Source organism: Actinoplanes sp. NPDC051346 (assembly GCF_040682215.1).
Lineage (GTDB): Bacteria > Actinomycetota > Actinomycetes > Mycobacteriales > Micromonosporaceae > Actinoplanes.
The window spans coordinates 113,129-168,740 of record NZ_JBFBAJ010000013.1 but is presented as its reverse complement, the minus strand read 5'-3'; the positions used below and the strand labels follow the sequence as shown (position 1 = coordinate 168,740).

At 71.5% G+C, this 55,612-nt stretch carries 54 protein-coding genes and 4 pseudogenes (2 of these 58 cut by a window edge); 33 read left to right on the top strand and 25 right to left on the bottom strand.

All coding sequences use genetic code 11. From position 1 onward, the window contains the following. The 3 genes from AB0M36_RS29090 to AB0M36_RS29080 all read left to right on the top strand — a co-directional run. Positions 1-442, top strand: partial view of an APC family permease gene (locus tag AB0M36_RS29090; RefSeq protein ID WP_364163610.1) — the final stretch only. Its footprint begins 1,046 nt before the window's first position; 442 of the gene's 1,488 nt are visible here — the last part of the coding sequence; its start codon lies beyond the left edge, outside the window; the stop codon is at positions 440-442. Next, positions 439-1,020, top strand: coding sequence for a GNAT family N-acetyltransferase (locus AB0M36_RS29085; protein WP_364163607.1), 582 nt, complete (start codon positions 439-441; stop codon positions 1,018-1,020). Before AB0M36_RS29090 ends, AB0M36_RS29085 begins: the two co-directional genes overlap by 4 nt. Before the next feature lie 69 nt (positions 1,021-1,089). Continuing rightward, on the top strand, positions 1,090-4,599 hold the full coding sequence (locus AB0M36_RS29080; RefSeq protein ID WP_364163604.1) for an NACHT domain-containing protein: 3,510 nt from the start codon (positions 1,090-1,092) through the stop codon (positions 4,597-4,599). Positions 4,600-4,605: 6 nt separating this feature from the next. Here the strand turns inward: AB0M36_RS29080 and AB0M36_RS29075 are convergent, their stop codons facing one another. Further along, positions 4,606-5,370, bottom strand: coding sequence for a GntR family transcriptional regulator (locus tag AB0M36_RS29075; RefSeq protein ID WP_364163601.1), 765 nt, complete (start codon positions 5,368-5,370; stop codon positions 4,606-4,608). Between the two features lie 163 nt (positions 5,371-5,533). On the opposite strand from AB0M36_RS29075, the gene iolC reads away from it, so the two are divergent. The 11 genes from iolC to AB0M36_RS29020 are packed head-to-tail and all read left to right on the top strand — an operon-like array spanning position 5,534 to position 16,735. Continuing rightward, positions 5,534-6,487 carry a 5-dehydro-2-deoxygluconokinase gene (iolC, locus tag AB0M36_RS29070; RefSeq protein WP_364163598.1) on the top strand — a complete coding sequence of 318 codons (954 nt, stop codon included), beginning with the start codon at positions 5,534-5,536 and terminating at the stop codon, positions 6,485-6,487. After that, positions 6,480-7,349 carry an aldolase gene (locus AB0M36_RS29065; protein ID WP_364163595.1) on the top strand — a complete coding sequence of 290 codons (870 nt, stop codon included), beginning with the start codon at positions 6,480-6,482 and terminating at the stop codon, positions 7,347-7,349. Before iolC ends, AB0M36_RS29065 begins: the two co-directional genes overlap by 8 nt. After that, on the top strand, positions 7,346-8,224 hold the full coding sequence (iolB, locus tag AB0M36_RS29060; RefSeq protein ID WP_364163592.1) for a 5-deoxy-glucuronate isomerase: 879 nt from the start codon (positions 7,346-7,348) through the stop codon (positions 8,222-8,224). The genes AB0M36_RS29065 and iolB overlap by 4 nt, the downstream gene beginning before the upstream one ends. Then, positions 8,221-10,074 carry a 3D-(3,5/4)-trihydroxycyclohexane-1,2-dione acylhydrolase (decyclizing) gene (iolD, locus tag AB0M36_RS29055; protein ID WP_364163589.1) on the top strand — a complete coding sequence of 618 codons (1,854 nt, stop codon included), beginning with the start codon at positions 8,221-8,223 and terminating at the stop codon, positions 10,072-10,074. Before iolB ends, iolD begins: the two co-directional genes overlap by 4 nt. 15 nt (positions 10,075-10,089) lie before the next feature. After that, positions 10,090-11,586 (top strand): CoA-acylating methylmalonate-semialdehyde dehydrogenase, encoded by a 1,497-nt coding sequence (locus AB0M36_RS29050; RefSeq protein ID WP_364163586.1) that lies wholly within the window; start codon positions 10,090-10,092, stop codon positions 11,584-11,586. A gap of 11 nt (positions 11,587-11,597) precedes the next feature. After that, the gene (locus tag AB0M36_RS29045) at positions 11,598-12,521 is read left to right on the top strand and encodes a TIM barrel protein (protein ID WP_364163583.1); all 924 of its coding nucleotides are present in this window, start codon (positions 11,598-11,600) and stop codon (positions 12,519-12,521) included. After that, positions 12,518-13,501, top strand: coding sequence for a sugar ABC transporter substrate-binding protein (locus AB0M36_RS29040; RefSeq protein ID WP_364163580.1), 984 nt, complete (start codon positions 12,518-12,520; stop codon positions 13,499-13,501). The genes AB0M36_RS29045 and AB0M36_RS29040 overlap by 4 nt, the downstream gene beginning before the upstream one ends. A gap of 59 nt (positions 13,502-13,560) precedes the next feature. Then, positions 13,561-14,616, top strand: coding sequence for an ABC transporter permease (locus AB0M36_RS29035; RefSeq protein WP_364163577.1), 1,056 nt, complete (start codon positions 13,561-13,563; stop codon positions 14,614-14,616). Between the two features lie 3 nt (positions 14,617-14,619). Further along, positions 14,620-15,435: an ATP-binding cassette domain-containing protein gene (locus AB0M36_RS29030; RefSeq protein ID WP_364163574.1), complete on the top strand. Its 816-nt coding sequence runs from the start codon at positions 14,620-14,622 to the stop codon at positions 15,433-15,435. Beyond that, entirely contained in the window at positions 15,432-16,448 is a 1,017-nt protein-coding gene (locus AB0M36_RS29025) for a Gfo/Idh/MocA family oxidoreductase (protein ID WP_364163571.1), read from the top strand. The genes AB0M36_RS29030 and AB0M36_RS29025 overlap by 4 nt, the downstream gene beginning before the upstream one ends. After that, positions 16,445-16,735 (top strand): hypothetical protein, encoded by a 291-nt coding sequence (locus tag AB0M36_RS29020; protein ID WP_364163569.1) that lies wholly within the window; start codon positions 16,445-16,447, stop codon positions 16,733-16,735. Before AB0M36_RS29025 ends, AB0M36_RS29020 begins: the two co-directional genes overlap by 4 nt. Here the strand turns inward: AB0M36_RS29020 and AB0M36_RS29015 are convergent. The 4 genes and pseudogenes from AB0M36_RS29015 to AB0M36_RS29000 form a co-directional block, all read right to left on the bottom strand. Continuing rightward, on the bottom strand, positions 16,699-17,400 hold the full coding sequence (locus AB0M36_RS29015; RefSeq protein ID WP_364163566.1) for a DUF4386 domain-containing protein: 702 nt from the start codon (positions 17,398-17,400) through the stop codon (positions 16,699-16,701). The two genes, AB0M36_RS29020 and AB0M36_RS29015, sit on opposite strands and share 37 nt — an antisense overlap. A 43-nt stretch (positions 17,401-17,443) precedes the next feature. Next, entirely contained in the window at positions 17,444-17,671 is a 228-nt protein-coding gene (locus tag AB0M36_RS29010) for a helix-turn-helix transcriptional regulator (RefSeq protein WP_364163563.1), read from the bottom strand. After that, positions 17,671-18,168, bottom strand: a complete 498-nt coding sequence (locus tag AB0M36_RS29005) for a hypothetical protein (RefSeq protein ID WP_364163560.1) — start codon at positions 18,166-18,168, stop codon at positions 17,671-17,673. The genes AB0M36_RS29010 and AB0M36_RS29005 overlap by 1 nt, the downstream gene beginning before the upstream one ends. A 402-nt stretch (positions 18,169-18,570) precedes the next feature. Continuing rightward, positions 18,571-19,129: pseudogene (locus AB0M36_RS29000) on the bottom strand (transposase); the annotation flags it as partial. A 103-nt stretch (positions 19,130-19,232) separates the two neighbouring features. Between AB0M36_RS29000 and AB0M36_RS28995 the strand changes: the two are divergent. After that, on the top strand, positions 19,233-19,904 hold the full coding sequence (locus tag AB0M36_RS28995; RefSeq protein ID WP_364163557.1) for a hypothetical protein: 672 nt from the start codon (positions 19,233-19,235) through the stop codon (positions 19,902-19,904). 52 nt (positions 19,905-19,956) lie between these two features. Here AB0M36_RS28995 and AB0M36_RS28990 read toward each other — a convergent pair. The 3 genes and pseudogenes from AB0M36_RS28990 to AB0M36_RS28980 form a co-directional block, all read right to left on the bottom strand. Further along, a pseudogene (locus AB0M36_RS28990) lies at positions 19,957-20,424 on the bottom strand (transposase); the annotation flags it as partial. A 388-nt stretch (positions 20,425-20,812) separates the two neighbouring features. Further along, positions 20,813-21,151: a hypothetical protein gene (locus tag AB0M36_RS28985; RefSeq protein ID WP_364163554.1), complete on the bottom strand. Its 339-nt coding sequence runs from the start codon at positions 21,149-21,151 to the stop codon at positions 20,813-20,815. Positions 21,152-21,414: 263 nt separating this feature from the next. Further along, positions 21,415-22,368: a helix-turn-helix domain-containing protein gene (locus AB0M36_RS28980; protein ID WP_364163551.1), complete on the bottom strand. Its 954-nt coding sequence runs from the start codon at positions 22,366-22,368 to the stop codon at positions 21,415-21,417. A 148-nt stretch (positions 22,369-22,516) separates the two neighbouring features. On the opposite strand from AB0M36_RS28980, the gene AB0M36_RS28975 reads away from it, so the two are divergent. Further along, the gene (locus AB0M36_RS28975; RefSeq protein ID WP_364163548.1) at positions 22,517-22,645 is read left to right on the top strand and encodes a hypothetical protein; all 129 of its coding nucleotides are present in this window, start codon (positions 22,517-22,519) and stop codon (positions 22,643-22,645) included. A 22-nt stretch (positions 22,646-22,667) separates the two neighbouring features. Here the strand turns inward: AB0M36_RS28975 and paaK are convergent, their stop codons facing one another. The 3 genes from paaK to paaI are packed head-to-tail and all read right to left on the bottom strand — an operon-like array spanning position 22,668 to position 25,028. Beyond that, positions 22,668-23,975, bottom strand: coding sequence for a phenylacetate--CoA ligase PaaK (gene paaK / locus AB0M36_RS28970; protein ID WP_364163545.1), 1,308 nt, complete (start codon positions 23,973-23,975; stop codon positions 22,668-22,670). A 19-nt stretch (positions 23,976-23,994) separates the two neighbouring features. Next, positions 23,995-24,627, bottom strand: coding sequence for a TetR/AcrR family transcriptional regulator (locus tag AB0M36_RS28965; protein ID WP_364163543.1), 633 nt, complete (start codon positions 24,625-24,627; stop codon positions 23,995-23,997). Further along, the gene (paaI, locus tag AB0M36_RS28960) at positions 24,624-25,028 is read right to left on the bottom strand and encodes a hydroxyphenylacetyl-CoA thioesterase PaaI (protein WP_364163540.1); all 405 of its coding nucleotides are present in this window, start codon (positions 25,026-25,028) and stop codon (positions 24,624-24,626) included. Before paaI ends, AB0M36_RS28965 begins: the two co-directional genes overlap by 4 nt. A gap of 101 nt (positions 25,029-25,129) precedes the next feature. Here paaI and paaN point away from each other — a divergent pair, with 101 nt between their 5' ends. From paaN to AB0M36_RS28910, 10 genes are read left to right on the top strand one after another with little or no spacing between them, the layout of a single operon-like run. Continuing rightward, the gene (gene paaN, locus AB0M36_RS28955; RefSeq protein ID WP_364163537.1) at positions 25,130-26,818 is read left to right on the top strand and encodes a phenylacetic acid degradation protein PaaN; all 1,689 of its coding nucleotides are present in this window, start codon (positions 25,130-25,132) and stop codon (positions 26,816-26,818) included. Next, positions 26,811-27,989, top strand: a complete 1,179-nt coding sequence (locus AB0M36_RS28950; RefSeq protein WP_364163534.1) for a thiolase family protein — start codon at positions 26,811-26,813, stop codon at positions 27,987-27,989. Before paaN ends, AB0M36_RS28950 begins: the two co-directional genes overlap by 8 nt. Next, the gene (locus AB0M36_RS28945; protein ID WP_364163531.1) at positions 27,989-28,723 is read left to right on the top strand and encodes an enoyl-CoA hydratase/isomerase family protein; all 735 of its coding nucleotides are present in this window, start codon (positions 27,989-27,991) and stop codon (positions 28,721-28,723) included. Before AB0M36_RS28950 ends, AB0M36_RS28945 begins: the two co-directional genes overlap by 1 nt. A 17-nt stretch (positions 28,724-28,740) precedes the next feature. Next, complete coding sequence (locus AB0M36_RS28940; protein ID WP_364163528.1) at positions 28,741-29,610, top strand: 3-hydroxyacyl-CoA dehydrogenase family protein; 870 nt, start codon at positions 28,741-28,743, stop codon at positions 29,608-29,610. Then, entirely contained in the window at positions 29,607-30,533 is a 927-nt protein-coding gene (paaA, locus tag AB0M36_RS28935; protein WP_364163525.1) for a 1,2-phenylacetyl-CoA epoxidase subunit PaaA, read from the top strand. Before AB0M36_RS28940 ends, paaA begins: the two co-directional genes overlap by 4 nt. Further along, entirely contained in the window at positions 30,530-30,826 is a 297-nt protein-coding gene (paaB, locus tag AB0M36_RS28930) for a 1,2-phenylacetyl-CoA epoxidase subunit PaaB (protein ID WP_071807074.1), read from the top strand. The genes paaA and paaB overlap by 4 nt, the downstream gene beginning before the upstream one ends. A 10-nt stretch (positions 30,827-30,836) precedes the next feature. Next, positions 30,837-31,769: a 1,2-phenylacetyl-CoA epoxidase subunit PaaC gene (gene paaC, locus AB0M36_RS28925; RefSeq protein WP_364163522.1), complete on the top strand. Its 933-nt coding sequence runs from the start codon at positions 30,837-30,839 to the stop codon at positions 31,767-31,769. Positions 31,770-31,786: 17 nt separating this feature from the next. Further along, the gene (gene paaD / locus AB0M36_RS28920) at positions 31,787-32,278 is read left to right on the top strand and encodes a 1,2-phenylacetyl-CoA epoxidase subunit PaaD (protein WP_364163519.1); all 492 of its coding nucleotides are present in this window, start codon (positions 31,787-31,789) and stop codon (positions 32,276-32,278) included. A gap of 1 nt (position 32,279) precedes the next feature. Continuing rightward, entirely contained in the window at positions 32,280-33,338 is a 1,059-nt protein-coding gene (gene paaE / locus AB0M36_RS28915; protein WP_364163516.1) for a 1,2-phenylacetyl-CoA epoxidase subunit PaaE, read from the top strand. A gap of 30 nt (positions 33,339-33,368) precedes the next feature. Continuing rightward, a complete protein-coding gene (locus AB0M36_RS28910; RefSeq protein WP_364163514.1) occupies positions 33,369-33,617 on the top strand; it encodes a hypothetical protein in 249 nt (82 codons plus the stop codon). Between the two features lie 137 nt (positions 33,618-33,754). On the opposite strand, the gene AB0M36_RS28905 is transcribed toward AB0M36_RS28910, so the two are convergent. The 3 genes from AB0M36_RS28905 to AB0M36_RS28895 all read right to left on the bottom strand — a co-directional run bounded on the left by AB0M36_RS28905 (position 33,755) and on the right by AB0M36_RS28895 (position 38,506). Continuing rightward, the gene (locus AB0M36_RS28905; protein ID WP_364163511.1) at positions 33,755-34,357 is read right to left on the bottom strand and encodes a methyltransferase domain-containing protein; all 603 of its coding nucleotides are present in this window, start codon (positions 34,355-34,357) and stop codon (positions 33,755-33,757) included. Positions 34,358-34,583: 226 nt separating this feature from the next. Continuing rightward, complete coding sequence (locus tag AB0M36_RS28900) at positions 34,584-36,158, bottom strand: hypothetical protein (RefSeq protein ID WP_364163509.1); 1,575 nt, start codon at positions 36,156-36,158, stop codon at positions 34,584-34,586. Positions 36,159-36,472: 314 nt separating this feature from the next. Continuing rightward, entirely contained in the window at positions 36,473-38,506 is a 2,034-nt protein-coding gene (locus AB0M36_RS28895) for an MMPL family transporter (protein WP_364163506.1), read from the bottom strand. A gap of 73 nt (positions 38,507-38,579) precedes the next feature. Here AB0M36_RS28895 and AB0M36_RS28890 point away from each other — a divergent pair, with 73 nt between their 5' ends. After that, positions 38,580-39,068, top strand: a complete 489-nt coding sequence (locus AB0M36_RS28890; protein ID WP_364163504.1) for a MarR family transcriptional regulator — start codon at positions 38,580-38,582, stop codon at positions 39,066-39,068. On the opposite strand, the pseudogene AB0M36_RS28885 reads toward AB0M36_RS28890, so the two are convergent. Further along, positions 39,065-39,570 (bottom strand): annotated as a pseudogene (locus AB0M36_RS28885) (nitroreductase); the annotation flags it as partial. The gene AB0M36_RS28890 and the pseudogene AB0M36_RS28885 sit on opposite strands and share 4 nt — an antisense overlap. A 19-nt stretch (positions 39,571-39,589) precedes the next feature. Here AB0M36_RS28885 and AB0M36_RS28880 point away from each other — a divergent pair. Then, positions 39,590-39,892, top strand: a pseudogene (locus AB0M36_RS28880) (response regulator transcription factor); the annotation flags it as partial. Between the two features lie 33 nt (positions 39,893-39,925). Next, entirely contained in the window at positions 39,926-40,885 is a 960-nt protein-coding gene (locus AB0M36_RS28875; protein WP_364163502.1) for a TIGR03885 family FMN-dependent LLM class oxidoreductase, read from the top strand. Positions 40,886-40,898: 13 nt separating this feature from the next. Here AB0M36_RS28875 and AB0M36_RS28870 read toward each other — a convergent pair whose 3' ends face one another. Further along, on the bottom strand, positions 40,899-41,453 hold the full coding sequence (locus tag AB0M36_RS28870; RefSeq protein WP_364163500.1) for a maleylpyruvate isomerase family mycothiol-dependent enzyme: 555 nt from the start codon (positions 41,451-41,453) through the stop codon (positions 40,899-40,901). A gap of 22 nt (positions 41,454-41,475) precedes the next feature. On the opposite strand from AB0M36_RS28870, the gene AB0M36_RS28865 reads away from it, so the two are divergent. Then, complete coding sequence (locus AB0M36_RS28865; RefSeq protein ID WP_364163497.1) at positions 41,476-42,354, top strand: helix-turn-helix domain-containing protein; 879 nt, start codon at positions 41,476-41,478, stop codon at positions 42,352-42,354. Positions 42,355-42,362: 8 nt separating this feature from the next. Here AB0M36_RS28865 and AB0M36_RS28860 read toward each other — a convergent pair whose 3' ends face one another. Both AB0M36_RS28860 and AB0M36_RS28855 read right to left on the bottom strand, forming a co-directional pair. Continuing rightward, the gene (locus tag AB0M36_RS28860; RefSeq protein ID WP_364163494.1) at positions 42,363-43,028 is read right to left on the bottom strand and encodes a lysophospholipid acyltransferase family protein; all 666 of its coding nucleotides are present in this window, start codon (positions 43,026-43,028) and stop codon (positions 42,363-42,365) included. Beyond that, positions 43,028-43,570 carry a TetR/AcrR family transcriptional regulator gene (locus AB0M36_RS28855; protein WP_364163492.1) on the bottom strand — a complete coding sequence of 181 codons (543 nt, stop codon included), beginning with the start codon at positions 43,568-43,570 and terminating at the stop codon, positions 43,028-43,030. Before AB0M36_RS28855 ends, AB0M36_RS28860 begins: the two co-directional genes overlap by 1 nt. Before the next feature lie 88 nt (positions 43,571-43,658). Between AB0M36_RS28855 and AB0M36_RS28850 the strand changes: the two genes are divergently transcribed. Then, positions 43,659-44,237: a TetR family transcriptional regulator gene (locus AB0M36_RS28850; RefSeq protein ID WP_364163489.1), complete on the top strand. Its 579-nt coding sequence runs from the start codon at positions 43,659-43,661 to the stop codon at positions 44,235-44,237. Positions 44,238-44,266: 29 nt separating this feature from the next. Here the strand turns inward: AB0M36_RS28850 and AB0M36_RS28845 are convergent, their stop codons facing one another. The 4 genes from AB0M36_RS28845 to AB0M36_RS28830 all read right to left on the bottom strand — a co-directional run bounded on the left by AB0M36_RS28845 (position 44,267) and on the right by AB0M36_RS28830 (position 50,974). Further along, complete coding sequence (locus tag AB0M36_RS28845) at positions 44,267-45,136, bottom strand: GNAT family N-acetyltransferase (protein ID WP_364163486.1); 870 nt, start codon at positions 45,134-45,136, stop codon at positions 44,267-44,269. 84 nt (positions 45,137-45,220) lie between these two features. Continuing rightward, a complete protein-coding gene (locus tag AB0M36_RS28840) occupies positions 45,221-46,969 on the bottom strand; it encodes an SDR family NAD(P)-dependent oxidoreductase (protein ID WP_364163483.1) in 1,749 nt (582 codons plus the stop codon). 188 nt (positions 46,970-47,157) lie between these two features. Next, the gene (locus AB0M36_RS28835; protein WP_364163480.1) at positions 47,158-49,959 is read right to left on the bottom strand and encodes an MMPL family transporter; all 2,802 of its coding nucleotides are present in this window, start codon (positions 49,957-49,959) and stop codon (positions 47,158-47,160) included. Between the two features lie 34 nt (positions 49,960-49,993). Further along, the gene (locus AB0M36_RS28830; RefSeq protein ID WP_364163477.1) at positions 49,994-50,974 is read right to left on the bottom strand and encodes a hypothetical protein; all 981 of its coding nucleotides are present in this window, start codon (positions 50,972-50,974) and stop codon (positions 49,994-49,996) included. A gap of 294 nt (positions 50,975-51,268) precedes the next feature. On the opposite strand from AB0M36_RS28830, the gene AB0M36_RS28825 reads away from it, so the two are divergent. After that, positions 51,269-51,877, top strand: coding sequence for an FKBP-type peptidyl-prolyl cis-trans isomerase (locus tag AB0M36_RS28825; protein WP_364163474.1), 609 nt, complete (start codon positions 51,269-51,271; stop codon positions 51,875-51,877). 3 nt (positions 51,878-51,880) lie between these two features. Here the strand turns inward: AB0M36_RS28825 and yaaA are convergent, their stop codons facing one another. The 3 genes from yaaA to AB0M36_RS28810 form a co-directional block, all read right to left on the bottom strand. Continuing rightward, positions 51,881-52,666 carry a peroxide stress protein YaaA gene (yaaA, locus tag AB0M36_RS28820; RefSeq protein WP_364163471.1) on the bottom strand — a complete coding sequence of 262 codons (786 nt, stop codon included), beginning with the start codon at positions 52,664-52,666 and terminating at the stop codon, positions 51,881-51,883. A gap of 63 nt (positions 52,667-52,729) precedes the next feature. Further along, positions 52,730-53,107: an STAS domain-containing protein gene (locus AB0M36_RS28815; RefSeq protein ID WP_364163468.1), complete on the bottom strand. Its 378-nt coding sequence runs from the start codon at positions 53,105-53,107 to the stop codon at positions 52,730-52,732. Positions 53,108-53,220: 113 nt separating this feature from the next. Further along, entirely contained in the window at positions 53,221-54,849 is a 1,629-nt protein-coding gene (locus AB0M36_RS28810) for a copper resistance protein CopC (RefSeq protein ID WP_364163465.1), read from the bottom strand. A gap of 175 nt (positions 54,850-55,024) precedes the next feature. Between AB0M36_RS28810 and pgm the strand changes: the two genes are divergently transcribed. Beyond that, positions 55,025-55,612, top strand: the start of a protein-coding gene (pgm, locus tag AB0M36_RS28805) for a phosphoglucomutase (alpha-D-glucose-1,6-bisphosphate-dependent) (protein ID WP_364163462.1). Its footprint extends 1,056 nt past the window's final position; 588 of the gene's 1,644 nt are visible here — the first part of the coding sequence; it begins with the start codon at positions 55,025-55,027; the stop codon falls past the right edge of the window.

Below are 55,612 nucleotides of genomic sequence, written 5' to 3'. Positions count from 1 at the left end.
CCAGTCGGCGCTCGGCCTGGTGGCCATCCTGCTCTACGCGATCATGGGCTGGGACCCGCTCGTCCAGCTCTTCTTCTGGGGCGGCACCACGGGCGGCATCGGCGTGCTGCTGCTCATCACGATCACCTCGGTCGCGGTGATCGGCTACTTCACCCGCCACCCGTCCGGCGAGGACGGCTGGCACCGCGTCGGCGCCCCGGCGATCGGCACGGTGCTGCTGCTGGTGATGTCGTACCTGGCCGTGACGAACATCGAGACGCTCTTCGGCGTCGCGCCCGGCTCCTCGCCGACCTGGGTGGTGCCGCTCGCGTACGGGATCCTGATGTGCGCCGGTGTGCTCTGGGCCCTGATCCTGCGCCGCGCCCGTCCCCGTGTCTACGACGGCATCGGCCTCGGCGCGCGCGGCGCCTCCACCTTCTCGTTCACGGAGGCCGTCAAGTGACCGCGATCCGCTCCGCCACCGCCGCGGAGATTCCGGCCGTCGGTCGCCTCATCGGCCAGTCCTTCGACCACCTCCCGCAGAACCGCTCGCTGGTCCCGGACGAGGGCGAACGCCTCGCGGTGATGACCGCCTTCTTCCGACTGCTGTCCGAGTCGGCTCACGAGGGCGGCGCGGTCGACGTCGTCGAGGACGCGTCGGGCCGCCTCGCCGCCACGGCGGTGTGGTTCGACCGCACCCGCGACCTGCCGGAGATCCCCGCGTACGAGGAAAGGCTGGGAGCGCTCGCGGGCCGCTGGATGCCGCAGTTCGAGGCCCTCGACGAGCTGCTGGAGAAGCATCACCCGCAGGAGCCGCACTGGCACCTCGCCTTCCTCGCGGTCGACCCGGCCCACCAGGGCGCGGGGCTGGGCAGCGCCCTGATGCGGCACACCCACGACCGCCTGGACGTGCCGACCTATCTGGAGGCGACCAACGCCGACAACGTCCGCCTCTACCGCCGCCGCGGCTACACGGACATGTCGCCGTTCGACATCCGCCTGCCGGACGGCACGCCCTTCTTCCGCATGTGGCGTCCCTGACCCCCGCCCGGCGCCCCCGACGGACAGCATGACCGTCGGGGGGCGCCGTGGCGCTGGTATCACCGTCAGGTGACTGATCCGATCACCACGGTCGTCGGCGCCGTCCTGCGGATGGGCGCCGAGCCGGCGAAGACGCGGGCGATGCGCGACGCCCGGGTCGTCAAGCTGCTCAAGGCCGTCGGGCTGGCCGGCGACGCCGCACCGCCGGACTTCGAGAGCGTCTACGCGCGCACCATTGTGGAGTACTGCGCGTTCAAGCCGGCCCCGGTGGTGCGCCTGTTCGCGGACGTGTGGGTACGCAAGGCGTTCCGCCGCTCGTTCGAGCACGGGGACTGGGACCGGGTCCGGACCGAGCTGTCCGAGACGATCGACCGCAACCGCGAGACCGGCGACCACGGCTTGCGCGACCGGGACGCCGCGGAGCTGGACGGCTTCGTCGAGGAATTCCAGCGGCAGGTACGGCGGACGCGGCGCCCGGCGGAGGTCGCGGCCGAGCAGAAGATCGATCTGATCCTGGCCCGGATGGACGATATCCGGGGAGCCGAGAACGCCTACCGGGAGCAGCTCGAACCCGCCCGTCGGGCGATGACGACCCTGGAGAAGCTGGCCGCCGACATCGACGAGTGGCTCGACGCGGTCGGCTACCGGGTCGCCGAGCGGCTGGGTGACACCTGGGTGGTCCGGGCGCCGATCACGCCGGGTCGTCCCGGCCGACTGGCCATCATGGCAGTGGACACCGAACTCACTCCGGCACAGGTCGAACGGGCGATGGCCCTCAAACAACAGGTTCGGGCGGAGGGTGCCTGGATCGTCGCGCCGCGCCGGATCAGCCCGGCGGCCCGCTCGTGCGCCGCCCGCGACGCCTCGGTGCTCTGCCTGACCTTCGACGATCTGGTGGACCTGGCGGTGGACTTCGAGCCGTACGTCGACTGGCTCGACGCCGAGGTCGAGCGGCGCGGACTCGTCGGCCGCTACGTGCGGCTGTCGTGCACGCGGGACGACTCGGCCGAAGGCGTCGAGAACGGGGTCAGCATCTACGACTGGCGCGCGGGCGGCCTGGACGAGTACGCCCGCCGCTGGCTCGACGACCCCGCCAAGGAACACCTGTCGGTCATCGGCGCGTTCGGAAGCGGGAAGAGCTGGTTCAGCCTGCACTTCGCCTGGGAGCAGGCACAGTTGTGGCGGGAGTCCCGGGACCGCGGTCTGCTGCGGGCCCGGATCCCCCTGCTCGTTCCGCTGCGCGACTACGCGAAGGCGGTCGACGTTGAGGCGGTGATCTCCAAGTTCCTCTTCGACCGGGATCTGCGGCTGGGCACGCGGGTGTTCCGCTACCTCAACCGGACCGGCCGGCTCTTGCTCATCTTCGACGGCTTCGACGAGATGGCGGCGCGGGTGGACCGGCAGACGATGGTGGAGAACTTCTGGGAGCTGGCCACCGTGGTCGAGCCCGGGGCCAAGGTGCTGCTCAGCAGCCGTACCGAGCACTTCCCGACGGCGGAGCTGACCCGCCGGCTGCTCAGCGGCGAACTGCACGCGGCCGTCGCGGCGCCCGGCGGCGAGACGCCGCGCTTCGACGTCGCCGAGATTTCCATGCTGGACGACGAGCAGATCGATCGGGTGCTGCGCGGGCGCACGAACGACACCCATGTCATCGAGACGATCATGTGGGACCCGAACCTGCGCGACCTGCTGCGCCGCCCGGTCATGGCGGATCTCGTCCTGACCGCGCTGCCGGAGATCCGCGCCGGGGAGGCCGTCGACCTCGCCCACATCTACCTGTACGCGATCCGCCACAAGCTGGACCAGGACATCCGGGCGGAGCGGACCTTCACCAGCCGGGCGGACAAGCTGTACTTCCTCTGCGAACTGGCCTGGGAGATGGTCCGCACCAGCACGCTGGAGATCAATTTCCGGGAGATCCCCGACCGGCTCCGGGCCTACTTCGGCCCGGCGATCGCCGGTGAGCGCGAGCTCGATCACTGGGAACACGACATGCGCACGCAGACGCTGCTGATCCGCAACGCGGCGGGTGACTACACCCCGGCCCACCGCTCCTTCGTCGAGTGGCTGGTCGCGTACACGTTCGCGGGTGAGCTGGGCATCCTGGACGGCCCGTACCTCGACCTGCTCGGCCCGGTCGACCCGGACGGGGTGGAGGCCACGTGGTCGGCCTACTTCACGGCCCGCGGGCCCGGCGGCAGCCTGCCGGCGCTGAGCAGGCTCGTCCCCGAGTCGGTGGGCCGGCTGCGGGAGCGCTTCGGCGACCGGCCCCTGGACCCGGCCGTCGTCGAGTTCCTACGGGCCATGGCGGAGTCCGGTCCGGACGGCTCGGCCGCCCTGGAGCGGGTCGCGCGCTCCACCCGCGGGCTCGCCGAGGCGGAGTCGGGTCAGGTGGGATCGAACTGCCTGCGCGTGCTCGCCGACACCGGCCGCGCCGTGGAGGTGGCCGGGGCCGCGCTGCACGGGCTCCGCAGGCACGAGGTGTCGTCGCTCGACGGAGCGGACCTGCGGGGTGTCGAGGTCCCCCCGCGCGGCCTCGAGGGCGTCTCACTGCGGGGAGCCGACCTGCGCGGGGCCTGGTTGGACGATTCGGTGTTGCGGGTGGATCTGCCACTGGATGTCACGGTGACGCCGGCCGGCGCGATCGCGGCGACGTCCCTGCGCGAACTGATCGCCTGGCCCGACGGCGACCTGACGGGCGAGCCGCGCCCGCTCGTCTCCCGCAGCGGCGTGCTGCTGACGAAGACGCGACTCCTGCATCCGTTGGCCGGCTCGACCGTGTACTCCGGCATCGCCGGCCCGGGCATGGTCGATCTCAGCACCGGTGAGACCACCTCCGTGAGCGCGATGCACTGGACGGTGGCCATCGAGTGGCAGGGAGTGCCCGCGATCCTGACCGAGGGCGTGGAACTGGACTTCTTCGCCGTACGGTCCCGGTCCGACCTGCACGTCATGGGGTGGGTTCCGTATCCGGACCACGACGATCGGCGTCCCTGGGCGGGCATCACCTATGCCGAGGGCGGTGGGATCCGGCGCGTCCGGCACGTCGGCCATTCCCTGTTCGTCGACGCCTTCGACGAGCAGGGCGGCTGGCGTCTGGCCGGGGCGTGGGTGCTCGCGCCCGGGCACCAGGTCAGGGTCGAGAGAGGCTTCGTGTGGGTGAGGCCCGATTCCGGTCCGCCCGTCCTCATGGACCTCGCCGGTGAGCCGTGCTGGTCGCCCGACGCGGCGGAAGAGTTCCCGTCCGGCGCACTGCCGTTTCTGGTGTCGGCGGTTCTGGACACCGTGGTCGTCGCCCAGGACGGGGAACTGGCCGGCTGGCCGATGCCCGCCGGTAAGCCCCGGTGGCGGGTCCCGGTGCCGCTGGGGGTGCACCGGCTCGCCGCGCATCCGGACGGTGCGACATTCCTCTACGTGGCCGAGTCGGGCGAGGTGGGGCGGCGGCGGATCGACGACGGCTCCCTGGTCGCCCGGCGCCTGCTGACCGACAGGTTCCAGGGCGCCCGCTTCTCCCGCGACGCCGGGTTGAGCGCCGCCGCGCTGGACGTCCTCGCCCTCGGCGGGGCGGAGATCTCCTGACGGCGCTCAGCCGGCGGAGAGGCTGAGCTCGAAGCTGTAGCGGCTGGCGCGATACACGTGTGAGCCGTACTCCAACGCCCGCCCACCCGCGTCCCAGGCCGTCCGGGTCATGGTCAGCAGCGACGCGCCCCGCTTCTCGGTGAGGATGCGGGCCTCGGCGGCGCCGGCCGAGCGGGCGCCGATGACCTGCGTCGCTATCCGGGGCTGGTAACCCGCCCGGCGCAGCAGTTCGTAGAGGCCGTGCGCGGCCAGGTCGCGCTCCTCGAGCTGGATGAGGTCGAGCGGGATCGCGTTGTGCATCAGGGCGAGCGGCTCGCCGCCGGCGTAGCGCAGCCGCTCGATCCAGGTGACCTCGGTGCCGGGGGAGAGCTCGAGGGCCGCGGCCACCTCCGCCGGGGCAACGATCACCTCGAGCCGCAGCACCTCGGTGCGGGGTTTGCGGTCGGCGCTGACCAGGTCGTCATAGAGGCTGGAGAGCTCGACCGGGCGCCGGACCTTCGGGTGCACCACCTGCGTGCCCACGCCACGCTTGCGCACGAGCATGCCGCGTTCCACGAGGTACTGGATCGCGCGGCGGGTCGTCGGGCGGGAGACGCCGAGTCGTTCGGCGAGGTCGACCTCGTTCTCGATGCGCGCGCCGACCCCGATCTCGCCGGCCTCGATGAGCTCCTGCAACCGGCTGGCGACCTGGAAATAGAGGGGCACGGGGCTGGTCCGGTCCAGCTCGAGCGGTCGGACCGCAGCGCGCGACGCGGGCTGATCAGGTGCCACAGGTCCTCCTCACTATGTGAGTTTGTCAGAACAAAGTATTGACGGGAAGGCCCTCACGTTATTACATCGATCCAGCCGGGGCACCCCCGCACACACCCTTCTCCTCGCGCCGTACACCGCACGGCATCGCCGCTCGCTCCGACCGCTTCCACAAGGGGGACGCATGCCCGCAGACGAGGTACTGACGATGGGACGTATCGGCGTCGACCTGTATCCACAACAGGTCGGAGTGTCGCTGCGCGACGTCCGTACGTTCTCCAAGTTCCTCGGCGGCAGCCCGACCAACGTCGCGGTCGCCGCGGCCCGATACGGCCGGCGCAGCGCGGTCATCACCCGGACCGGCGACGATCCGTTCGGCGCGTACGTCCACGACGCCCTGCGGTCCTTCGGGGTGGACGACCGCTACGTGAGCCCGGTGCCGGGCCTGCCCACCCCGGTCACCTTCTGCGAGATCTTCCCGCCCGACGACTTCCCGCTCTACTTCTACCGCTATCCCAAGGCTCCCGATCTGGAGATCGACGAGTCCGAGCTGGACCTCGCCGCGATCGGCGCGGCCGACATCTTCTGGGTCACCGGCACCGGTCTGTGTCAGGAACCGTCACGCACCGCGACGCTCACCGCGCTGCACGCGCGTGGCCGCGTCGGCATCACCGTGCTCGACCTCGACTACCGGCCGATGTTCTGGGAGTCGCGCGAGCAGGCGCGGCGCTGGGTGCAGGAGGCCCTTCCCTACGTGAGCGTCGCCGTCGGCAACCTCGACGAGTGTTTCACCGCCGTCGGGATCCGTGAGCCGCGCAAGGCCGCCGACGCCCTGCACGACCTCGGCGTCGAGCTCGCCGTCGTCAAACAGGGCCCGGATGGCGTCCTCGCCTCCCGCGCGGGGCAGGAGGTTCAGGCGGCACCGATACCCGTCAAGGTGGTCAACGGCCTGGGCGCCGGCGACGCGTTCGGCGGCGCGTTGTGCCACGGCCTGCTGTCCGGCTGGGACCTGGCGCAAGTCCTGCGCTTCTGCAACGCCGCGGGCGCCGTCGTCGCCTCGCGGCTGGCCTGCGCCGACGCCATGCCCACCGAGGCCGAGGTGCGCGAGCTGCTCAGCACCGGAGCGAGTCATGACTGACGTGCGCGAGATCGTCGCGGCCCGCGTCGACCGGCCGTACGCGATCGCCTCGGCCGCCAAGCGGCGCCGCCGGCCCCCGTCCTGGCGCGGCGAGCACGGCCGCCTCATGATCATCGCCGCGGACCACCCGGCCCGGGGCGCGCTGCGGGCCGGCGCCGACGCGCTGGCCATGGGCAACCGGGCCGACCTGCTCGCTCGCCTGTGCGCCGCCCTGGAACGCCCCGGCGTCAACGGAGTGCTCGGCACCCCCGACATCCTCGAGGACCTGCTGCTGCTGGGCGCCCTCGACGACAAGGTGGTCATCGGGTCGATGAACCGCGGCGGGCTCGCCGGCACCAGCTTCGAGATCGACGACCGGTTCACCGCGTACGACGCGGAGAGCGTCGCCGCCTGCGGGTTCGAGGGCGGCAAGATGCTGCTGCGCATCGACCCCTCCGACGCGGGCACGGTGACCACTCTGGAGGGCTGCGCCCGGGCGGTGGGCGACCTCGCCGGGCGCAAGCTCATGGCGATGGTCGAGCCGTTCATCTCGCACCGCTTCGACGGGCGGGTCCGCAACGATCTCACCCCGGACGCGATGATCCGGGCGATGACCGTGGCCGCCGGGCTGGGCACCACGTCGGCGTACACGTGGCTCAAGGTGCCGGTTGTCGACGACATGGAGCGGGTGATGGCGGCGACCACGCTGCCCGCGCTGATCCTCGGCGGCGAGGTGACGGCGGACGCCGGCGCCGCGTACGCCCGGTGGGGCAAGGCCCTGTCGCTGCCCACGGTGCAGGGGCTGGTGATCGGGCGCAGCCTGCTCTACCCACCCGGCGACGACGTGGCCGGCGCGGTGGATCGGGCGGTGAGTCTGCTGTGAGCCATCTGTTGCGCCGCGGCGAGGCCGGGGCCAAGCCGTTCGACCTGATCGTCACGCCGGAGAGCGCCGGCTGGGGATTCAGCGGCCTGCGCGTGCTCGACCTGACGATCGGGCAGCGGGTCAGCTTCACCACCGGCGACGCCGAGACGCTGGTGGTGCCGCTCGTCGGTGGCTGCGACGTCACCTGCGACGACGAGCGGATCACGCTGACCGGGCGCCGGTCGGTCTTCTCCCGCGTCACCGACTTCGCCTACCTCCCGAGCGGGTCCGCCGTGACCATCCGGGCGGGCAACGGCGGCCGCTTCGCCCTGCCGTCGGCGCGCACGACCCGGCGGCTGCCGTTCCGCTACGGCGCCGCCGAGGACGTGCCCGTCGAACTGCGCGGGGCCGGCCAGGCCAGCCGGCAGGTCAACAACTTCTGCACGCCCGAGTCGTTCGAGGCGGACCGGCTCATCGCCGTGGAGGTGCTGACGCCGGGCGGCAACTGGTCGTCGTACCCACCGCACAAGCACGACGACCCGGGCGCGGGCGAGACCGCACTCGAGGAGATCTACTACTACGAGGTCGCCGGTTCGCCGTCGGGTGCGCCCGGGGTCGGCTACCAGCGGGTGTACGGCCACCCGGGCCACGACATCGACGTGTGCGCCGAGGTGCGCAGCGGCGACGCGGTGCTGATCCCGCACGGCTGGCACGGCCCATCGATGGCCGCCCCCGGCTACGACCTCTACTACCTCAACGTCATGGCCGGGGCGGGGGAGCGCCGGTGGCTCTTCACCGACGACCCGGCGCACACCTGGGTCCGCGGCTCGTGGGGCCACCAGGAGATGGACCCCCGGCTTCCGCTGACCTCCGTCACGGAGAGGAGACGACCGTGAGGCTCACCGTCGCCCAGGCCGTCGTGCGGTTCCTGGCCAACCAGTGGACCGAGCGCGACGGCGTCGAACGGCGCGCGATCGCGGGCACGTTCGGCATCTTCGGGCACGGCAACGTCGCCGGCGTCGGGCAGGCCCTGCTCCAGGCGCAGCGCACCGGCGACGCCGACATGCCCTATCACCTGGCCCGCAACGAGCAGGCCATGGTGCACGCCGCGGTCGGCTACGCGAAGATGAGCAACCGCCTCTCCGCGATGGCCTGCACCGCCTCCATCGGTCCGGGCTCGACCAACATGCTCACCGGTGCCGCGCTGGCCACGGTGAACCGCATCCCGGTCCTGCTGCTGCCCAGCGACGTCTTCGCCACCCGGGTGGCCGCGCCGGTGCTGCAGGAGCTGGAGGACCCGCGCTCCTACGACGTGTCGGTCAACGACGCGTTCCGCCCGCTGTCGCGTTTCTTCGACCGCGTGTGGCGGCCCGAGCAGCTGCCGTCCGCCCTGCTCGCCGCGATGCGGGTGCTGTGCGACCCGGCCGAGACCGGCGCGGTCACCCTGTGCCTGCCCCAGGACGTCCAGGCCGAGGCCCACGACTTCCCGGACGCCCTGTTCGCCCGGCGGGTGTGGCATGTCGCCCGCCCGGTGCCGGAGCCCGCCGCGCTGGCCCGGGCGGCCGACGTGATCCGCGCCGCCGAGCGTCCGCTGGTCATCGCGGGCGGGGGAGCCGTCTACGCCGAGGCCTCGGCGGAGCTCGACGCGTTCGCCCGGGCCACGGGCATCCCGGTCGCCGACACCCACGCCGGCAAGGGAGCGCTGAGCTGGGACCACCCGAACTCGGTCGGCGGCGTCGGCTCGACCGGCACTCCGGTCGCCAACCAGCTCGCCCGTGAGGCCGACGTGGTCATCGGCGTCGGCACCCGTTACAGCGACTTCACGACGGCCTCGCGGACCGCGTTCGCCAACCCGGGCGTGCGTTTCGTGAACCTCAACGTGGCGGCCTTCGACGCTCACAAACAGTCCGCCACCGCGCTCGTGGCCGACGCCCGCGCGGGACTCGCCGCCCTGACCGAGGCCCTCGACGGCAAGCGGTTCGACCTGGACTTCGCCGAGGACGTGGCGGCGTGGCAGGCCCGCGTCGACCGGGCCTACCACCTCGGCCACGGCCCGCGGCCCGCGCAGAGCGAGGTGATCGGCGCGGTCAACGAGGCCTGCGGCGAGCGCGACGTCGTGGTCCAGGCGGCCGGCAGCATGCCCGGCGACCTCCAACTGCTGTGGCGGGCCCGGGACCCGAAGCAGTACCACGTCGAGTACGGCTACTCCTGCATGGGCTTCGAGATCGCCGGCGCGCTCGGGATCAAGCTGGCCGATCCGACCCGTGAGGTGTACGCGCTGGTCGGCGACGGCTCGTACCTGATGATGTCGCAGGAGATCGTCACCGCCGTGGCCGAGGGCGTCAAGCTCGTCGTGGTGCTGGTGCAGAACCATGGCTTCGCGTCGATCGGCGCGCTGTCGGAGTCGCTCGGTTCGCAGCGCTTCGGCACCAGCTACCGCTATCGCGGCGCCGACCAGGACTACGACGGCGGCCTGCTGCCCGTCGACCTCGCCGCCAACGCCGAGAGCCTGGGCGCCGCCGTGATCCGCTGCCGCACGATCGCCGACCTCACCGAGGGGCTCAAGCGGGCCCGCGAGGCCGACCGGCTCACCGTCGTGCACATCGAGACCGATCCGCTGTCACCGGTGCCCTCCTCGGAGTCGTGGTGGGACGTCCCCGTCGCCGAGGTCTCCACGCTGACGAGCACGCGGGACGCCCGGGCCACCTACGACGCCGCCAAGCGCGGCCAGCGCCTGTACCTCTAGAAGGGAACCAGCGACGTGTCAACCATCGAGCACTGGATCGGCGGGCGCCTGACCACCGGCGCCGCCACCCGCACCGGCGACGTCTTCAACCCCGCGACCGGGCAGCGTCAGCACGAGGTGGTGCTGGCCGCACCGGCCGACGTCGACGACGCGGTGGCGGCGGCGAAGGCCGCGTTCGCCTCCTGGAGCCAGGCCTCGCTCAGCGCCCGTACGAAGATCATGTTCAGCTTCCGCGAGCTGGTGAACGCTCACGTGAAGGAGCTGGCCGAACTCATCTCCGACGAGCACGGCAAGGTGCTCAGCGACGCGGCCGGCGAGGTGCAGCGCGGCCTGGAGGTCGTCGAGTTCGCCTGCGGCATCCCGCAGCTGCTCAAGGGCGAGTACTCCGACCAGGCCTCCACCGGCGTCGACGTGTTCAGCTTCCGCGAGCCGCTCGGCGTCTGCGTCGGGATTACCCCGTTCAACTTCCCGGCCATGGTGCCCATGTGGATGTACCCGGTCGCCATCGCCTGCGGCAACACCTTCGTGCTCAAGCCCAGCGAGCGCGACCCGTCCGCGGCGAACTTCGTCGCGGACCTATGGCGGCGGGCCGGGCTGCCGGACGGCGTCTTCAACGTCGTGCACGGCGACAAGGTGGCGGTCGACGCGCTCCTCGACCACCCTGACGTCGCCGCGGTGTCCTTCGTCGGTTCCACACCGATCGCCCGCTACATCCACCAGAAGGCCTCGGCGTCCGGCAAGCGGGTCCAGGCCCTCGGCGGAGCCAAGAACCACGCGATCGTCCTGCCCGACGCCGACCTGGAATTCGCCGCCAACCACCTGGCCGCCGCCGCGTTCGGCTCGGCCGGCGAGCGCTGCATGGCCATCTCCGCCGCGGTCGCCGTCGGCGGCGCGGGCGATGCCCTGATGGACATCGTGACCCGCAAGGCGCACGAGGTGGTGGTCGGTCCGGGTCGCGACCCGCGCAGCGAGATGGGCCCGGTCGTCACGGCCGCGGCCCGCGACCGCATCGAGACCCTGATCGGTACGGGTGAACAGCAGGGCGCGAAGGTGCTCGTCGACGGCCGCGGCCTCAAGGTCCCCGGCCACGAGAACGGCTTCTTCGTCGGCCCCACCGTCCTCGACCACGTGGGCACCGGCATGGACGTCTACACCGAGGAGATCTTCGGGCCGGTGCTGTCGGTGGTGCGCGCGGACAGCGTCGAGGCCGCCATCGACCTCGTCAACGCCAACCCCTACGGCAACGGCACGGCCATCTTCACCACCAGCGGCGAGGCGGCACGGCGGTTCCAGCGCGGGGTCACCGTCGGCATGATCGGCATCAACGTGCCGGTGCCGGTGCCGATGGCCTACTACTCCTTCGGCGGTTGGAAGGACTCCCTCTTCGGCGACAAGCACATCCACGGCCCCGAGGGCGTCTCCTTCTACACCCGCGGCAAGGTCGTCACCTCCCGGTGGCCGCACGTCGAAGCCGCGCACGGCGCCTCCCTGCACTTCCCCACGTCGAGCTGAAGGACGGTGCCATGACCCCCTCGATCCGCCGCCTCCGGCTCGGCAGCTGCCCCGACTCGTGGGGCGTCTGGTTCGCCGACGACCCGCGGCAGACGCCCTGGCCACGGTTTCTCGACGAGCTGTCCGGCGCCGGCTACCGCTGGCTCGAGCTCGGACCGTACGGATATCTGCCGACCGACCCGGCGCAGCTGCGCGACGAACTCGCCCGGCGTGACCTCGTCTGCGCCGGCGGCACCGTCGCCGGCGTCGGCGGCCCGCACAAGGACTTCGCCGACGTGGTCGCCGAGACCCGCAAGGTGGCCGAGCTGACCCGGGCCCTGGGCGCCCGGAACCTGATCTTCGTCCCGGTGCCCGGCTACCGCGACGACGTGACCGGCGCCTACCACGAGCCCGCCGAACTGAGCCCGGAGCGCTGGCGGACGCTGGTGGACAACAGCAACACCCTCGGCCGGATCCTCGCCGAGGAGTACGGCCTCGCGATGCGGTTCCACCCGCACGCCGACTACCACGTCGAGACCCAGACGCAGACCGAACGGTTCCTCGCCGACACCGACCCTCGGTGGGTGTCGCTGTGCCTCGACACCGGCCACCTGGCCTACCGGCGGGCGGACGTGCCGTCCCTGATCCGCAAGTACCCGGACCGGATCGGCTACGTCCACATCAAGCAGATGGACCCGGCGATCGCGGCCCGCGCCGCCGCCGAGGACCTGCCGTTCGGCCAGGCCGTGGCGCGGGGCGCGAGCGTCGAACCACCGGCCGGCGCCCCGGATGTCCCGTCCGTGCTGACGGCGCTCGAAGAGCTCGACGCCGACCTGTTCGTGGTCGTCGAGCAGGACATGTATCCCGTCGACTTCGACGAGCCGCTCCCGATCGCCACCCGCACCCGTGCCTACCTGAACTCCGTCTCCACCTTTGAGGAAAGGGCCCATCGATGAGAACACGCCGATACCTGATAGCGCTCGTGGCGGTGATGACCCTCGGGGTCACCGCGTGCAGCGGAGGCGGCAAGGAGAAGACCGATGACACGACGGGCGGCGGCGGCAACGCGCCGGGCAGCTCGGGCTACACGATCGCGTTCGTCACCCACGAGACGCCGGGCGACACCTTCTGGGACAAGATCAAGTCCGGTGCCCAGCAGGCGGCCAAGGACCAGGGCGTCACCCTGAAGTACTCCAACGACCCGGCGGCCGACAAGCAGGCCGTCCTCATCCAGAACGCGGTCGACTCCAAGGTCAACGGCATCGCCACCACGCTGGTCACGCCGAACGCCCTCGCCGGGGCCGTGAAGTCGGCCACCGACGCGAAGATCCCGGTGGTGGGCCTGAACTCCGGCATCGATGACTACCAGAAGCTCGGCGCGTCGATGTACTTCGGCTCCGACGAGACCATCGCCGGACAGAGCGCGGGCCGACGCCTCGCCGAGGCGGGCGCCAAGCATCCGCTCTGTGTCATTCACCAGGCCGGCTCGGTGGCGCTCGAGGCCCGCTGCGCCGGCGTCAAGAGCGCCGTGCCGGGCACGGAGAACATCCAGGTCAACGGCACCGACGACTCCTCCGTCGTGTCCACCCTGCAGGCGAAGCTGGCGCAGGACAAATCCATCGACTCCATCGTGACCCTGGGCGCGCAGATCGCGCAGGACGCCCTCAAGGCGAAGGACGCCTCCGGCAGCACGGCGAAGCTCGTCACCTTCGACCTCAACGCCGAGATCGCCCAGACGATCCAGGATGGCAAGATCGAGTTCTCCATCGACCAGCAGCCGTACGTCCAGGGCTACCTGGCCGTGACCTCGCTCTATCTCTACCTCAAGAACGGCAACGACATCGGCGGCGGCAAGCCCGTGCTCACCGGCCCGTCCTTCGTCGACAAGAACAACATCGCGACCATCCTGCCCTTCACCAAGAACAACACGCGCTGACCAGGCCCGCGGAGGCCGCCGGTGCGGCCTCCGCGGCGACGTCCGAACGGAGTTCCTCCATGAGCCACAGCGTGCAAGCGGCGCCTCCCGTCGCGGTGCCGTCGCGAATAACCCGGAGCCTGCCCCAGCGGCTGCTGGCCCGTCCCGAGGTCGGCGCCCTGGTCGCCGCCGTACTCATCTTCGTCTTCTTCCTCGCGATGGCACCGGCGTTCCGGTCCGCCGAGTCCTTCTTCACCGTGCTCTACCAGTCCTCGACGATCGGCATCGTCGCCGTCGGTGTCGGCATGCTGATGATCGGCGGCGAGTTCGACCTCTCCGCGGGCGTCATCACCACCAGCGCGGGCCTGGTCAACTCCATGTTCTGCTGGTACTTCGGGATCAACCTGTGGGTCGGCGCGCTGCTGTCGCTGGTCTTCTGCCTGTTCGTCGGCTTCGTCAACGGCTACCTGGTGATGAAGACCGGCATCCCGAGCTTCCTCATCACGCTGGGCACCTTCTTCGTCCTGCAGGGCGCCAACCTCGGCCTCACCAAGCTCGTCACCGGCTCGGTCTCCAGCACGGACATCAGCCAGATCGACGGATTCGGGTCGCTGAACAAGATCTTCGCGTCCAGCTTCAAGGTCGGCCCCGTCACCGTGTGGATCACCGTGATCTGGTGGGCCCTCTTCGTCGCGCTCGCCGCCTGGATCCTGCAGCGGACCCGCATCGGCAACTGGTTCTTCGCCGTCGGCGGCGCCCCGGACAGCGCGCGGGCGGTCGGCGTGCCGGTGGTCAAGACGAAGATCGGCCTGTTCATGACCGTATCGTTCCTCGGCTGGTTCGTCGGCATGCACACGCTCTACCGGTTCAACACGCTGCAGGCCGGCAACGGCGTCGGCAACGAGTTCCTCTACATCATCGCCGCGGTCGTCGGCGGCACGCTGCTCACCGGCGGCTTCGGCAACGCGATCGGCGTCGCCATCGGCGCGTTCATCTTCGGCATGACCAGCCTCGGCATCGTCTACGCCGGCTGGGACCCCAACTGGTTCCGGGCCTTCCTCGGCGTCATGCTGCTGCTCGCCGTGCTGGTCAACCTCTACATCAAGCGCATGTCGACCGCCCGGAAGGTGGGCTGAGCCATGACCGACACCCTCGCGGACCACGCCGACAGCGGTCTGAAGAAGGGCGAGCCGCTCATCGAGATGGCCGACATCGGCAAGTCCTACGGGGCGATCCGCGCGCTGCGCGGCATCGGCCTGCGGGTCAACGCCGGGGAGGTCACCTGCGTGCTGGGCGACAACGGCGCCGGCAAGTCCACCCTGATCAAGATCATGTCGGGACTGCATCCGCACAACGAGGGCACGCTGCGCGTCGACGGCCAGGAACTGACCTTCTCGTCCCCCCGGGAGGCCCTGGACCACGGCATCGCGACCGTCTACCAGGACCTCGCCGTCGTGCCGCTCATGGAGGTCTGGCGCAACTTCTTCCTCGGCTCCGAGCTCACCGCCGGGCGGTTCCCCCTGGCCGGCCTCAAGATCCGCGACATGAAGCGGATCGCCGACGAGGAGCTGCGCAAGATGGGCATCGTCGTCAAGAACATCGACCAGCCGATCGGCACCCTCTCCGGCGGCCAGCGGCAGTGCGTCGCGATCGCCCGGGCCGTCTACTTCGGCGCCCGCGTCCTGATCCTCGACGAGCCGACGGCCGCGCTCGGCGTCAAGCAGTCCGGTGTCGTGCTGAAGTACATCGCCGCCGCCCGCGACGCCGGGCTGGGCGTCGTGTTCATCACCCACAACCCGCACCACGCGTACCTGGTCGGCGACCACTTCGTCATCCTCAAGCTCGGCGCCACCGTCCTCGACAAGACGCGCGAGGAGGTCGGCCTCGACGAACTGACCGCCCAGATGGCCGGCGGGGACGAGCTCGCCGAGCTCTCCCACGAATTGGGGCGATGATGCTGAAGGTAGGAGTCGTCGGCACGGGGATGATCGGTCAGGACCACATCCGGCGGATGACCACGGTGCTGGCGGGGGTCGAGGTCACGGCCGTCACCGATGTGGACGTCGAGACCGCCAAGCGGGTCGCCGCCGCACTGCCGGGCGCGGTCGTGCACGGCAGCGGCGAGGATCTCATCGCCGACCCGGGCGTCGACGCGGTCGTCGTCTGCTCCTGGGGACCCACCCACGAGCAGTACGTGCTCGCCGCCATAGCGGCGGGCAAACAGGTGTTCTGCGAAAAGCCGCTCGCCACCACCGAGGAGGCCTGCCGACGCATCGTCGAGGCCGAGGTCGCTCACGGTCGGCGGCTGGTCCAGGTCGGATACATGCGCCGGTACGACGCCGCGTACCGCGCGCTGAAGGCGGTGGTCGACAGCGGCCGGATCGGTACGCCGCTGATGATGCACTGCGCCCACCGCAACGCCGGGGTGCCGTCCTTCTACTCCAAGGAAAGCGCCATCACGGACACGGCGGTGCACGAGATCGACATGGTGCGCTGGATGTTCGGCGAGGAGATCACGGCGGTGCGCGTGCTCGTACCCCGAAAGAGCCGCAACGGCGGCGACCTGCAGGACCCGCTCCTGCTCATCATGGAAATGGCCGGCGGCGCGATCGTCGACGTCGAGATCTCCGTCAACATCCGGTACGGCTACGACATCCGCGGCGAGGTCGTCGGCGAGGACGGCACCGCGGCGCTCGGCGAACTCAGCCCGGTGGCGGTGCGCGTCAGCGGCCAACTCGCGGCGCCGGTGCCCGCCGACTGGCGGGAACGGTTCCTCCGGGCGTACGACATCGAGCTCCAGGAATGGATCGACTCGATCGCCACGGGCGGCCCGCCGGTCGGCCCGAGCGCCTGGGACGGCTACGCCGCGGCGGTGGTCTCGGACGCGGGCGTCGCGGCCCTGCGTGGGGGAGAGCGGGTCGACGTGTCACTGATGCCGCGCCCACCCCTCTACGAGGTGGCCTCGTGAAGATCGCCCTCGACCCGTACATGCTGCGCACGGTGCCCCTGCTCGACCTGCCCAGCCGGGTCGCGGGACTGGGCTACCACATCGGGCAGGGCGAGGTCGACTGGGACCTGTTCTTCCGTACGCTGCACGAGGTGGGATTCGACGGAATCGCCACGGTGTGCGTGTTCGCGTGGGAGGAACGGGCGGACGACAGCTGCCGGCACAACCTCGCTCAGGTCAACCACTACCTGCAGAAGTACGCCGTGTCCGCTCAGGTCAGTGCCGCCTCGTGGCTCGGCGGCGGCTGAGCCGACGCGGTCCGCTCCGACACGCCCTTGGCCAGCAGATACCCGACGATCCACAGCTCGCCGACGGTGGCGGGCACGGTGAGAACCTGGGCCCCGGCCGCGAGGTCGGGGACGAGGGAGGCGACGACAACGCTCAGGATGTAGCCGAATCCGCCGGCGATGAGAATCCAGCCGAGCGGCCGCGGCAGATAGCCGGAGCGGCCGACCAGCCAACCCATCGGCAGCAGCCACAGTCCGAAGAACACGCCCGCCAGCCGGAACACCGCGCCGTTGAGGTCGTAGAGCAGCAGCGCGTCGTCGGCCGACGTCACGCCCCCACGAAGCGCGACATCGAGTGCCGTGGCCGAGAACGTCACGGCCACCAGGATCAGCACGCAGTTCACCAACCCGAACGCGGCGATCGAGCCCGCCGCGACGGGGTGGACCGGCCGGAACAGCTTCCAGAACCCCACCGCGGTGACGGCCTGGGTGAGCACCATGACGAGATCCACGACAATGCCGAGGCGGGCGAGCCCCTCGTGCGCGATCAGGTTCGCGGCCGTCCGCGCGGCGTCGTCGGGCACATAGAGCCGCTCGCGGATCAGCAGAAAGCCGAGCATGCCGGAGATGGCGAGGCCCAGATAGGCCAGGCCGGTCATCCGGGCGGTGCGTCTGGTGTCGGTCACGGAACTGCCTCCAGAGGAGTGGATGGTCGGGTGGAACCGCGAATCAGTCCCGCGGCGCGTCGTACTGAAAGACCGCGTCGAGGGGTAGGCCGAAGACGTGGGCGATCTGAAATCCCAGTTCCAGCGAGGGCGAATACCGCCCCTGCTCGATGGCGATCACCGTCTGGCGCGTCACGCCGAGGTGTCTGGCGAGGTCGGCCTGCGTCATCCCGCCGGCCTCCGTGCGCAGTTGCCGGATGCGGTTGGTCACCCGGGTGGGTTTGGGGCTCATCAGAAGCCCCGCCGATACAGCCGGATCTTCGTCGCGGCCGCCACGAGCGCGCCGACCGTGCCGAACAGGAACAAGAGGTTCCCGATCCAGAACGTGGCGGCGTCGAGCATCGCCAGCACGAGCGCGCCGCCGAAGCCGACACTGATCACACCCATGGAAGCCCGCCAACCGAGACGGCCGATCTCCTGGTCGCGGACATCGGAGGTCACCTCACCGCGGCCGGCCGGAGGACACCCGCCGCGCCGAAAAGCCCCGGCGATGACGGTGACCACGATCGAGAGGAGCACCGAACCGGCGATCGACAGGCCCATGGTCCACAACATCGGCGTCACCCAGGAGACCTCCTCGGCCGGTCGCGCCAGCAGCCGGGGCACCATCAGCGCGAAGTAGGCGCCCGACGACACGGCCACGGTGACCAGCGAGGCCCAGACCGCCCGCTCCTCGGCCGTCGTCGGAATCGGCTCATCGTCATCGATGCGCGTCTCGTCCGTGACCATACGTTCCTCCGATGTCAAAAATCTTTAACACGCAGACTGTATGGGCGCGCGAGTCGCCAAGTCAAATATTTTTGACATCGGGAGGAAGGTGGCAGGGTCAGGCGCCGGGTTCTTGGCTCGCCGCCTCCGGACGATGTGCGGTCTCGGCCGTACAGACGAAAGCGACCCCGACGAGGTCTCTTCTTCGTCTGGCGCGCCCGCCGGTCCGCCAGCAGCGGATCCTCCGGCCGGGCGCGACGGATCAGGCCACGAAGCGGGTGCGTCGCCGGCGAGCGCGTCGATGCCGCCCTTCTTCTCGGCCCACTCAGGGGTGTGCAAGCGGAAGATCACCGGGTTGACCTTGCCGGCCGTCGCGTCCGGCTCGACGGATGCCTTGAAACCGACTCCGGTCTGAGCTTGTGCTTAATCCGTGCGCCGGGGTTTGGTGCCCTTCTTGTGGTGTGTTGGCCACCGGTGGGCCTGGCCGGTGACCAGGATGAGTCCCACGTCGTGACGGGTGGCGGTGTGCCGGTTGCGGGAGCCTGGCGGGCGTCCGGGGCCGGGCCTGCTGGGTTTGGGTGCACGCGCTGGTGAGCCGCTGGTCGCGCGGAGGTTCCGAAACCCCCGCCGCACCCGGGCCGGGTGAGCCGTTCCGGCGCCATCGGGCGTTCCCAAGGCCGGCGCCGGTCCTGGGCGAGGGGCCGGGCGAGACGCAGCTGAGTATGCGCGGCCAGGATCAGCCAGTCCAGCGGTCGGCGGCGGCCGGCTCGCGGAGTTGCGGAGTGGTCCAGCCGAGCGTCTGCTTCAGCATGCGGAAGGTGTGCTCGATGTCGAAGCGGCGCAGGAACGCCTGCCAGCACCGGTCGACATCGCCGTCGGTAGCGTCGACCTTGGACCACCACAGCCAGACCGGCTTCGGGTCGCCGCGGCTGGGCAGGTGATCGACGGTGAGCCGAATGACCGTGCCCTCGATGATCGGCAGCGCCTGGTGATCGATGGGATCCGGTTATGGCCACCCCAGCGCCATCGATCGCTCGGCAGCGAGCACTGCAGTTGGAGATGACCTTGCTTGCCATACTGCCCACATGGGAATCCCGCGGGTCGTGGACTTAGCCGAGGTCGATGAGGCAGGTGCCGGGCGGCTCCTTGACGTGATGGAGATGCTTCTCGGCATCCTGTCCATGGCGAGTTGGCCTCACGGCCCAGCTGACGCGATCGCGGTGCCGCCGGGCCAAGGCGAGGAGTGGCGGTTGACCCACGCCATTGGGCTTTGGGAGTCCGGCAACGCTGCTCGACATCTGTTGGTCGCCAACGGAAATCCTGCGGAGCGGACGTATGTCCCCATCACCCCGGAGTACCTGTACCGGCTCGGCCTACGCCGCCGTGCCGGAGTTCAGCTGCAGGGCGAACCGGCGCCGAACACGGGACTGCAGGCAGCGTGGATCGCCAGGCAGGTCAACAGCCTGGGGGCAACGAGCCTCCTCCTCGCTGTCACCCCTTACCACCTGCCGCGGGCGTACCTCACCGTGCTCAAGGCGTTGAGCACGGCCGGTACGCGGATACCGATCCTGCCGTGCCCGGTCCCGGTTGCACCTGAGGCGGCCACCCCGGAGACCGGTGTCGGTCACCATGAGCTGCTGCCCGGCGAGGCGCACCGGATCTTGCACTACGCCGCTCTTGGGTGGGTTGCCACCCTGGAGGAGTTTCGGGACTACCAGGACTGGCTGTGGCACCACTGCCAGTCCGAGGCGCGCTGAACAGGACTGCTTGAACCATCCTCGCCAGCACCGCGCGGCAATGAGGTTAACGTCAAGCTGAGTGCTTGTCTCTCACCCCGCTTTCGCTGGTGAAGGGCATCAACGCGCGGGTGATCGGACTGATCGCGTTCGTGATTCCGTCACTGTGACGCCACATCGAACGGTCAATTGGCCGGATCGCGGGAAGCCCGCCGCGATGCCGGAGTTGCTGAGGCTTCTGCGGGCGTTGGAGCGAGAGATCACCCGCGCGCGAGATGTGGTGAGGACATCGCAGGACACCTGTGTAGGCGTTGTCGGCCCACATCAGGGTCAGTTCCGGGTTGATTTTGCAAAGCTCGGACAGCAGCTCGCGGGCGGCGTCGCGGTGGGTGACGTCCGCCGGGGTCACCTTCACGGTCACGAGCAGGCCCTTGGTGTCTACGTTTAAGTGCTTTTTTCTCCCATTTATGAGCTTCGCTCCATCGAATCCGCGAGCCTTCCGGCTGACGGTCTCCGCGGCTTTGACGCTCTGGGAGTCGATTTGGACCCACTCGTCGTCGGGCAGCTTCTGCGGGTGCGGGATGACCGTGCTGCTCAGAAGCCGGGGCCGCGGCGATCCGGGACCGGCTATGCCGGACCGCCCGCCCAATGCCGCGCTCGGCCCGCCGACGAGCAGAACATCCTCGAATCCCGGGCCGCCGCCGGCAACCGGTCACCACAGACCGGACACCGCCGCGGCGGCTTCTCCGCCGAGCGCCCAGGCGCCGCGGTCGGCTGCGGGACTAGCGACAGCCAGCCCTGGGTACCGCGCTTCATACCGCTCACATCGCGAGCGTAGAACCGACACCAACCCGATCGTGAAGCACCAGAGGCGGGCACTCCGTGACGTCGGCACAGGCAGCGAGGCGCGGCCGGTCGTAGCAACTCTTTCAGGTCGGGAAGGCGAACACGTCGAGCAGGCCGGCGTCCCACGCCGTGCGCATCGCCGCGGCCGCGCTGGCGTGCCGGGTCTTGTCCAGCTCGGGATGGCGGCGTCCCTGGCGGCGTGAGGTGACGATGAGCAGCACCTCGCCGTCGGGCGGGCTCACCCCGTGGCCGGGCCCGCCGTTCGGGTCGCTCCCCTCGACGGGCATCGTGGTCACGTGGTCCCACACCGGGTCCACGCGGATCACTATCCACCACGGGCCGCGGCCCATCGTGAGGTCCACGCCCGCGGGCGGCTCGCCGCCCGGGCCGTAGACGTTGTGGCCGGACAGGTCCTGGCTCACGACGATCTCCTCTGCCGCTTGGCGTGGCTCTCTGCCGGACTCCGAGCCGCGCCGGACGGCTGCGGGACCAACGACAGCCAGCCCCGGGCACCGCGCTTCACACCGCTCATCCCGCGAGCGTAGAACCCGCTCTCAATCGATCTTGAAGTGGAGAGACAGGCACTGAACGCTGAAGGCGACACCGGATGCGTCGGCGTCGAAGGCGGCGGTCGGTACGCCGACGGGGCCGGCGTTTCAGCAGCGTCGTGGCGGCGACGTGGTTCCTATGCGACTCGGGTCTTGAACATTGCTCGATATGCCTGGGGTGTGGTGCTGAGCCGGTGCCCGAAGTGGTGGCGCAGGGTGGCGGCGCTGCCGAAACCGGCGTGGACGGCGATCGCGTCGATGCCCAGACTCGACTCCTCCAGGAGGCGGCGGGCGAGGAGAACCCGCTGGTTGGTGAGCCAGTCGTGCGGGGTGGCCCCGGTCTCGGCCCGGAACTTGCGCGCGAAGGTGCGGGGAGCCATGTGTGCCTGCGCCGCCATGGTGTCCACCGTGTGCGGTTGGTCGAGGCTTGCCATGACCGTGGTCAGTACCGGTTGCAGGGTGTCGCACTGGATCGGCTGCAGCGGCGTCTCGACGAACTGGGCCTGGCCGCCGTCGCGGTGTGGTGGCACCACCATGCGCCGGGCGATCTGGGTGGCCACGGCCGAGCCCTGTTCCTCTCGGATGAGGTGCAGGCCACAGTCGACGGCCGCGGCGGTGCCGGCACTGGTGAGGATGGTGCCGTCGGCGACGTATAGGACGTCGGGGTCGACCTTGGCGGCCGGGAACCGCGCGGCGAGACGGTCGGTGTGTCGCCAGTGGGTGGTGCAGCGGCGCCCGTCGAGTAGGCCGGCGTCGCCGAGCGCGAACGCGCCCGTGCACACGCTCATCACCCACGCGCCGCGGGCGTGGGCCCGGCGCAGCGTCTCGAGGACCTCCTCCGGGGGGCCGGCGTCGGTGTCGTTGGGGATTACCGCGACCAGGTCGGCGTCCTCGGCGGGGGTCAGGTCGTGGCTGGGGGAGATCGAGAACCCGGCATGCGTCTGTACGGGGCGCCCGCCCACGCTGCACACCGAGAACTCGTACGCCGGCAGTCCCTCGCCCGTCCGGTCGTAGCCGAACAGTTCACACAGGACGCCGAGTTCGAAGACGGCGACCGGCGGGAGGGCGATGACGGCTACCTTGCGCAACATGCCGCCAGCCTACCCAACCGTGGCAGGATGTTGAAGATGTATGGCATCTCTGCCACTGTCCGTCCGCTGTCGCCGGGTGCAGACTGGGTACCAAGCAACCCGGTGCGCACCGGCTTCACCAGATTCGCCGGACAAGGGTGTGTTTGTCATGGAACTCGGAATGCTGCTGTTCTTCCTGCTCGTCGTTCTGCTCTCGGCCACCGGACTGACCGCGGACTCGCGTGACAGCGCCGACTGGAAGCCGACCACCGACGGCCTCCGGGCCGCCCGTCACTGATGGCCGCGCCGCGTTGGCGCGTTCAGTCTGTGCGGCGCTGGTCCACGACTCGCCTCATCTTTCCCACGGATCGCTCCACGCCGTCCGGTTCGATCACCTCGATCGCCACGCTGACCCCGATCGTGTTCTTCACCAGGGCCGCCAGGTCGCGACCGGCCTCCCGCGCCGCTTGTGGTTGCGCGTCCGGGCGACGTTCCACCCGGACCGTCATCGCGTCGAGCCGGCCGTCACGGGTCAGGACGCATTGGAAGTGCGGGGCGAGCGCGGGCGTACGCAGGATCAGCTCTTCGATCTGGGTGGGGAAGAGGTTGACGCCGCGCAGGATGATCATGTCGTCGGTGCGGCCGGTGATCTTCTCGATGCGGCGCATCGGACGGGCGGTGCCGGGCAGCAGCCGGGTCAGGTCGCGGGTGCGGTAACGGATGACCGGCATGGCCTGCCTGGTCAGCGATGTGAAGACGAGCTCGCCCACCTCGCCGTCGGGCAGCACCTCGCCGGTCCGCGGGTCGATGATCTCCGGATAGAAGTGGTCCTCCCAGACGTGCAGACCGTCCTTCGTCTCCACGCACTCCGTCGCCACTCCGGGTCCCATCACCTCCGAGAGGCCGTAGATGTCGACCGCGTGGATGTCGAGCTGCTGTTCGATCTCCGTGCGCAGGTCATCGGTCCAGGGTTCGGCGCCGAAGATGCCGACGGCCAGGGAGGTGCTCCGGGGGTCCACTCCCTGGCGGCGCATCTCGTCCACGATGGCCAGCATGTAACTGGGCGTCACCATGATGATGTCCGGCTGGAAGTCCTCGATCAGCATGACCTGGCGCTCCGTCATGCCGCCGGACACCGGAATGACCGTGCATCCGAGCTCTTCCGCGCCGTAGTGGGCGCCGAGCCCGCCGGTGAACAGGCCGTACCCGTAGGCGACGTGTACGCGATCGCCGGCGCGCCCGCCCGACGCCCTGATGGAGCGGGCCATCAGGCGTGCCCAGGTCCCGATGTCCTCCTTCGTGTAGCCGACCACCGTCGGTCGCCCGGTCGTGCCCGAGGAGGCGTGCAGCCGCGAGATCCGTTCTCGCGGCACGGCGAACATGCCGAACGGATAGTTGCCGCGCAGAGCCTCTTTGTCGGTGAACGGGAACGCCGCGAGATCACTCAACTCGCGCAGGTCGTCGGGGTGAACGTGACGCTCCTCGAACGTCCTGCGGTAGTGCGGCACATTGTCGTAGGCGTGCCGCACCGACCACCGCAGGCGCGACAACTGGAGCGCGCGCAGTTCGTCGATGGAGGCGCGCTCGATCGGTTCGAGGTCCTCGGGACGAGGGGAGCGGTCCTGCATCGTCTCTCCTAACGAAACCTCACTGTCTCGTGCGCAGCCCGTCGAAGGCGAGCGCGGTGACCGTGGCGGCCAGCTCGTCAGCGCCGCCGCGCTGCGGGCTGTACCACTCGATGAGCGAGTTGACCATGCCGAAGACCAGGCGGGACGCGGTCGCCGGATCCACGTCGGCGCGGACCGTCCCTTCGGTCTGCGCCTGCTTGACCAGCGCGGTGACCTGGTGGTCGAAGAGTCTTCGGCGTCGCAGGGCCTCCGTCTCGACGTCGGAGTTGCCGTGGACGCGCAGGAGCAGGGTGACGTAGGGAAGGCGCTGCGCCAGCACGTGCACACTGAGCCGGATCAGCGACTCGAGGCGTTCGAGCGCGGTCGCCTCGTGCAAGCGCTGGGCCTGGGCCATGGCCTCGTCGAGCCCGTCGAGGGCGTGATCGACCGCGAGCCGCAAAAGCTCTTGCTTGCCGCGTACGTGATGGTAAATGCTTGATTTTGTGATTTTGAGGCGTTTCGCCAGATCGTCCATGCTCGTCGCGTCGTAGCCGCGCTCGTTGAAGAGCTGGACGGCCGCGGTCAGCACGGCCTCGAGATCGTGCCCGGGGCGTCCCCGGCGGGCGCGGATCTCCTGGTCGATCAGCAGTCGGAAGGAATCCTCTGCCGTCATTGCGGCCGCCCGGGGCTTATCACTCGGCTGCGGCCGCGAAACTCCGCGATCACATCGCCCTCGCGGGTCACGGTGACGTCGTAGATGCCGCTGCGTCCGCTCGTGGCCCGCTCCCGCGCCCGGGCCTCCAGCACGTCGCCCTCGGCCGAGGGTCGCAGGAACGCGACGTCGGCCCCCGCGGAGACGGTGACCGGGCCTAGGCTGTTACATGCGCAGGCGAAGGCGGTGTCAGCCAGCAGGAACACAAACCCGCCGTGGGTCATGCCGTGGCCGTTCACCATCGCTGCGGTGACCTTCATCCGTACGATCGCAGCGCCGTCACCTGCGGAAACGAGCTCGATCCCGAGTGCCTGGGATGCCTTGTCACGCCCGAACATCTCGTGCGCCGCCGTCTGTGCCATCCGTCCCTCCCATGGCGCAGCCCTCCGATCTCGGCTGAGGGCTTGATTACCGACCGAACGGACGGTAGATAATAAGCACACCCAACCGCAAAGGAGCGCCGGTGACAACCCCCGCCGAGTTCTACGAGACGCACCGTGAGCTGCTCGACAAGGCGATCGAGGCCGCCGGCGCTCGCGACTACTGGTCGGCCTATCCCGAGTCGCCGAGCAAGTCGATCTACGGCGAGACCGCGGCCGCCGATGGTGAGCGGGCGTTCCAGGCCCTGCTCGGCAAGGACTTCCCGATCGAGGTGCCCGGCGCGACCACTCACGTCGCGACGGAGCGCTCGCCCTACGGGATCGAGCTGGGCATCCGTTACCCCAAGGCCGAGCCGGGCGAGCTGGTCGCCGCCGCCCGCGCGGCGCTGCCCGGCTGGCGGGCGGTCGGCCCGCAAGGGCGCGCCGGGATCGCCGCCGAGATCCTCCGGCGGATCAACGCGCGCATCTTCGAAATGGCGCACGCGGTGCAGCACACCTCCGGTCAGGCGTTCGTCATGGCGTTCCAGGCCGGTGGCGCCCACGCCCAGGACCGCGCCCTGGAGGCCATCGCGGTCGCGCTGGCCGAGTCGACCCGGATCCCCGGCGTCACCACGTGGTCCAAGCCGCAGCGCGGCGGCGATCCGCTGCTCCTGGAGAAGACCAGCACCGTCGTCGGCCGCGGCGTGGCGCTGATGATCGGGTGCAACACATTCCCGACCTGGAACGGCTACCCGGGCCTGTTCGCGAGCCTCGTCACCGGCAACCCGGTCATCGTCAAGCCCCACCCGGGCGCGGTGCTGCCGCTCGCCATCACCGTGCAGATCGCCCGCGAGGTGCTCGCCGAGGCCGGTCAGGACCCCAACGTGGTCACGCTCGCCGTCGAGGAGCCCGGCGACGGCATCGCCGCCACCCTGGCGACCCACCGCGACGTGCGCATCGTCGACTTCACCGGTTCCAGCGAGTTCGGCAACTGGCTCGAGGCCAACGCCCGCCAGGCGGTCGTCTATACCGAGAAGGCCGGCCTCAACACGGTCATCGTCGACTCCACCGACGACTACAAGGCCATGCTGCGCAACCTGGCCTTCTCGCTGTCGCTCTACAGCGGCCAGATGTGCACCACCCCGCAGAACCTGCTCGTGCCCGCCGGCGGCATCGAGACCGACGCCGGTCACCGCAGCCCCGACGAGTTCGCCGCGGACCTCGGTGCCTCGCTCGGCAAGCTGCTCGGCGACCCGAAGCGGGCCGCCGGCACCCTCGGCGCCATCGTCAACGACGGCGTGCTCGCCCGGCTCGCCGAGGCCGGATCGCTGCCCACCGTCGCGCACGCCTCCACCGAGATCGCCGACGAGCAGTTCCCGGGCGCGACCATCCGCACGCCTTTGATCGCGCGCCTGGACGCCGCCGACGAGAAGGCGTACACCCGGGAGTGGTTCGGGCCGATCTCCTTCGTGATCACCACCGAGTCCACCGAGCACAGCCTGCGCCTGTTCACCGAGACGGTGCGCGACCACGGTGCTCTCACCGCCGCCGTCTACTCCACCTCCGCCGAGGTGCTCGCCGCGGCCCGTGAGGCCGCGCTCGACGCCGGCGTGCACCTGTCGCAGAACCTTCTCGGCGGGGTCTTCGTCAACCAGACCGCCGCGTTCAGCGACCTGCACGGCACCGCCGCCAACCCGGCCGCCACCGCGTCACTGAGCGACTCGGCCTTCGTGACCGGGCGGTTCTTCACCCTCCAGTCCCGCCACCACATCAGTGAGCCGAGCGATGCCTGAGGCATTTCTCGTCGGCGGCGTCCGCACGCCCCAGGGCAAGTACGGGGGCGCACTCTCCGGAGTGCGCCCCGACGACCTCGCCGCCCTGGTGGTGGGCGAGGCCGTGCGCCGCGCCGGTGCGCCCGCGGAGGCGATCGACGAGGTCGTGCTCGGCGCCGCCAACCAGGCCGGCGAGGACAACCGCAACGTCGCCCGCATGGCCGTGCTGCTGGCGGGTCTCCCGGAGACCGTGCCGGGCTACACGGTCAACCGGCTGTGCGCCAGCGGGTTGACCGCGATCGTCAACGCCTCCCGCGCGATCCGCAGCGGGGAAGCCGATCTCGTCGTCGCGGGCGGCGTCGAGTCGATGACCCGCTCGCCATGGGTGATGGCCAAGCCCGGCACCCCGTGGGCCCGGCCGGGGGCGATATTCGACACGTCGCTCGGCTGGCGGTTCACCAACCCGGCGTTCAGCGCGGAGCAGACGCTGTCCATGGGGGAGACCGCCGAGGAGGTCGCCGCCCTCGACGGCATCACCCGCGCGGACAGCGACGCCTTCGCGCTGCGCAGTCATGAGCGGGCCATCGTCGCGATCGACGCGGGCCGCTTCGACGCCGAGATCGTCCCCGTCCCGGTCAAGGACGGTGAGGTCACCAAGGACGAGGGCCCGCGCCGCGGCACCACGCTGGAGCGTCTCGGCACGCTCAAGCCGGTCTTCCGCAAGGACGGCATCGTCACCGCCGGCACCTCGTCGCCGCTGTCGGACGGCGCCGCCGCGGTCGTGGTCGCCAGCGGCGAAGCCGTCAAACGCTACGGCCTGACGCCACGCGCCCGCATAGTCGTCTCGGCCAGCGCGGGCGTGGCGCCGCACATCATGGGCATCGGTCCCGTGCCGGCCACCGAGAAGGCGCTCGCCCGGGCCGGCTGGAGCGTCGGCGACCTCGACGCCGTCGAGCTCAACGAGGCCTTCGCCGCGCAGTCACTGGCGGTCATCCGCCGGCTCAAGCTGGATGACGAGCGCGTCAACGCCGACGGCGGCGCGATCGCGCTCGGGCACCCGCTGGGCTGCTCCGGCGCCCGGCTCGCCGTCACGCTGCTCGGCCGCATGGAGCGCGAGGACGCCCGGCGTGGCCTCGCGACCCTCTGCGTCGGCGTCGGCCAGGGCGTGTCGATGCTGGTGGAGCGGGTCTGATGGCGGACACCCTGCGGGTCGAGGAGCTCGACGACCGGGTCGTCGTGACGCTGCACCGCCCCGAGGCGCGCAACGCGATCAACGCCGCCATGGTGGGGGAGTTGCACGAGGTGTGCGCCCTGATCGAGCAGCGTCCGCGGTTGCTGCTGCTCACCGGCGACGACGGCACCTTCGCCGCCGGCGCCGACATCGCCGAGCTGCGCGAGCGGGGCAGGGAGCAGGCGCTCCAGGGCATCAACAGCCGACTCTTCGACCGGATCGCCCGGCTGCCACTGCCGACGGTCGCGGTCGTCGACGGGTACGCGCTCGGCGGCGGTGCCGAGCTCGCGTACGCCTGCGACCTGCGCCTCGCCTCGCCCAGTGCCGTGTTCGGCAATCCCGAGCCGGGGCTGGGCATCCTCGCCGCGGCCGGCGCGTGCTGGCGGCTGCGTGAGCTGGTCGGCGCCTCGGTGGCCAAGCAGGTGCTGCTCGCCGGCCGGCGGCTGGACGCCGACGACGCCTACCGGCTCGGGCTGGTCGCCGAGGTCGTGCCGGCGGGCGACCTGCTCAAGCGGGCACACGCCCTGCTCGACCGGATGGCGCGGTCCGGGCCGCTGGCGTTGCGGCTCACCAAGCTCGTCGCCGACGCGCCGGGCGGGCACCCCGTCACCGACGATCTGGCGCAGGCGATCCTCTTCGAGTCCGAGGACAAGCGCTCGCGCATGGACGCCTTTCTGGCAGGGGAACGGCGATGAGTGACGGGGGAGCGGCGATGAGCAGCGTGCCGAAGCGGGTCGGGATCATCGGTGGTGGCCGCATGGGCGCGGGCATCGCCCAGGTCTTCGCCGCCGCCGGGGCCGTCGTGACCGTGGTGGAGCGCGACGAGACCGCCGCGACCGCCGCCCGCGAACGCGTCGCCACCGGACTGCGGCGGGCGGCCGAGCGCGGCAAGCTCGACGAAGAGCCCGCGGCCGTCCTGGAGCGGGTCGAGGTGGCCGGCGAGCTGTCGGCCGACGCCGAGTTGGTGGTCGAGGCCGTCCCCGAGGACGCGGGGCTGAAGGCCGGTGTGCTCATGGCCGCCGAGTCGGTGGTCGGCGAGCAGGCCGTCCTCGCCACCAACACCAGCTCGCTGTCGATCGCCGGGCTCGCGGAGGGTCTGCGCCGGCCCGAGCGGTTCGTCGGCATGCACTTCTTCAACCCCGTGCCGGCCAGCGACCTCGTCGAGATCGTCGTCGGGCCGCGGACCGCCGACGCCGTCCGGGACGCCGCGTCGTCGTGGGCGGCCGCCCTGGGCAAGACCGCGATCGTCGTCCGTGACTCGCCGGGCTTCGCGACCAGCCGCCTCGGCGTGCTGCTCGGGCTGGAGGCGATCCGCATGCTCGAGGAGGGCGTGGCCGACGCGGCGTCGATCGACCGGGCGATGGAGCTCGGCTACCGGCACCCGATGGGACCGCTGCGCTCCACCGACCTCGTCGGGCTCGACGTGCGCCTCGCCATCGCCGAGCACCTGCACCGCGAGCTGGGCGACCGGTTCGCGCCGCCCCGGCTGCTGCGCGAGAAGGTGGCCCGGGGCGAACTGGGTCGCAAGAGCGGCCAGGGCTTCTACGAATGGGCGTCCGCGCCGTCTGGGGAGGGCCGATGAACGAAGAGCAGGTCTTTACCGACACCATCGCGAAGGATCAGCGGATCGAGCCGCGCGACTGGATGCCGGACGGCTACCGCAAGACGATGATCCGTCAGATCGCCCAGCACGCGCACTCCGAGATCATCGGCATGCAGCCAGAGGGCGAGTGGATCACGCGCGCGCCGTCGCTGCGCCGCAAGGCGATCCTGCTGGCCAAGGTGCAGGACGAGGCCGGGCACGGGCTCTACCTGTATTCGGCGGCCGAGACGCTCGGCGCGGACCGCGGCGACCTGACCCGGCGACTCATCGAGGGCCGGCAGAAGTACTCGTCGATCTTCAACTATCCGACGCTGTCGTTCGCCGACGTCGGCGTCATCGGCTGGCTCGTGGACGGCGCCGCCATCTGCAACCAGGTGCCGTTGTGCCGCAGCTCGTACGGGCCGTACGGACGCGCGATGATCCGCATCTGCAAGGAGGAGTCGTTCCATCAGCGGCAGGGCTACGAACTGCTGATGACCATGATGGGCGGCACCCCGGCGCAGCGCGAGATGGTGCAGGACTCGGTGAACCGCTGGTGGTGGCCGTCGCTGATGATGTTCGGTCCGCCTGACGACCAGTCGCCGAACTCGGCGCAGTCCATGGCGTGGAAGATCAAGCGGCACAGCAACGACGAGCTGCGGCAGCGGTTCGTCGACATGAGTGTGCCGCAGGCGGAGGCGCTCGGCGTCACGCTGCCCGACCCGGAGCTCACGTGGAACGCCGACCGTGGCCACTACGACTTCGGCACCCCGGACTGGGACGAGCTGAAGCGGGTGATCTCCGGAGACGGGCCCTGCAACTCCCTGCGGATCGAGAACCGCCGCCGGGCCGACGAGGACGGCGCCTGGGTGCGCGAGGCAGCCGCGGCGCACGCCGCGAAGAAGGCGGGAGTGGCGGCATGAGCGACGACGTCAAGCACGAGTGGCCGCTGTTCGAGGTGTTCGTCCGGGCCAAGCGCGGTCTGAACCACGTCCACGTCGGTTCGTTGCGTGCCGCCGACCACCAGATGGCGCTGCACCACGCGCGCGACCTCTACACCCGGCGGAACGAGGGCGTGAGCATCTGGGTGGTGCGTTCCGACGACGTGGCCGCCTCCGGCCCCGGCGACAAGGACGCGTTCTTCGCGCCGAGCGGCGACAAGATGTACCGCCACCCGACGTACTACGCGATCCCCGACTCCGTACCGCACATCTGAGGCGATCACTATGTCCTTCGACGCCGCCTACGAGGCGCTGACCGACCACGATGACGATGCGCGGTGGGCGTACGGCACCGGATTCACCGACCCGCTCGCCGGCGTCGACACCGCCGTGCCGGCGGGCGTGGACCGGGCCGAGCTGGCGGCATACTGCCTGATGCTCGGCGACGACGCGCTGATCATGTCGCACCGGCTCCAGCAGTGGGTGACGAGAGCGCCGGAGCTCGAGGACGAACTGGCGATCGCCAACATCGGCCTCGACCTGCTCGGCCAGGCCCGACTCCTGCTGTCCCGCGCCGCCGAGGTCGAGGACGCGGGCCGCGACGAGGACGCGCTCGCCTACCTGCGCGACGAGGCGGAGTTCCGCAACGTACGGCTGACCGAGCGCGCGGACGCCGACTTCGCGCATCTCGTCGCCCGGCTGCTCGCCTTCGCGACCTGGCGCCTCGCGCTGCTCGACCGGCTGACCGCCTCGACGGATCCGGTCCTCGCCGCGATCGCCGCCAAGGGTGTCAAGGAGGTCACGTACCACCGTGACTACGCCGCCCAGTGGGTGGTCCGCCTGGGCGACGGCACCGCCCTGTCCCACGACCGCATGCAGGCGGCCATGGACGCGGTGACGCCGCTGGCGCAGGAGCTGTTCGGCGCGCACGAGGCCGAGCTGAGCCTGGCCGCGGCGGGCGTCGCGGTGGACCCGGCGACGCTGCGGCAGGAGTTCGACGGCGTCTGGGCGCAGGTCCTCGAGGCCGCGACGCTGCGCCCCTCACCGGGCCCCGGCGCTCCGACCCCCGGCGCTCCGACCCCCGGCGCTCCGGCTTCGGACAGTGCCGCCGGGGTTTCCGGTTCCGGCGGGCGCCATGGTGTGCACAGTCCGGCCATGGCCGAGATCCTCGCCGAGATGCAGGGACTGGCGCGGACACTGCCCGGAGGTGTCTGGTGATCGGCGCCGGTGCGTCCGTGCGGACCGCCGCTGACGTCGCCGCCGGGGTCGGCGACCCCGAGCTGCCGATGCTGACCCTGGCCGACCTGGGGATTCTGCGTGACGTCCGGGAGACCCCGGACGGCGTCGTCGTGACGATCACGCCCACATACTCCGGGTGTCCGGCGATGCAGACCATCCGCGACGACCTCACCGAGGCGTTGCGGGAGGCGGGATTCGCCCGGGTCGAGGTGCGTACCGTGCTGACCCCGGCCTGGACCACCGACTGGATCACCGAGGCCGGCCGCGCCAAGCTCGCCGACGCCGGGATCTCGCCGCCCGGGCCGGCGCCGCGCCGGGCGGCGGGGCCGGTGCCGCTGAACCTCGGGACGACCCGGCGGGCGATTCCGTGCCCCCGGTGCGGCACCCCGGAGACCGAGGAGATCGCCGCTTTCAGCGCGACCGCGTGCCGGTCGTTGCGGCGGTGCCCGGCCTGCCGTGAGCCGTTCGAGCACGTGAAGGAGATCTGACGTGGTGGTCCGCGAGTTCTATCCGTTGCGGGTCGCCGCGGTGGAACGGCTTTGTGACGATGCCGTCGCGGTCACCTTCGACGTGCCCGAGGAGCTCGCCGAGCGGTACACGTTCCGGCCCGGGCAGTCCGTCACGGTGCGGCACGGCAGTAACGGTACCGACGAGCGTCGTACCTATTCGATCTGTGCTCCGGCCGGGGCCCGGCCCCGGATCGGCGTGCGGGAAGTGCCCGGCGGTCTGGTGTCCTCCTGGCTCGTGCGGGAGGTGCGAGTCGGAGACGAGGTCGAGGTCGCCCCGCCCACCGGAACCTTCACGCCGGACCTCGACGCCGGCGGACGCCACGTGCTCATCGCGGCCGGTTCGGGCATCACACCCCTGCTGTCCATCGCCGCGTCCCTGCTCCAGCGGCCGGGTGCCCAGGTCAGCATTCTGTACGGCAACCGGCGCGCGGACTCGGTCATGTTCGCCGAGGAACTCGCCGACCTGAAGGACGTGTACCCGTCGCGGCTCGAACTGGTGCACCTGCTCTCCCGCGAGGCCCGCGAGGTCGAGCTGCTCACGGGCCGGCTCGACGCCGAGAAGCTCCGCACCCTGCTGCCGCTGCTGATCGACGTGCCGGCCGTGGACCACTGGTGGCTGTGCGGCCCGTTCGGCATGGTCACCGACGCGACCGAGGTACTCGGCGAGGCCGGCGTGGCCCCGGAGCGGATCCACCGCGAACTCTTCTGGGTCGACGAGGCGCCGCCCGAGCCACTGCGCGCCGAACGCGAACCCACCGGCCCGAGCAGCGAGGTCACCGTCGTCCTCGACGGCCGCTCGACGACCGCGACCATCCCCGAGGGCCAGACCATTCTCGAGGGTGCCCAGCGGTCCCGCCCCGACCTGCCCTTCGCCTGCAAGGGCGGCGTCTGCGGCACGTGCCGGGCCCGGGTCGTCGAGGGCGAGGTGAAGATGCGCCGCAACTTCGCGCTCGAGCCGCACGAGGTCGAGGCGGGCTTCGTGCTGACGTGCCAGTCGGTGCCCCTCTCGCCCAAGGCCATCGTCGACTTCGACGACTGACACCCGGAGCCCACCACAGCCCCGCCGGGGATGCGATCCCGACGGGCGGCCGGTGGCGGGCAGCGGGCGGCGGCGGGCGGCGGCGGGCGGCGGGCGGCGGGCGGCGGCGGGCAGCGGCAGCGGGCAGCGGCAGCGGGCAGCGGCAGCGGGCGGCGACAGCGGGCGCTGCTGGACCGACTTCTCCTTCCGGCGGACACCGAAGGCCTCACCCAGCTGCGGACGGTCCTGCGCATGGGTGCCAAGAATCACCGCGACAACCCAGGGTGGTGGATCGCGTAGTTCCCCCTGCACGAGGCACGGAGGACCGCCTGCGTCGGCGGCGACGAAGACTTCAGCCTGGCAGGCGGCCGAGGGCGCTTCAGTCTGGCAGGCGGCTGAGGGCGCGCTTCAGTCTGGCAGGCGGCTGAGGGCGCGCTTCAGTCTGGCAGGCGGCCGAGGACGAAGATCTGGCTCTCCGGTGGACCGCCGGCCGGGGTGAACTCGACGGTGTCGATGCTGACGACCTCGAAGCCGGCCTCCGTGACGCGTTCGGCGAGAGCGTCTTGCGGATAGCCGGAGACGACGACCGGCACGCCCATGAACTCGACGGGGAGGCTGTCGGCGTCCAGGTTGACCATGCCGAGGCCGAGGTAGCCGCCCGGCTCGAGCCAGCCCGCGATCCGGGCCAGGGTCTTCTCGATGTCGGCCCGGCTGAGCATGAGCAGCGAGAAGAAGGCGGTCACGGCGCCGAACGGGCCGAGGTCGTCGGGGAGTTCGCGCAGGTCGGTTCGGATGAACTCGGCCGCTGGGACCTGGTCGCGGGCGAGGCGCAGCATTCCTTCGGCGATGTCCACGCCGACGACCCGGTGGCCGGATTCGGTGAAGATCTTGGCGGTGGGTACGCCGGTGCCGCAGCCCAGGTCGAGGATCGCGGCGGCCGCGGGTACCAGGGAGTTGATTTTCTCGATGAGCGCGGCTTGGTGTGGGTTGTGGCTGTGCTCGCCCTGGTAGAGCTCGGCGAGCTGGTCGAAGACCTCCATGGGCGCAACCTACCGGGTCAGCCGGAGGAGATCCATTGTCTCGATGTCCTCTTCGGACGCGCCGTCCGGTGGCGGGCGTCGGCGAAACGGTGCTGGCGGCCGTCCTTCGACGACTTACCCGGGGTCGGTGGAACGGTCCGGGCCGCCTTCAATCACCCGTACGGGTTACGGCGAACGGTCCGGGCCGTCTGTCGACGACCCGGACCGTCTCGTCCGTGCTTGCGCCTCAGTCCTGGCGGGCCTCCGCCCGGCGGCGCCGGGTGGCGGCCAGTGCCGCCAGGCCTCCGAGGATCAGGACCGCGCCGCCGAGGGCGATCGTTGTCACGTTCGCGCCGGTGAGGGCGAGGCGGTCGCTGTCGTCGTTCGACGCTTGAACGTCGGCGACCTCGGTGTCCTGTGCGGCCGCGGGCTCGTCCGGGGCGCCGGTGTCCTCTTCGCCTGCGGCGGCGGCCGCCTGCGTCGACTTGATCGGCTTCGGGTTGGCCTTGCCGCCCGCGACGTTCTGCGCCGCCGGCTTCGAGTCGCTCTCTTCGTCTTCGTCCTGGGCCGGCGCCGCCGGCTTCGTGACCGTCTTGGCGGGCTTCGGTGCGGTGGTCTTGCCCCCGTTGTTGCCGGTCTTGGGCGGGATGGTCACGGTCGGGGCCTTGGGCGGGGTGGTGCCCGCGTCGGTCTTCGGCGTGGCGGGCGTCGTCGGCGTGCCGGGGTTGGCCGTGCCGTCCCCGCCACCGTTCTGTCCGTCGCCCTGGTCGGCGTTGCCGCCCTGGTCGCCGCCGTTGTCGGCCGGAGGCGTCGACTGGTCGTCGTCGCCGCCCTGGTTGCCGCCGTTGTCGCCGCCGCCGTTGTTGTCGCCCTGGTTGCCGCCGTCGCCCTGGTCGCCGCCGTTGTCGCCGCCCTGGTTGCCGCCGTTGTCGCCGGCGCCCTGGACGGTGAGGCGGACCGCGTCGATCGCCGGGGTCTGGTTGGCGCGCTGCATCATCGGGACGCGGTGCGAGCCGTCACCGGCCCATGACGCGCACTGGGCGGTGCCCGCCTGCGGCATACCCGGCACCTGGATCGTCACCGTGTCCGGCTGCGCGCCGCCCCGCTTGTCCTCGGTGGCCACGAAGAACGCCGGCACCGGGGACGGGTCGACCGCGGCGGAGGTGCTCTCCAGCATGCGGCACGCGGTGTGGAAGTGGCCGCGGACCAGGCCTTCGGCGGTGAGGACCGAGCTTTCCACGTAGTAGCCGCCCTGCCCGGCCGCCAGGAAGCGGTCGCGGACCAGGTTGCGGGTGCTCACCTTGAGGGTGAACGGCTGGCCGACCTGGACCTGCTTCGGGAACTCGGTGATCAGCAGCGTGGGGTTCTTCGCCGCGTCGCCGACCTCGCCGAACTCGGTCGAGATGCAGCGGTCGCCCTTCTGGAAGCCGTCGTGCGGTTGCAGCCGGCTGTCCGCGCAGGTGTCGGTGGTGATCTCGAGGCCGTTGACGGTCTTCTTGACGGTGTTGCCGTCCTGACAGTCGGCGGCCGGCACCGGCGCCTTGGCCTGCTCGCCCTTGGCGAGTTGGCCGTCGCCCTTGTGCTGGACGTCGCCGTCCTTGTCGGTGTAGGTGCCGACCTTGGGGTCTGTCGCCGCCTTCGTGCCCGACGGTGCCGGCGCGCCGGCGGCGGGTGCGCATGCCGCCAACTTGTTCTCGTCGGCGTTCGAGATCTGGGTGATGCCGATGACACCACCGAACGCGACGAGGACCGCCACGGCGGCGATGACACGACGGTCGGGGGCCCGGCGGGTAGCGGCCCGGCGGTATGACGACCTTCGCATGGGTGATACCTCTTCTGTAGTCTCGCGCTCATCGTCAGCGACCGTTCGCAGATCTACCGACGCCGTTTCCGGTCCCCTTCTGAGCTGGCCCCCAGACGGTAAGAGTCCGAGGTCGAGAAAGCCATTTGCCGCCATATTCTTGAGGCACTCTTATGGACGAATTAAAGAAGAAATATGTGAGCCTCTCAGAACCGGTGGCATCGTCCGTTCGGTTGATGCCGGGGGGTTCAACGCCGAGGCAAATTTTTCTTCGAATAGTGCCCAGAGCCTGGCCAGCGGGCGGTGGGTAAGTAAGGTCTCAGGAAACGTCGCGATCAGGAAGCGCCGGAAGGATCGTCGGGAATGGCCGGTCGTGCGGGCCACCAGAAGCGGTCGCCGAGCAGGGTCGCCAATGCGGGCACCAGCAGGGTTCGCACCAGCAATGTGTCGAGGAGTACGCCCAACCCGACGATCACGCCGATCTGCGTCAGCGTGATGATCGGCAGGACGCCCAGCACCGCGAACACCGCCGCCAGCAGGACGCCCGCGCTGGTGATCACGGCTCCGGTCGCGGCGAGGGCGTGGATCATGCCGGCTCGCGTACCCCGGTGGGCGGCTTCCTCGCGGGCCCTGGTGACCAGGAAGATGTTGTAGTCGACGCCGAGGGCGACCAGGAAGAGGAACGCGTACAGCGGCACCTGGTTGTCGAGGCCCGGGTAGTCCAGGACCTGGCGGAACAGCCAGGAACCGGCGCCCAGCGCGGCCGCGAAGCTGGCGATGACCGTGCCGATCAGCAGCAGTGCGGCGACCGCCGCGCGCAGCAGGACGCCGAGGACCAGCAGCACGACCAGCAGGATGGCCGGGACGATCACCGTCAGGTCGCGGCGGGAGGCGTCACGGTTGTCGAGATCGATGGCCACGCTGCCGCCGACCAGCGCCTCGCCGCCCGGGACGGCGTGGACGGCGCTGCGCAGCGTACGGATGGCTTGATAGCTCTCCGGGGTTGCCGGCGCGGCCGTGAGCACCGCGTCGATCCGGACCACCGACGGGGTTCGCTCGGCGACGCGGGCCTGGGCGATTCCCGGCGTCGCGGTCACCGCCGCGAGCACCTTCTCGGCGTGGGCGGGGGCGGCCAGGACCACGGCCGGTTCCGCGGCGCCGGCGGGGAAGGAGCGGCTGAGCGTTTCCAGGCCGTCGACCGACTCGGCCTTGACGCGGAACTGTTCGGTCTGCGACAGGCCCAGGGTCGTGCCGCCGATGCCCGCCGACAGGACGCCGAGGACGACGACGGACACGACGGTGACCAGTCCCGGGCGGCCGGCCACCGCCGTTCCCACCCGGGACCAGAGGCCGTGCGTGAGCGACTCGCCGGCGCGGGGGACGAAGGGCCAGAACAGCCGGCGACCGCAGACCACGAGCGCCGGTGGCAGCACGACCAGGGTGAACAGGGCCGCTGTGCCGATGCCCAGGGCGGCGGTCACGCCGAGGGCGACCGTGTCTCCGAGGCTCGCCAACAGCAGCGTGAGCAGGCTCAGCACCACCGTCGCCGCGCTGGCCGCCACCGCGGGGCCCGCGCCGCGGAGCGCCTGCCGCATCGCCTCGCGGCGGTCCTCGTGGCGGTGCAGTTCCTCCCGGTAGCGGGAGATCAGCAGCAGGGCGTAGTCGGTGCCGGCGCCGAAGACCAGGACGGTCACGATGCCCACGGTGGAGTCGCCGATCGTCAGGTCGGTGTGGCGCGACAGCAGCGCCACCATGCCGCTGCTGACCCGGTCGGCCAGGCCGACGACCGCGAGGGGTACGAGCCAGAGCACCGGACTGCGATACGTGATGAGCAGCAGCACCGCCACCACGACCACGGTGACGATCAGCAGCTGGGTGTTCGCGCCGGTGAAACTGTCGGCGATGTCGGCGGCGAATCCGGCGCCGCCGGTCACCTGCGCGGTCAGTCCGTCCGGCAGGTCCGCGCGCGCCGTCGTCCGCAGCGCCTTGATCCGCGAGATCAGCTCGTCCGCGGGCAGAGCGACCGGCAACGGTACGGCGAGCAGCGCCGCGTCCCGCCCCGAGGAGAAGACCGGCGGCGACGCGGCTCCCATGGCTTTGCCGTCCGCCGCGAGTTTCGCCGTGTCCGCCTCGGTCAGCGGCGCACCGCCACGGCTGTAGACGACCAGGGCCGAGCTGCTCTGCCCGGACGGCAGCCGCCGCTGCAGGGCGGCGACCCGGGTGGACTCCGCCGCCTCGGGCAACGCGGCGGTCGGATCGTTCGTGGCACGCAGGTCGCCGGCGCCACCGATGACCGCTCCCGTCGCGAGGACGGCCATGAGCAGCACCAGCCAGGCCGTCAGGCGACCGGTGAGCGTCCGCAGCAGCATCTTTCCTCCACCGTAAAGTATCTCGACAATCGAGATTCTCTCCGACGGGCGGGCGATCTGCAACACTGGTCGCGTGTACCGGGCGCGCGAGTCGGAGCGGGATCAGCTCCGCGAGGAGATCGTCACCCTGCTGCGGTCGTACAGTGTGGAGGCGCAGCAGGTGGGGCACGCGTTCGCGCAGCGGCACGGGCTGCACCCGACCGACCTGCAGGCGCTCATCGCGGTCATGCACGCCGAGGGGCGCGGCGATCCGCTGACCCCGGGACGGCTGGGGGAGGAGATCGGCCTTTCCTCGGGCGCGACGACCGCCGCGATCGACCGCCTGGAACGCGCCGGCCACCTGCGCCGCAGCCGGGAGAGTGCCGATCGGCGCGTCGTGCACCTGCGCTACGGCGAGCCCGGGATGGCGCTCGCGATGGCTTTCTTCGGCCCGCTCGGCGCGCGTACGGATGCCGTGATGGCCGACTTCGACGACGCGGACCTGGCCACGGTGCACCGGTTCCTCGCCGGAATGACCACGGCGTTGGCCGCCCACCGCCACGAGGTGCGCGCCGCGGACTAGTAGTCCGCGGCGATCACGTCGTCCACCGGTCGGCGTGGTGCGGGGTGCCGGCTTGGCCGTACCCGATCCGCAGCGCGATCTGCGGCATGCCGGAGACCTGGTCCACCGGGCGGTCCGTGTCGGTGCCGAGGACCGCCAGCAGCGGCTCCGGCTCGAAGTCGCGGCCCGCCGCCCGCCGCCGCTCGGAGTACGCCCGCTGCGGCGACAGATCCTGCGGCTCGGCGGGAGGCGCGCCCGCCGCCACCGGCACGCCGTCGGGTGCCGCGTCCGCGTGCGCCCAGCCGAAGAACCCCGTCTGGTAGGCGGGGTCGCGGCGCAGCACCCGGTCGGCGCCGCGCGCGATCTCGCCGAAGGCGTTCAGCGCGGTCGCGCCGACCAGCCGGTCCAGCCAGGCCGCCTCGGTGCGGGCGGCCTCGATCAGCCGTACCCGGATCTCCGACGGCACCGGCTCGGGCCAGAACGGCCTGCGGTTGCTGAACCACCGGGGAATCGCGGCCGCGAGGTCCGTCTCGGCGGAGGTCGCCGTCCGCCGGGTCGCGGCGGGCCAGTCGCTGCTGGACCCCGCCTCGACGCAGCGCGTGCTCGAGCGCATCCGGCACGGCGTCGAGCAGCCGCGCGAACTCGCGTCGCTCACCGATCAGGAGCGCCGGATCCTGGAGTACGTCGCGGAGGGGCTCACCAACCGCGAGATCGCCGGCAAGATGTTCCTCGCCGAGAAGACCGTGAAGAACTACGTGTCCAGCCTGCTGGCGAAGCTGGGCCTGGAACGCCGCACCCAGGCGGCGGTGCTGGCCACCCGCCTGCTGGGCGAGCACCCACGTTAGGAGCAGGGGTGTGACGGGGTAGATACCCCGGCCATGACGGACTACGGCATCCACTGTTCCCACGAGCAGATCCCGCCCGCCGAGTTGCTCGCCGCGGTCGTCGCCGCGGAGCGGGCCGGCTTCGACGCCGCGATGTGCTCCGACCACTTCTCACCGTGGAGCGAGCGGCAGGGCCAGTCCGCCTTCGCGTGGTCCTGGCTCGGCTCCGCGCTCCAGGCCACCACCTCCCTGTCCTTCGGCGTGGTGAACGCGCCCGGCCAGCGCTACCACCCGGCGATCATCGCCCAGGCGATCGCCACCCTCGGGGCGATGTACCCCGGCCGGTTCTGGGCGGCGCTGGGCACCGGCGAGAACAGCAACGAGCACATCACCGGGGGACTGTGGCCGCGCAAGGAGATCCGCAACGCCCGGCTGCTCGAGTGTGTCGGCGTCATCCGCGACCTGCTCGGCGGGGCCGAGGTGAGCCGCGACGGGCTGGTCACGGTCGACCGGGCCCGCCTGTGGACGCGACCCGAGACGCCGCCACCGCTGATCGGGGCGGCGGTCAGCACCGAGACGGCCGCCTGGTGCGCCGGCTGGGCCGACGGCCTCGTCACGGTCAACGCGCCCGAGGACCATCTCCGGACCATGATCGCGGCGTACCGCGACGCCGGCGGACGCGGGCCGGTCTGCCTGCAGGTGCATCTCAGCTGGGCGCCGACCGAGGCCGAGGCCGAGGCGATCGCGTACGACCAGTGGCGCGGCAACGTCTTCGCGCCGCCGGTCTGCTGGGACCTCGCGCTGGCCGAGCACTTCGACGTGGTCGCCGAGCAGGTGCCGCTCGCCCGGGTCCGCGAGGTCGTCAACGTCTCCGCTGACCTGGGTCGCCACGTGGAGTGGCTGCGGAGCTACGCCGCCCTGGGCTTCGACCGGATCTACCTGCACCACGTGGGCCAGGAGCTGACCGGGTTCGTGGAGACGTTCGGCGCCAAGGTCCTGCCCGCCCTGCGTTAGGGCGTGGCCCGTCTCAGCCGGCCCGGCCGAGACGTGCGAGCACGCGAGTGGCGCGGTCGGTGCGGTCAGCGTCGGTCGGGGCGAGAGTCGGTCGGCACATGCCGTCCATGTACAGGGCGCTGCCGAAACTGTCGGCGCCCCGCTCGATGCGGTCGAGTTCGGCGTCGGTGAACGCGGCATCAAGCCCCACTGCGCGGGCGAGGTCCCACCGGTGGACGTACATGTCCCATACGTAGAACTGCTCGACGGTGCCGCCGACAGTCGTCGGGCCCAGGAAACCGTCGTAGGCGCGGTCGACAAGTTCGTCGTCGGTCAGTGCGTCGAGGACGCGGCGGCTGTGCTCGGCCCACGCGGCAGCGGGGTCGACGATGAGGTCCGGCGCGTCGCCGAGATCGACGCCATGGTCCGTGAGCGTCTCGCGCTGGGTCCCGATGAGGTGCCCGACGACGTCCCGGGCGCTCCAGCCCTCGCAGGGGGAAGGGGCGTCCCACGCGTGTGGCGGCACCGCGTCGACGACGGCGGTCAACGGGCGCAGGGCGGTCTCGTAGTGTGTCGCTGTGTCAGTCATGGGTGAGACCGTAGGGCGTGGCTTGGGGAGCGGACTTGAAGAAACCCGACACACGGGCGCCGACGTTGCGGACGAGGCCGGCGTCGTCGTGGGCACGGTGCGCAGGGACCCGCTGGAGTTGGCGCGCCTGACGACCCCGCGGGAGGTCCATCACCGGATCTACCGGCATGCCGTGAGCCCCGACCTCACCAGCCTGCTGCGCCGGTTCTTGATTCCGGTCTGGTCCGTGCCGCCGGGGGAAGAGGCGCCGCGCAGGGTGCTGCAGGACCCGGTCTGCCAGGTGGTGATCGGCGGGGACTACGCGCGCTTCTACGGCGTCGCGCCCGAGCTGTCGACGACGACGCTCACGGGCGACGGTTGGGCGGTCGGGTTGACGCTGGCGCCGGCCGCGGGCTACCTGATCGGCGGCCCGGCCGGGGCATGGAACGACCGCTACGTCGACCTCGAGGCGGTGCTCGGCGACGACGGGCGGGAACTCGCCAGCCGGGTGCGCAACCTCATGGCGCCCGACCCGCACAATCCAGCGGCCCACCGGGCCTCCATGAGCGCGTGCGAGGAGGCCTTGCGGCGCTTTCTGCCCGTCGACGCCGAGGGCGAGCTGACGAACGCCGTGGTGGCGGCGGTCGAGCAGGATCCGGAGATCTCGCAGGTCGCGCAGATCTGCGAGCGGTTCGACCTCGGCGAGCGGGCACTGCAGCGCCTGGTGCGCCGGCGGCTCGGGCTTACGCCCAAGTGCCTTCTCCAGCGGCGGCGGTTGCAGGAGGCCGCCGAGCGGCTGCGTGAGGAGGCCACCACGCATGCCGAGCTCGCCGCCGCCGTCGGCTACGCCGACCAGTCGCACATGATCCGGGACTTCATCCATGTCACCGGGATGACACCGGGGCGATTCCTTGCGCGGTAGCGCAGTGGTTAGGGAGTGCCGGAGAGTTTGTTGTACTCGTCGGCCCGCTCCTGGCCGGACAGCGCCGCGATCGCGTCCATGACGCGGTCGGTGGCCTCGCGGCGGGCCCGGGCCGCGAGGCGCGCCGGCGGCCCGAAGTGCAGCGGCTCGCCGAAGCGGACGGTCACCCTGCCGGGCCGCGGCAGCCGGGCGCCGACGGGTTGCACCCGGTCGGTGCCGATCACCGCGACCGGAACGACCGGGGCGCCCGAGGCCAGCGCCAGCCAGGCCACCCCGGTCCGCCCTCGGTAGAGCCGTCCGTCGCGGGAGCGGCTGCCCTCCGGGTGGATGCCGAACGCGCGCCCGTCCTTGAGCACGGTCAGGGCGGTCTCCAGTGCCTCCTGCGCCGCCCGGTGCTCGCCGCGGGGCACGGCGACCGCGCCGACCGCGGTCAACGTGGTCCGGGTCAGCCATCCGCGCGGTCCGCTGCCGGTGAAGTATTCCTGCTTGGCCAGGAACGCCACCGGGCGCGGTGCCACCAGGGGAATGATGAAGCTGTCCAGGAAGGACAGATGGTTGGCGGCCAGGATGACCGCGCCGTCGCGGGGCACGTGGTGGCGGCCCTCGACGCGGGGGCGGAAGGCGGCGTGGGCCAGCGGAACGAACATGGCCCTGGCCAGGTGGTGCAGCATCATCAGTGCTCCAGGTACGCGTCGATGGCGGTGTGCAACAGGGCGTCGGCGTTGGTGCCGATCACCTCCAGGCTGCCCCACATGCCCAGCTGGGCGATGCCGTGCAGGTTGGCCCAGAAGGCGGCCGCGACCTTGTCGGCGTCGGGCCGCCCGGGGCCGAGCAGGTCGATGAGGACCCGGAACAGCGGCCGGCTCGCGGCGCGCACATCCTGCTGGTTTCCGCGCAGCAGCTCGTGGCGGAACATCAGCTCGAACATGCCGCGCTCGTCGCGGGAGAAGCCGAGATAGGACCGGCCGAGGGCGAGCAGGTCGGCACGCGGCTCGCCGTGCGGCTCGCGGGCGGCCAGGCGGGCGGACAGCCGCTCGTATCCGACCCTCGCGATGGCGGCGAGCAGGTCGCGGTGGGTGGGGAACCAGCGTCGCGGCGCGCCGTGGGACACCCCGGCGCGCCTGGCGATCTCCCGCAACGACAGGGCGCCCGAGCCCCGCTCGGCCACCAGCTCGACCCCGGCCGTGACGAGCCGGGCTCGCAGGTCATCGGACATAGACACTGTCTACCATCCGCCGTAGACAGTGTCTACATCGACGCGGTGTGAGCCGGCGCATCCCGGCGCCGTGTGTACGATCGCCCCCATGGGCCTGCGGGAACGGACGCGTCAGGCGGTGCAGGCGGACATTGCCGCGACCGCCATGCGGCTCTTCCTCGAACGCGGCTTCGACGCCACGACGATGGAGCAGATCGCCACCGAGGCCGGCATCTCCCGGCGCTCGCTGTTTCGCTACTTCGCCACGAAGGAGGACATCGTCGTCGGCGACCTCGTCGAGTGGGGCCGCCGGGTGCGCCAGGTCCTCGAGTCGCGGCCGCCGGACGAAGGGCCCTGGGAGGCGCTGCGCGCGGCGCTGGAGAGCCTCGCCCACGAGCCGTCCCCGCCACAGTGGGCCGCCCGGGTCGCCACGATGGTCCATGAGACCCCGTCCCTGCGGGCCCGCCGGCTCGAGAAACGCCTGCAATGGCTGGACATGCTGGTCCCGGACATCGAACGCAGACTCGGCGTGGCGCCGGGCAGCGTCGACGACCCCCGCGCGGCCGCGATCGTGTCGAGCGCGCTCGCCTGCCTGGACGTGGCGATCGAGGCCTGGCTCCGCGGCGGCGCCACGAACTCCATCGAGGACCTTTACGACGTCGCGGTCGCCGCCGTCCGCGGTCTTTGATCGCGTACGCGTCAAAGACCGAGCTGGTTTCAAAGATCCAGCTGGTAGAGCACCGAGCGGTGGGTGGGCTCGTAGCCGAGGGTCTCGTTGATCCGGCGCATCCGCACGTTGCTGTCCGCCGTGTCGGTGAGCAGCCCCTCGACCCCCGGGTGGGCGTCGCGGACATGCAGGACCGCCGCCGCCTTCATCCAGCGGGCCAGCCCCCGGCCGCGGTGCCCGGGCAGCACGCCGGTGCCGTAGTGCTGGGCGTCGCCGGTGCCGTCGCCCGGCACCACCAGCTCCGAGAAACCCACGATCTCGCCGTCGGCCTCGTGCATCGCCGCCACCGTGCAGAGAATGTCGCCGCGCTTGGTCACGGCGGCGGCGATGGCGCGGACCCGATCGACGTCCCAGGCCTCGGCCGCCACGTCCGCCTCGTCCATCGGCATGTCGTCCATCGCCGACCGTGAGGCGGCGAACGTCGGCGCCAGGTCGCCGGCGACCGTGCCCTCCCAGCTGTGCAGCCGATAGCCGGGATGCGGCTCGCCGGCGAACGCGGTCATCCGCGCGGCGTCGGTGCGGGCCATCGGCAGCCTCGAAAAGGTCAGATTGAGCACCGGCCGGAACCCGTGGGCGACGAGGAACGGCGCGTCCCCGGTCACCGGCCCGGCGGTCACCGCGCGTCGCTCGAGTTTGCGCGCCGCGTCCACCACGGCGTCGAGCAGCGCGCTGCCGACGCCGCGACGCCGCTCCGCCGGGTGCACCGACACTTCGGCCTCGGACCGGTGCTCCGCGCCGGCGGCCGTCGGCACCCGCAGGTATGCGATCCCGAGCGGATGCCCGCCCTCGCCGGTGGCCACCCAGGCGAGCCGGTACGAGGACGGTCCGGGCTCGGGCTCGCGTAACGCGGTGATCTGCACCGGGTCATTATCCAACGGGCACTCGGGCCGCCGCACACGGCCGTGGTGCGAGCGGATGTCAGACGGCCCGCCTCGTCATCGGATTTACCAGGCGATCGGGGCGTAGTCCTTGAGGAAGCAGCCGTAGAGGTCCTCGCCCTGCTCGCCGCGCACGATCGGGTCGTAGACGCGGGCGGCGCCGTCGACCAGGTCGAGCGGGGCGTGGAAGCCCTCGTCCGCGAGGCGCATCTTCGTCGGGTGCGGGCGCTCGTCGGTGATCCAGCCGGTGTCGACGCTGGTCATGAGGATGCCGTCGGTGAACATGTCCTCCGCGCTCGTGCGGGTCAGCATGTTCAGCGAGGCCTTCGCCATGTTGGTGTGCGGATGCCCGGCGCCCTTGTAGCCGCGCTGGAAGACGCCCTCCATCGCGGAGACGTTCACGACGTAGCGACGGGGGAAGGATGACCGGGTCATGGCCGCGCGCAGGCGGCTGACCAGGATGAACGGTGCGGTGACGTTGCACAGCTGCACCTCGAGCAGCTCCAGGGGCTCGACCTCGTGCACCCGGTCGCTCCAGCTGTTCGTCGGCGCCAGGTCCGGCACCAGGCCGCCGGCGTCGACCGCCGACAACGCGGCGATCCGGTCCGGGCTCGCCGACCCGCCGGTGAGCGCGAGCGCCGTCAGGGCGTGCGGACTGAACATGGACGTCCCGCCGGCGTCCGGGCCGGTGCCGTCGGCCCCCGTGTCGAGCTCGCCGCCCGTGAGCGCCTGGGGATGCGGTGACGGGTTGTGGCCGCCGAGGTATTCGAGCTCCGGCAGCGGGCCGTTCGGCAGAGGCGCCGACTCGGCTGTCACCAGGGCCGCGTACGAGCCGGGCGAGCGGCGTACCGTCTGGGCCGCGTTGTTGATCAGAATGTCCAGCGGACCGCGGGCCGCGACGGAATCGGCCAGCGCGACCACCTGGGCCGGATCGCGCAGATCGATGCCGACGACCCGGAGCCGGTGCAGCCAGTCCGCGCTGTCCGGCATCGCGGCGAAGCGGCGCACCGCGTCGTTCGGGAACCGCGTGGTGATCGTCGTGTGCGCACCGTCGCGCAGCAACCGCAGGGCAATGTACATGCCGATCTTCGCCCGCCCGCCGGTGAGCAGCGCCCGGCGCCCCGTCAGATCGGTACGGGCATCGCGGCGCGCGTGGTTCTCCGCGGCGCACCGGGGGCAGAGCTGGTGGTAGAACGCGTCGACCTGCGTGTAGCGCTGCTTGCAGACGTAGCATCCGCGCGCCTGCTTGAGGACCCCGGCGATGCCGTCCGTGGTCGCGGTGCTCAGCGGCAGCCCGGCGGTCTCGTCGTCGATCCGGCTGGGCGCGCCGGTCGCGGTGGCGGCGGTCACGGCCCGATCGTTGGCGAGGATCGCGTCGCGGCGGTCCCGGCGGCGGCGCATCTTCACCGCCTTGAACAGTCCGGCGGTGGCTCGGCGAAGGGCGACCGCGTCCGGGTGCTCCGGTTCCAGCTCTTCGGCCTCGGCGATGACGGCGATGCACAGGGCGAGACGCTCGGCGTCGATGCGGGTTGATCCAGATGCGGCCGGTTCGGATTCGGCTGATCCGGATGCGGGTGTTCCAGATTCGGCTGATCCGGCTACGGATGGCTCGAACTCGGGCAATTCGGTCCTGGGCGTTTTGCGAAGGCCGTCGGGCGTTTCGGGACCGCTTCCGGGCGCCGCGGAGCGGGACGTTTCGGGCTGGCTGCTGGGCGCTGCGGAGCCGGGCGTCTCGGGGTGGCCGCCGGGCGCCGCGGAGCCGGGCGTCTCGGGGTGGCCGCCGGGCCGGGCGGTCTCGTCAACTGTCGCGGTCATGCTCATCCCGTCGCGGTAGTACCCATGGTCCGCTGGGCACTGTACTTTCCGCGGCGCCGGGGCGACCCTCGGGCGGGGGAGACAGTGGCTTTTCCGCCCGTATCGGCCATGACGGACCGACCGGGTGGCCGGTCCGCGTCGCCGAGCGGTCGCGGCCCCGCGACCGCGCCGGGACCGTGCCGCGAAGGCTAGGAGGCAGGCTCGCGCCGGCTGGACGACTCGACCACCGGCCCGAAATCGGACAGGTCCCGTGGCCGTCGGTCGCGCACTGCCTGGGACGCCGCCGATGGCGCGATCGGCTCCGACGGTGCCGGCGGGGGTGCCATCGGGTGGGGTGCCGACACAGTAGCTCGCACCGGCCCGAAGAAGGCGGGGCCGGAGGACGCCGAGACCGGCGACTCGGGCCGACGTGGCAGCGCGCCGGGCGCGGCGTTGACCGGCGACGCGGGCTGTGCCCGCGCCTCCGGCGATACGGGTCGTCGGGGTAGCGCGCCGGGCATCGCGTTGCCCGGGGCCGCGTTCGGCATCACGCTTGCGGGCAGCGGGCCCGAAAGTGCCGCGCCGCCGGGCGGGTTCGGCGCCGCCGGCAGCCCGGCGAAGGGGAGCGCCCGGTCTGGGACCTGTTCCTCTACCGTCACCCTGTCCCGCATCGGCGCCGGCGCGGATCCCGCCATGGGCAGCCCGGGCACGACCGCCCCGTAAACCCATCCCGTCCCCGGAGCCGGTGCGGACTCCGGCGCGGCGGGCCGTGCGAGCGCTTCCGCGTGCAACGGCGCGGAGGGCAGCATCTCCCGCTCCCTCGGGAGAGCTTCCGCCGGTGAAACGTCCCGGGCCGCGTGGCGGCCGACCGACACGGACGGGTACGACTCGTCGTCCTCGTACTCCGCCAGGCCCGCGCGTTCCTGCAGCCGGCGCAGCGGCCCGGGCGCCCACCAGGCCGCGTCGCCCATCAGGCGTAGGACCGCCGGGACCAGCAGCATCCGGACCACCGTCGCGTCCAGGAAGAGGGCGATGATCATGCCGATGCCGACGAAGCGCATGGTCGTCACCGATGACAGGGCGAACGCGCCCGTCACCACGATGAGCAGGATCGCCGCCGCGCTGATCACGCTGCCGGTGCGGGCCAGGCCGGTTGTCACCGCCTGGGCCGTGGTGGCGCCGCGGGTGCGGGCCTCGACCATGCGGGACAGCAGGAAGACCTCGTAGTCCGTGGAGAGACCAAAGACGACGGCGGCCATCAGGACCACGATGCCCACCTCGAGCGGCGCCGGGGTGATGTGCAGCAGGTCGGCGCCGTGGCCGTACTGGAAGATCCAGACGAGGATGCCGAAGGTCGCTCCGAGGCTCAGCGCGCTCATCAGGACCGCCTTGACCGGCAGCAGGATCGAGCCGAACGCCAGGAACATCAGGAGCAGGGTGGCGCCGACGAGCAGGCCGATCATCAGGGGGAGGCGGTCGGCGGTCGCCGTGATGCTGTCGATGCTGCGGGCCGTGGTGCCGCCGACCAGTACGCGGGTGCCGGCCGGGGCGGGCAGGTCGCGGACGCGTTCGACGGCGTCGCGGGCCTGGGGGCTGAAGGGATCCTTGACGGTGAGGGTCGCGGTGTACGTGACCGCGTTCCCGCCCGATCCGGTGGGCGTGACCGCCGCGACGCCGGGAATCTTGTCCACCGCCGCCGCGAAGGCTTGCGTGGCCTTCGGCGGTCCACCGGTGCCGTGCACGACGATCTGGATGCCGGCGCTGCTCAGGGCCGGAAAGTCCGTCTTGAGGGTCTCGATCGCCTGGCGGGACGGGTCGCCGGGCGGCAGGACCCGTTCGTCGTTCTCCCCGAACCGCACACCCTGGATCGGCGCCGCGAGCACCACGAGGCCGGCGAGGATCGGCAGCGCCACCAGCACCGGGCGGCGCAGCACCGCGCGGGCGAGGTCGGCCCAGCCTGTGCCCGCTGGTCGGGCCGTGGCGCGGCGCGGCAGGCGTACCGGAAGCTTGTCGACGCGGTGACCCAGAACGGCCAGGAGCGCGGGCAGCAGGGTGAGTGACAGCAGGGCCGCGAGGGCCACGGCGGCGAGGCCGCCGTAGGCCAGCGACTTCAGGAAGCCCTGCGGGAAGAACAGCAGCCCGGCCAGGGCGATCATCAGCAACGACGCGGAGAACAGCACGGTACGCCCGGCGGTGGCGACGGTACGGGTGACCGCCTGCGCCGGCGTACGCCCGAAGCTCTGCTCCTCGCGGAAGCGCCCCACCATGAACAGCCCGTAGTCGATCGCCATGCCGAGCCCGAGCAGGCTGGCCACGTTGACCGCGAACGGGTTGACGTCCGTGCGGTACGCGATCGCGTGCAGCACGCCCAGCGAGCCGAGGACCGCGCAGCCGCCCACCAGCACCGGCAGGGACGCGGCGACCAGCGAGCCGAAGATGAACAGCAGCAGGATCAGCACCACGGGCAGCGAGATCGCCTCGGCGAACGCGAGGTCCCGGGTCGAGCGGGTGCCGGAGGCGTCGCCCAGCGGGGCTGAGCCGGCGAGGTGGAGGGTGGCGCCCGGCACGGCCAGCTTGTCGTCGATCTCGCGGAAGGCTTCGAGCTTCTCGCCGTCGTCGGCGCCGGCCAGGCTCACCACGGCCACGGCGCTCTCGCGGTCCGCGGCGGCGTACTGCGCGGCCTTGCCGTGCCAGTAGCCGGTGACCCCGACGACGGCCGACTTCGGCAGCGCGTCGAGCCTGGCCTGGATGCGCGCGCGCAGCGCCGCGTCGTCGATCGAGCCTGTTGTGGGCCGGTAGATCACGACGACGTCGGCGCCCGGTGTGCCCAGTTCCGCGGCGACGACCTCGGCGGCCCGGCTGGACTCGCTGCCGGGGTCGGTGTAGCCGCCCTCGGAGAGTTGGCCGAACACGCCCACGCCCCACGCGCCGGCGGCCGCGACCGCGGCGACCGCGCACAGCAGCACCGACCAACGGAACCGGGCTACGAACGAACCCCACCCGGCGAACACAGGTCCTCCCTCACCCCGAGCCCCGCGTACGGGCTCAGCGCAGCGTTGCCGCCTCCAGCGCGACGCCGCCACAGTCGGAATCGAACGAGTCCTCCGTGACCCAGCTCAGGTTGATCTTGCCGTCCTTCGGCCCGCGATAGGTCACGACGAACGCCACCGTGCTCAGGTTGCTGCCGCGCTCCTCATAGCTGCCGGTGGCGGTCGGGCCGCCGGTGGACAGCTTGGCGGTCAGCTTGCCGCGCCCGGCGAGGGCGCCGACGTAGATCTTGAGCGTGCGCGTCGTGGTGCTCGACGGCGCGGACAGGGTGAAGCCGTTGCCCTTGCCGCAGGTGCGGATGCCGGTCGGCGTCCCGTCGGAGTTGCTCACCGGCGAGCCGCCGCTCCAGACGAAGCGCTGCGGGCTGAAGCCGTGCCGGAAGCGGGGCGCCGTCGGGGCGCCCTCCAGGATCGCGAAGCCGCCGTTCGCCTTGCGCTCCAGGGAGAAGGTGCCCTGCTCGCCCCAGTGCACCCAGTCGCGGGTGCCCTCGTTGCTGAGGTTGACCCCGGCGGGAATGGCGGTGCGGGCGACCGTGACCGACCCGGCGAACGGCGCCGGCGGCTTGCTCGACGGCGGCTTGCTGGTGGTCTTGCTGGGCGTCGGCGACGGGCTGTCCGAGGCGCTCGGCAGCGGGATCGGGAACTGCTCGGGCGGGTTGAGCGGCACGTCGGCGAGGGCCGGCGGCTGCACCGGCGGCATCGCCTGCTTGTTGTTGCGCGCGGTGCCGCTGATGATGAAGCCGAAGGCCACCACGATGAGCACGCCGGCCAGGATCACCGAGGCGGGCATGAGGATCTCGCTGAGCCGCCTGGGCCGATCCTCGAGCAGCTCGGGGGGCACCACCGCGCCGCGGCGTCCGGCGGTCCGATAGCCGTAGCCGGCCCTGGGGGTGGGCGGATAAGGCCGGCGCGACCCCGGCTCGGGGGGCTGGCCCTCGGGCTGTGGCTGGCGACCTGTCGTACGGTCGTCGTCCGGCACCGACCCTCCCGGTCGTTCGAGGGCTTTCGTCCCGGACGGCGCCGTCGACGCCCGGGGCGGTTTGTCCCTGGTACTGAATGCATTTCCTTGCTGGGGAGGTACACCGTCTCACCTTCTGTGAGTGATGGAGAAGAGCGAATTGAGTAACCAACCGTTTTGTTGATCACTCGGCTCGGCGGTTCGGTGGAGGCCTGCTCCGGCCGACCGGCCAGGGCGAGTACGGTGTCCGAAGTTTCCCGCGTGTCCTGTCCAGCGGGGCCCGGATCCCTTTGCGATGAGGAGAAGTCAGAGCAGATGACTGTCCAGGACAAGACCGACGGCAAGCGCGGCCAGGCGCTCGCGGGAGCGCTCGCCGGAGTCGCCGTGATCGCTGTGCTCGTCGCGGTCTTCGTCGGCATCCAGAGGTCGGACGACGACAAGGCCACTCCGGCCGCCGGGCCGGCCGCGGCCTCGGCTCCGGCCGCCGACGCGCCGACACCCGCCGCGCCGACACCCGCCGCGCCGAGTGAGGCGCCCGCGCAGGACCCCGTCGACCCCGCCCTGCAGAAGAAGCCGGTCGTCAAAGCCGGTACGGGCGACGTCACGAAGCTGGTCGTCAAGCAGCTCGTCGCCGGCAAGGGCCCCAAGCTGGTCGCCGGCCAGACGATCCGGGCCAACTACATCGGCGTGACGTACGCCGACGGCAAGATGTTCGACTCCTCCTGGGAGCGCGGGGAGCCCGCCGAGTTCCCGGTCGGCGTCGGCCAGCTCATCAAGGGGTGGGACCAGGGGCTCGTCGGCGTCCCGGTGGGCAGCCGGGTGCAGCTCGACATCCCGGCCGACCTCGCGTACGGCGAGAAGACCACCGGCGGACGTCCGGCCGGTGACCTGCGGTTCGTCGTCGACGTGCTGGCCGCGCGGTAGCCGTTACAGCTCCCGCACGATCACGTCCGCCTGCCGGGGGCGGCCCGCCGCGACGGGCCGCTCCTCGACGGTGTACTTGAGGTCGCGCAGCGCCGTCAGCACCTCGTCCACCGAGGTCGGCGCCGCGTCCGCGACCGCGAGGGTCCGCACCAGGCGGCCCTTGGTCGCCTTGTTGAAGTGGCTGACCACCGAGCGGCGCGGCTCGCCGTCCACCACCCGTTCGTGCAGCACCCTCAGCGCCACGGCCCGCGGCCCCGGCGCCGCCATCGCGGCGTAGGCGCCCGAGCGCAGGTCCAGCACCGGACCGTCGTCCGGCAGCGCCTTCGCCAGCGCGGTCCGCCAGTACGGCGTCAGCCCGCCGATCCCGGGCAGCGTGACCCCGGCCGAGCAGCGGTAGGCGGGAATCCGGTCGGTGAGCCGGACGGCACCCCACAAGCCGGAGAAGACGGCGACCCGCGCGTCGACCCATTCCCGGGCCCGCGGGGCGAGGGTGGCGACGTCGAGCGCCTCGTAGAGCACTCCGGTGTAGACCTCGGCGGCCGGCGCGGCGGGTGCGGTGACCAGGGCGGCGTTGCGGTCGAGCTCGGCACGCTGGCCGGCGCTGAGGCCCAGGACCTCCAGCGACTCGGCGACCGCGCGGGCGCTGCGTCGCCCGCTCAGCGTGACCAGCCGGCGCAGCACCCGGCGGCGGGCGGCGGCGAGCCCCGGCAGCCAGAGCGCGGCCGGATCGACCGGCTCCCCGGCGGTGGGCGCGGTCTTGCCCTCGGAGGGCGGCAGCAGGATGAGCACGCCGCGAGGCTACAAGCTCCGCCGGGCCCGCCTCAGCACGGCCGCACCGCCGGGGGACCTCGCTCACTCCCGCGACGGACCGGCCGGAGGGTCGGGCTCGTTCGGCGGTGGGTCGGTGAGTGCCTCCGCCACGCTGGGGTGGACGTCGAGGACGGGGATCAGGCCGACCGTCCGCAACAGGCCGTGCAGCCAGTCGCCCGGCGCGGCGAGGCGCAACCAGCCGCCCGCCGCGGCCGCGCGGCGGTGCCCGATCACGAAGGCGCTCAGCCCGGTCGAGTCGCAGAACTCGACGCCGGACAGGTCGACCACGACCCGCGGCACCGGCCGGTCGAGCACCTGATCGAGGGTCGTACGCAGGACCGGGGCGGTGTCCAGGTCCAGGTTGCCGCGGACGATCACGACCATGGTGTCGTCCGGATCGCCGATGACGGACACGTGCACGATCGGTCTCCTCGCATCGACGGAGACTTCTCTCTGCCCACTCGCCGTGGTCGCGAACCGGCGAAGCCCACTCCTCGTGGTTGCGGAATTCGCAAAGTTCGCTGCGAGACGGCTCAGGGGCGCCGCGGCACCTGCGGGACCGTGATCGTCGTGCGGACGGTGGCCTGGTCGATCTCCGTGGTGCGCACGGTGAACGTCACGTCGTAGGTGCCCGGCAGCGGGAAGGTCAGCGCGCCCAGCGCGTCGTTGCGCGGGTGCAGCGGGAGCATCGGCTGGCTGACCGGCTCGAGGTCCTGCCCCCGCAGCCGGGTCGTCACGGTCCACTCCTGGGCCGGCAGAGGCTTGCCCTCCGGCGTGTACGTGAAGCCGTGAACCGTGTTGTGCTCGCCCAGCTCCACCGGATAGACCGAATACTGCAGGGTGAAGAGCTCCGAGGTGAGGGTCTGCGACACGCCGCGCTCGGTGGAGGCCGCCCGTTCCGGCGCCACGCTGCGGCCGGGTGTCGTCTGCACCAGCACCGCGCTGAGCCCGAGGATCACGACGGTCGCGGCGACCTCGATGCGTACGGTACGCCGCAGTGGGCCGGGTCCCGCCGTGACCACCCGCGCGCGCCGCACGAAGGTCCGGGCCACCGCCGCCACCGCGAGCACGCCTGCCAGGATGGCGACCTTGCCCAGCAGCAGCCGGCCGTACGCGGTGTTCCAGAGCGCGTCGACGGTGCCGAGCTGGACCACCGCCTGCACGACGCCGGCGCCGATCAGCCAGACCACGGCCAGTGCCGCCCAGCGGGACCAGACCGGCAGGATCCGGCCGAGCACCCGCGGGTGCGCGCGGCGCAGCAGGAAGCAGGACAGGGTGACCAGGCCGCCGAGCCACCCGGCCATCGCGGCCATGTGCACCACGTCGGCGGCGATGATCGCGCCCGGCAGCGGCGACTCGGTGGCGTGTCCGGTCAGGGGCCACGTCGCCAGGCCGCCGACGCCGAGCACGAGCACCGCCGCACCGCGTCGCCGTCCGCCGGTGCCGCGCAGGACCGGGGGCAGCAGGGTCGCGACGGCGGCGAGCACGGCCAGGCGGGCGAGCAGGGCCAGCCCGTAGGGGCTCGCCAGCACGTCCGCGAGTTCGGTCACCGAGACATCCCACCAACCGGCGCCGCTGCTGGCGGGGGCCTGGGTCCACAGCGCGCCCAGCGTCGCCGCGGCGGTGCCGATCAGGCCGGCGCGGACCAGCAGGATCGGGCCGCGTCGGGAGACCCGTCGGGGCCACAGGAACGCGAGCAGCAGCGCCGGACCGGCGATCAGCGTCAGGCCGACGTACCCGACGATCTTGAAGGTGGGGCCGGCGACCGCGACCGACGGGTGCACGCCGGTGGGGTCGCTCTCGGCGGGTCGCGCCGACGGCGCGCCCACCGAGAAGGTCATGGCGCCGCCGATCGGATGGCTGTCGGCCGAGACGACGCGGTAGCTGACCAGGTACGTCCCCAGCGGCTGGGCGGCGCGGCGCACCTGGATGCGCAGCGTCGAGCCGGACGCGGTGACCGTGCCGGTGATCCGCTTGCCGTCCGGAGCGAGGACCTGGATGCGGCCCGTGACCGGGGTGACCGCCTCGGTGAAGTTCACGACGATCTCGGACGGGGGAGCGTCGACCACCGAGCCGGGTTCCGGGACGGCCGCCACCAGCGCCGCGTGTGCGCCCGCCGGCGCGGCGGGCAGGACCAGGCTCGCGAGCCCGACGAAGAGCATGATGAGTACGCGAACCGCTCGCGGCCCCCCAGCCGCCCGAACCCGTGTCACGACAGGTAGTTCGGATCTGGTTCGGGAAAGGTTCAATTCCGCGTCCAGCGGCTTACGGATCGTGGTCGTCGGGTACGCCGACGATACGATCCCGGGCAGATTCACGCCCCCAAGGAGGCCATCGATGTCCGTGCACCCCCGCGCCGGCACTCCCGCCGATTCCCGCGACACCATCGACGTGCCCAGGGTGGTACTCAGCTATTACACCGAGCACCCCGATCCGACCGCGACCGGGCAGCGCGTGGCGTTCGGCACCTCCGGGCACCGGGGTTCCAGCCTGCGGGCGGCGTTCAACGAGGACCACATCCTCGCGACCAGCCAGGCGATCGTCGAATACCGCCGGGAACAGGGCACCGACGGGCCGCTCTATCTGGGCCGCGACACCCACGCGTTGTCCGAGCCGGCGATGATCTCCGCCCTCGAGGTCTTCGCCGCGGGTGGCGTCCGGGTGCTCGTCGACAGCCGGGACGGCTACACCCCGACGCCGGCGCTGTCGCACGCGATCCTCACCTACAACCGGGGCCGCGGCGCCGGGCTCGCCGACGGCGTCGTGGTCACCCCGTCGCACAACCCGCCCGACGACGGCGGCTTCAAGTACAACCCCCCGCACGGCGGGCCCGCCGGCACCGACGCCACCACGTGGATCCAGGACCGGGCGAACGCGCTGATCGCCGGCGGTCTCAAGGAGGTACGCAGGGTCGGCGCCGGCCGC

What these genes read in the sequence shown, in the direction of transcription:
- iolC (WP_364163598.1), top strand. Translation starts at nt 5,534, where the DNA reads ATGCCCGCAGACGAGGTACTGACGATGGGACGTATCGGCGTCGACCTG.
- AB0M36_RS29065 (WP_364163595.1), top strand. Translation starts at nt 6,480, where the DNA reads ATGACTGACGTGCGCGAGATCGTCGCGGCCCGCGTCGACCGGCCGTAC.
- AB0M36_RS29045 (WP_364163583.1), top strand. Translation starts at nt 11,598, where the DNA reads ATGACCCCCTCGATCCGCCGCCTCCGGCTCGGCAGCTGCCCCGACTCG.
- AB0M36_RS29040 (WP_364163580.1), top strand. Translation starts at nt 12,518, where the DNA reads ATGAGAACACGCCGATACCTGATAGCGCTCGTGGCGGTGATGACCCTC.
- AB0M36_RS29035 (WP_364163577.1), top strand. Translation starts at nt 13,561, where the DNA reads ATGAGCCACAGCGTGCAAGCGGCGCCTCCCGTCGCGGTGCCGTCGCGA.
- AB0M36_RS29030 (WP_364163574.1), top strand. Translation starts at nt 14,620, where the DNA reads ATGACCGACACCCTCGCGGACCACGCCGACAGCGGTCTGAAGAAGGGC.
- AB0M36_RS29025 (WP_364163571.1), top strand. Translation starts at nt 15,432, where the DNA reads ATGATGCTGAAGGTAGGAGTCGTCGGCACGGGGATGATCGGTCAGGAC.
- AB0M36_RS29010 (WP_364163563.1), bottom strand. Translation starts at nt 17,671, where the DNA reads ATGAGCCCCAAACCCACCCGGGTGACCAACCGCATCCGGCAACTGCGC.
- AB0M36_RS29005 (WP_364163560.1), bottom strand. Translation starts at nt 18,168, where the DNA reads ATGGTCACGGACGAGACGCGCATCGATGACGATGAGCCGATTCCGACG.
- AB0M36_RS28995 (WP_364163557.1), top strand. Translation starts at nt 19,233, where the DNA reads ATGGGAATCCCGCGGGTCGTGGACTTAGCCGAGGTCGATGAGGCAGGT.
- AB0M36_RS28980 (WP_364163551.1), bottom strand. Translation starts at nt 22,368, where the DNA reads ATGTTGCGCAAGGTAGCCGTCATCGCCCTCCCGCCGGTCGCCGTCTTC.
- AB0M36_RS28975 (WP_364163548.1), top strand. Translation starts at nt 22,517, where the DNA reads ATGGAACTCGGAATGCTGCTGTTCTTCCTGCTCGTCGTTCTGCTCTCG.
- paaK (WP_364163545.1), bottom strand. Translation starts at nt 23,975, where the DNA reads ATGCAGGACCGCTCCCCTCGTCCCGAGGACCTCGAACCGATCGAGCGC.
- AB0M36_RS28965 (WP_364163543.1), bottom strand. Translation starts at nt 24,627, where the DNA reads ATGACGGCAGAGGATTCCTTCCGACTGCTGATCGACCAGGAGATCCGC.
- paaI (WP_364163540.1), bottom strand. Translation starts at nt 25,028, where the DNA reads ATGGCACAGACGGCGGCGCACGAGATGTTCGGGCGTGACAAGGCATCC.
- AB0M36_RS28950 (WP_364163534.1), top strand. Translation starts at nt 26,811, where the DNA reads ATGCCTGAGGCATTTCTCGTCGGCGGCGTCCGCACGCCCCAGGGCAAG.
- AB0M36_RS28945 (WP_364163531.1), top strand. Translation starts at nt 27,989, where the DNA reads ATGGCGGACACCCTGCGGGTCGAGGAGCTCGACGACCGGGTCGTCGTG.
- AB0M36_RS28940 (WP_364163528.1), top strand. Translation starts at nt 28,741, where the DNA reads ATGAGCAGCGTGCCGAAGCGGGTCGGGATCATCGGTGGTGGCCGCATG.
- paaA (WP_364163525.1), top strand. Translation starts at nt 29,607, where the DNA reads ATGAACGAAGAGCAGGTCTTTACCGACACCATCGCGAAGGATCAGCGG.
- paaB (WP_071807074.1), top strand. Translation starts at nt 30,530, where the DNA reads ATGAGCGACGACGTCAAGCACGAGTGGCCGCTGTTCGAGGTGTTCGTC.
- paaC (WP_364163522.1), top strand. Translation starts at nt 30,837, where the DNA reads ATGTCCTTCGACGCCGCCTACGAGGCGCTGACCGACCACGATGACGAT.
- AB0M36_RS28910 (WP_364163514.1), top strand. Translation starts at nt 33,369, where the DNA reads ATGCGATCCCGACGGGCGGCCGGTGGCGGGCAGCGGGCGGCGGCGGGC.
- AB0M36_RS28905 (WP_364163511.1), bottom strand. Translation starts at nt 34,357, where the DNA reads ATGGAGGTCTTCGACCAGCTCGCCGAGCTCTACCAGGGCGAGCACAGC.
- AB0M36_RS28900 (WP_364163509.1), bottom strand. Translation starts at nt 36,158, where the DNA reads ATGCGAAGGTCGTCATACCGCCGGGCCGCTACCCGCCGGGCCCCCGAC.
- AB0M36_RS28895 (WP_364163506.1), bottom strand. Translation starts at nt 38,506, where the DNA reads ATGCTGCTGCGGACGCTCACCGGTCGCCTGACGGCCTGGCTGGTGCTG.
- AB0M36_RS28875 (WP_364163502.1), top strand. Translation starts at nt 39,926, where the DNA reads ATGACGGACTACGGCATCCACTGTTCCCACGAGCAGATCCCGCCCGCC.
- AB0M36_RS28870 (WP_364163500.1), bottom strand. Translation starts at nt 41,453, where the DNA reads ATGACTGACACAGCGACACACTACGAGACCGCCCTGCGCCCGTTGACC.
- AB0M36_RS28860 (WP_364163494.1), bottom strand. Translation starts at nt 43,028, where the DNA reads ATGATGCTGCACCACCTGGCCAGGGCCATGTTCGTTCCGCTGGCCCAC.
- AB0M36_RS28855 (WP_364163492.1), bottom strand. Translation starts at nt 43,570, where the DNA reads ATGTCCGATGACCTGCGAGCCCGGCTCGTCACGGCCGGGGTCGAGCTG.
- AB0M36_RS28850 (WP_364163489.1), top strand. Translation starts at nt 43,659, where the DNA reads ATGGGCCTGCGGGAACGGACGCGTCAGGCGGTGCAGGCGGACATTGCC.
- AB0M36_RS28840 (WP_364163483.1), bottom strand. Translation starts at nt 46,969, where the DNA reads ATGACCGCGACAGTTGACGAGACCGCCCGGCCCGGCGGCCACCCCGAG.
- AB0M36_RS28825 (WP_364163474.1), top strand. Translation starts at nt 51,269, where the DNA reads ATGACTGTCCAGGACAAGACCGACGGCAAGCGCGGCCAGGCGCTCGCG.
- AB0M36_RS28810 (WP_364163465.1), bottom strand. Translation starts at nt 54,849, where the DNA reads ATGCTCTTCGTCGGGCTCGCGAGCCTGGTCCTGCCCGCCGCGCCGGCG.